Source organism: Pedobacter sp. JY14-1, assembly GCF_029269825.1.
GTDB lineage: Bacteria > Bacteroidota > Bacteroidia > Sphingobacteriales > Sphingobacteriaceae > Pedobacter.
Genome location: NZ_JARJHU010000003.1, coordinates 115,343 through 162,379, shown reverse-complemented (window position 1 = coordinate 162,379; position 47,037 = coordinate 115,343). Strand labels below are relative to the sequence as shown.

The 47,037-nt window shown below is 47.6% G+C and carries 46 protein-coding genes (1 of these 46 running past the window's edge); 14 read left to right on the top strand and 32 right to left on the bottom strand.

Annotated features, from left to right (window positions below):
* Window positions 1-64: 64 nt before the first annotated feature.
* The 5 genes from tsf to P2W84_RS06725 all read right to left on the bottom strand — a co-directional run bounded on the left by tsf (window position 65) and on the right by P2W84_RS06725 (window position 5,462).
* On the bottom strand, window positions 65-901 hold the full coding sequence (tsf, locus tag P2W84_RS06745; RefSeq protein ID WP_276089357.1) for a translation elongation factor Ts: 837 nt from the start codon (window positions 899-901) through the stop codon (window positions 65-67).
* A 100-nt stretch (window positions 902-1,001) separates the two neighbouring features.
* A complete protein-coding gene (gene rpsB, locus P2W84_RS06740; RefSeq protein ID WP_276089356.1) occupies window positions 1,002-1,826 on the bottom strand; it encodes a 30S ribosomal protein S2 in 825 nt (274 codons plus the stop codon).
* Window positions 1,827-1,844: 18 nt separating this feature from the next.
* Entirely contained in the window at window positions 1,845-2,231 is a 387-nt protein-coding gene (rpsI, locus tag P2W84_RS06735; protein WP_276089355.1) for a 30S ribosomal protein S9, read from the bottom strand.
* Window positions 2,232-2,242: 11 nt separating this feature from the next.
* A complete protein-coding gene (gene rplM, locus P2W84_RS06730) occupies window positions 2,243-2,686 on the bottom strand; it encodes a 50S ribosomal protein L13 (protein ID WP_276089354.1) in 444 nt (147 codons plus the stop codon).
* A gap of 115 nt (window positions 2,687-2,801) precedes the next feature.
* The gene (locus P2W84_RS06725; protein WP_276089353.1) at window positions 2,802-5,462 is read right to left on the bottom strand and encodes a zinc-dependent metalloprotease; all 2,661 of its coding nucleotides are present in this window, start codon (window positions 5,460-5,462) and stop codon (window positions 2,802-2,804) included.
* A 151-nt stretch (window positions 5,463-5,613) separates the two neighbouring features.
* Here P2W84_RS06725 and P2W84_RS06720 point away from each other — a divergent pair, with 151 nt between their 5' ends.
* Complete coding sequence (locus tag P2W84_RS06720) at window positions 5,614-5,853, top strand: hypothetical protein (RefSeq protein ID WP_276089352.1); 240 nt, start codon at window positions 5,614-5,616, stop codon at window positions 5,851-5,853.
* Window positions 5,854-5,882: 29 nt separating this feature from the next.
* Here P2W84_RS06720 and P2W84_RS06715 read toward each other — a convergent pair whose 3' ends face one another.
* From P2W84_RS06715 to P2W84_RS06705, 3 genes are all read right to left on the bottom strand, one after another.
* On the bottom strand, window positions 5,883-6,590 hold the full coding sequence (locus P2W84_RS06715) for a DUF2490 domain-containing protein (protein ID WP_276089351.1): 708 nt from the start codon (window positions 6,588-6,590) through the stop codon (window positions 5,883-5,885).
* 93 nt (window positions 6,591-6,683) lie between these two features.
* Window positions 6,684-8,081 carry an MBL fold metallo-hydrolase gene (locus P2W84_RS06710; RefSeq protein WP_276089350.1) on the bottom strand — a complete coding sequence of 466 codons (1,398 nt, stop codon included), beginning with the start codon at window positions 8,079-8,081 and terminating at the stop codon, window positions 6,684-6,686.
* Window positions 8,082-8,088: 7 nt separating this feature from the next.
* Window positions 8,089-8,295: a YtxH domain-containing protein gene (locus P2W84_RS06705; protein ID WP_276089349.1), complete on the bottom strand. Its 207-nt coding sequence runs from the start codon at window positions 8,293-8,295 to the stop codon at window positions 8,089-8,091.
* Window positions 8,296-8,382: 87 nt separating this feature from the next.
* Between P2W84_RS06705 and P2W84_RS06700 the strand changes: the two genes are divergently transcribed.
* Window positions 8,383-8,730, top strand: coding sequence for a hypothetical protein (locus P2W84_RS06700; protein WP_276089348.1), 348 nt, complete (start codon window positions 8,383-8,385; stop codon window positions 8,728-8,730).
* Window positions 8,731-8,763: 33 nt separating this feature from the next.
* Complete coding sequence (locus tag P2W84_RS06695; protein ID WP_276089347.1) at window positions 8,764-9,465, top strand: class I SAM-dependent methyltransferase; 702 nt, start codon at window positions 8,764-8,766, stop codon at window positions 9,463-9,465.
* A 35-nt stretch (window positions 9,466-9,500) separates the two neighbouring features.
* Here the strand turns inward: P2W84_RS06695 and pepT are convergent, their stop codons facing one another.
* Window positions 9,501-10,754, bottom strand: coding sequence for a peptidase T (gene pepT, locus P2W84_RS06690; RefSeq protein WP_276089346.1), 1,254 nt, complete (start codon window positions 10,752-10,754; stop codon window positions 9,501-9,503).
* A 67-nt stretch (window positions 10,755-10,821) separates the two neighbouring features.
* On the opposite strand from pepT, the gene P2W84_RS06685 reads away from it, so the two are divergent.
* Together P2W84_RS06685 and P2W84_RS06680 are read left to right on the top strand one after the other, a co-directional pair.
* Entirely contained in the window at window positions 10,822-11,523 is a 702-nt protein-coding gene (locus P2W84_RS06685) for an outer membrane beta-barrel protein (RefSeq protein WP_276089345.1), read from the top strand.
* Between the two features lie 9 nt (window positions 11,524-11,532).
* A complete protein-coding gene (locus P2W84_RS06680) occupies window positions 11,533-12,150 on the top strand; it encodes a rhomboid family intramembrane serine protease (RefSeq protein ID WP_276089344.1) in 618 nt (205 codons plus the stop codon).
* Here the strand turns inward: P2W84_RS06680 and P2W84_RS06675 are convergent.
* From P2W84_RS06675 to P2W84_RS06665, 3 genes are read right to left on the bottom strand one after another with little or no spacing between them, the layout of a single operon-like run.
* Window positions 12,147-13,115, bottom strand: coding sequence for a hypothetical protein (locus tag P2W84_RS06675; RefSeq protein ID WP_276089343.1), 969 nt, complete (start codon window positions 13,113-13,115; stop codon window positions 12,147-12,149). The two genes, P2W84_RS06680 and P2W84_RS06675, sit on opposite strands and share 4 nt — an antisense overlap.
* Entirely contained in the window at window positions 13,112-13,297 is a 186-nt protein-coding gene (locus P2W84_RS06670; protein ID WP_276089342.1) for a DUF6358 family protein, read from the bottom strand. Before P2W84_RS06670 ends, P2W84_RS06675 begins: the two co-directional genes overlap by 4 nt.
* A gap of 5 nt (window positions 13,298-13,302) precedes the next feature.
* Window positions 13,303-13,620: a rhodanese-like domain-containing protein gene (locus P2W84_RS06665; protein WP_276090069.1), complete on the bottom strand. Its 318-nt coding sequence runs from the start codon at window positions 13,618-13,620 to the stop codon at window positions 13,303-13,305.
* A gap of 107 nt (window positions 13,621-13,727) precedes the next feature.
* Here P2W84_RS06665 and P2W84_RS06660 point away from each other — a divergent pair, with 107 nt between their 5' ends.
* On the top strand, window positions 13,728-14,828 hold the full coding sequence (locus P2W84_RS06660; protein WP_276089341.1) for a DUF4407 domain-containing protein: 1,101 nt from the start codon (window positions 13,728-13,730) through the stop codon (window positions 14,826-14,828).
* Window positions 14,825-15,763, top strand: coding sequence for a M20/M25/M40 family metallo-hydrolase (locus P2W84_RS06655; RefSeq protein WP_276089340.1), 939 nt, complete (start codon window positions 14,825-14,827; stop codon window positions 15,761-15,763). Before P2W84_RS06660 ends, P2W84_RS06655 begins: the two co-directional genes overlap by 4 nt.
* Here P2W84_RS06655 and P2W84_RS06650 read toward each other — a convergent pair.
* Both P2W84_RS06650 and P2W84_RS06645 read right to left on the bottom strand, forming a co-directional pair.
* Window positions 15,750-16,250 carry a GNAT family N-acetyltransferase gene (locus tag P2W84_RS06650; RefSeq protein WP_276089339.1) on the bottom strand — a complete coding sequence of 167 codons (501 nt, stop codon included), beginning with the start codon at window positions 16,248-16,250 and terminating at the stop codon, window positions 15,750-15,752. The two genes, P2W84_RS06655 and P2W84_RS06650, sit on opposite strands and share 14 nt — an antisense overlap.
* Entirely contained in the window at window positions 16,247-16,813 is a 567-nt protein-coding gene (locus P2W84_RS06645) for a thiamine pyrophosphokinase (RefSeq protein WP_276089338.1), read from the bottom strand. The genes P2W84_RS06650 and P2W84_RS06645 overlap by 4 nt, the downstream gene beginning before the upstream one ends.
* A gap of 94 nt (window positions 16,814-16,907) precedes the next feature.
* Between P2W84_RS06645 and P2W84_RS06640 the strand changes: the two genes are divergently transcribed.
* Complete coding sequence (locus P2W84_RS06640) at window positions 16,908-18,248, top strand: glycoside hydrolase family 140 protein (protein ID WP_276089337.1); 1,341 nt, start codon at window positions 16,908-16,910, stop codon at window positions 18,246-18,248.
* On the opposite strand, the gene P2W84_RS06635 is transcribed toward P2W84_RS06640, so the two are convergent.
* The 3 genes from P2W84_RS06635 to P2W84_RS06625 all read right to left on the bottom strand — a co-directional run bounded on the left by P2W84_RS06635 (window position 18,229) and on the right by P2W84_RS06625 (window position 25,157).
* Entirely contained in the window at window positions 18,229-21,639 is a 3,411-nt protein-coding gene (locus P2W84_RS06635; RefSeq protein WP_276089336.1) for a ThuA domain-containing protein, read from the bottom strand. The genes P2W84_RS06640 and P2W84_RS06635 overlap by 20 nt on opposite strands.
* Before the next feature lie 79 nt (window positions 21,640-21,718).
* Window positions 21,719-22,624 (bottom strand): NAD(P)/FAD-dependent oxidoreductase, encoded by a 906-nt coding sequence (locus P2W84_RS06630; RefSeq protein ID WP_276089335.1) that lies wholly within the window; start codon window positions 22,622-22,624, stop codon window positions 21,719-21,721.
* 115 nt (window positions 22,625-22,739) lie between these two features.
* Window positions 22,740-25,157, bottom strand: coding sequence for a glycoside hydrolase family 95 protein (locus P2W84_RS06625; RefSeq protein WP_276089334.1), 2,418 nt, complete (start codon window positions 25,155-25,157; stop codon window positions 22,740-22,742).
* A 103-nt stretch (window positions 25,158-25,260) separates the two neighbouring features.
* Here P2W84_RS06625 and P2W84_RS06620 point away from each other — a divergent pair, with 103 nt between their 5' ends.
* A complete protein-coding gene (locus P2W84_RS06620) occupies window positions 25,261-25,548 on the top strand; it encodes a pyrimidine/purine nucleoside phosphorylase (protein WP_276089333.1) in 288 nt (95 codons plus the stop codon).
* Here the strand turns inward: P2W84_RS06620 and P2W84_RS06615 are convergent.
* Together P2W84_RS06615 and egtB are read right to left on the bottom strand one after the other, a co-directional pair.
* Window positions 25,545-26,531, bottom strand: coding sequence for an L-histidine N(alpha)-methyltransferase (locus P2W84_RS06615; protein ID WP_276089332.1), 987 nt, complete (start codon window positions 26,529-26,531; stop codon window positions 25,545-25,547). The genes P2W84_RS06620 and P2W84_RS06615 overlap by 4 nt on opposite strands.
* Window positions 26,532-26,537: 6 nt before the next feature.
* Complete coding sequence (gene egtB, locus P2W84_RS06610; protein ID WP_276089331.1) at window positions 26,538-27,689, bottom strand: ergothioneine biosynthesis protein EgtB; 1,152 nt, start codon at window positions 27,687-27,689, stop codon at window positions 26,538-26,540.
* A gap of 218 nt (window positions 27,690-27,907) precedes the next feature.
* Between egtB and P2W84_RS06605 the strand changes: the two genes are divergently transcribed.
* Entirely contained in the window at window positions 27,908-29,341 is a 1,434-nt protein-coding gene (locus tag P2W84_RS06605; RefSeq protein WP_276089330.1) for a tetratricopeptide repeat protein, read from the top strand.
* On the opposite strand, the gene P2W84_RS06600 is transcribed toward P2W84_RS06605, so the two are convergent.
* Genes P2W84_RS06600 through P2W84_RS06565 form a run of 8 tightly spaced genes read right to left on the bottom strand, consistent with a single transcriptional unit; the run spans window position 29,342 to window position 34,889 of the window.
* Window positions 29,342-30,004, bottom strand: coding sequence for a 1-acyl-sn-glycerol-3-phosphate acyltransferase (locus P2W84_RS06600; RefSeq protein ID WP_276089329.1), 663 nt, complete (start codon window positions 30,002-30,004; stop codon window positions 29,342-29,344).
* Window positions 30,001-30,822: an alpha/beta hydrolase gene (locus tag P2W84_RS06595; RefSeq protein WP_276089328.1), complete on the bottom strand. Its 822-nt coding sequence runs from the start codon at window positions 30,820-30,822 to the stop codon at window positions 30,001-30,003. The genes P2W84_RS06600 and P2W84_RS06595 overlap by 4 nt, the downstream gene beginning before the upstream one ends.
* Window positions 30,819-31,184: a holo-ACP synthase gene (locus tag P2W84_RS06590; RefSeq protein WP_276089327.1), complete on the bottom strand. Its 366-nt coding sequence runs from the start codon at window positions 31,182-31,184 to the stop codon at window positions 30,819-30,821. The genes P2W84_RS06595 and P2W84_RS06590 overlap by 4 nt, the downstream gene beginning before the upstream one ends.
* On the bottom strand, window positions 31,171-31,986 hold the full coding sequence (locus P2W84_RS06585) for an SDR family oxidoreductase (RefSeq protein ID WP_276089326.1): 816 nt from the start codon (window positions 31,984-31,986) through the stop codon (window positions 31,171-31,173). Before P2W84_RS06585 ends, P2W84_RS06590 begins: the two co-directional genes overlap by 14 nt.
* A 3-nt stretch (window positions 31,987-31,989) precedes the next feature.
* Complete coding sequence (locus P2W84_RS06580) at window positions 31,990-33,339, bottom strand: beta-ketoacyl synthase N-terminal-like domain-containing protein (protein WP_276089325.1); 1,350 nt, start codon at window positions 33,337-33,339, stop codon at window positions 31,990-31,992.
* 1 nt (window position 33,340) lies between these two features.
* Entirely contained in the window at window positions 33,341-33,601 is a 261-nt protein-coding gene (locus P2W84_RS06575) for an acyl carrier protein (protein ID WP_276089324.1), read from the bottom strand.
* On the bottom strand, window positions 33,602-34,150 hold the full coding sequence (locus P2W84_RS06570) for a hypothetical protein (protein ID WP_276089323.1): 549 nt from the start codon (window positions 34,148-34,150) through the stop codon (window positions 33,602-33,604). It abuts the gene before it with no gap.
* 16 nt (window positions 34,151-34,166) lie between these two features.
* Entirely contained in the window at window positions 34,167-34,889 is a 723-nt protein-coding gene (locus P2W84_RS06565; RefSeq protein ID WP_276089322.1) for an SDR family NAD(P)-dependent oxidoreductase, read from the bottom strand.
* Window positions 34,890-35,141: 252 nt separating this feature from the next.
* Between P2W84_RS06565 and P2W84_RS06560 the strand changes: the two genes are divergently transcribed.
* Together P2W84_RS06560 and P2W84_RS06555 are read left to right on the top strand one after the other, a co-directional pair.
* A complete protein-coding gene (locus tag P2W84_RS06560) occupies window positions 35,142-35,939 on the top strand; it encodes a hypothetical protein (protein ID WP_276089321.1) in 798 nt (265 codons plus the stop codon).
* Window positions 35,940-35,946: 7 nt separating this feature from the next.
* Complete coding sequence (locus P2W84_RS06555; protein WP_276089320.1) at window positions 35,947-38,388, top strand: bifunctional YncE family protein/alkaline phosphatase family protein; 2,442 nt, start codon at window positions 35,947-35,949, stop codon at window positions 38,386-38,388.
* A 20-nt stretch (window positions 38,389-38,408) separates the two neighbouring features.
* On the opposite strand, the gene P2W84_RS06550 is transcribed toward P2W84_RS06555, so the two are convergent.
* The 5 genes from P2W84_RS06550 to P2W84_RS06530 form a co-directional block, all read right to left on the bottom strand.
* Window positions 38,409-40,007: a hypothetical protein gene (locus P2W84_RS06550; protein ID WP_276089319.1), complete on the bottom strand. Its 1,599-nt coding sequence runs from the start codon at window positions 40,005-40,007 to the stop codon at window positions 38,409-38,411.
* A gap of 93 nt (window positions 40,008-40,100) precedes the next feature.
* Window positions 40,101-40,877 carry a LuxR C-terminal-related transcriptional regulator gene (locus tag P2W84_RS06545; protein WP_276089318.1) on the bottom strand — a complete coding sequence of 259 codons (777 nt, stop codon included), beginning with the start codon at window positions 40,875-40,877 and terminating at the stop codon, window positions 40,101-40,103.
* Window positions 40,878-41,065: 188 nt separating this feature from the next.
* Window positions 41,066-41,407, bottom strand: a complete 342-nt coding sequence (locus tag P2W84_RS06540) for a zinc ribbon domain-containing protein YjdM (RefSeq protein WP_276089317.1) — start codon at window positions 41,405-41,407, stop codon at window positions 41,066-41,068.
* Window positions 41,408-41,411: 4 nt separating this feature from the next.
* The gene (locus tag P2W84_RS06535) at window positions 41,412-42,272 is read right to left on the bottom strand and encodes a DUF1080 domain-containing protein (RefSeq protein ID WP_276089316.1); all 861 of its coding nucleotides are present in this window, start codon (window positions 42,270-42,272) and stop codon (window positions 41,412-41,414) included.
* 117 nt (window positions 42,273-42,389) lie between these two features.
* Window positions 42,390-44,210 (bottom strand): DUF4153 domain-containing protein, encoded by a 1,821-nt coding sequence (locus tag P2W84_RS06530; protein ID WP_276089315.1) that lies wholly within the window; start codon window positions 44,208-44,210, stop codon window positions 42,390-42,392.
* Window positions 44,211-44,329: 119 nt separating this feature from the next.
* Here P2W84_RS06530 and P2W84_RS06525 point away from each other — a divergent pair, with 119 nt between their 5' ends.
* Window positions 44,330-46,375 carry a six-hairpin glycosidase-like protein gene (locus P2W84_RS06525; RefSeq protein WP_276089314.1) on the top strand — a complete coding sequence of 682 codons (2,046 nt, stop codon included), beginning with the start codon at window positions 44,330-44,332 and terminating at the stop codon, window positions 46,373-46,375.
* Between the two features lie 56 nt (window positions 46,376-46,431).
* Window positions 46,432-47,037, top strand: partial view of a glycoside hydrolase family 97 protein gene (locus P2W84_RS06520; protein WP_276089313.1) — the beginning only. Its footprint extends 1,383 nt past the window's final position; 606 of the gene's 1,989 nt are visible here — the first part of the coding sequence; the start codon lies at window positions 46,432-46,434; its stop codon lies beyond the right edge, outside the window.

The following is a 47,037-nucleotide window of genomic DNA, read 5'->3' as shown; positions in this document are numbered from 1 at the left end:
CACGAAGATAAAACAAAAAAGCCCGCTGCAATTGCAGCGGGCCTTCCTATTTCAACAATCAGGCTTAGGCACCCAGTTGAATACGCTTAAATGAGGTAACAGTCAGACCAGCTGCAGTATCATTTAAGAACTTACGTACATCTTTAGAAGAATCCTTAACGAATTCCTGGTTCAGCAAAGTGCTGTCCTTGTAGAATTTGTTCAGTTTACCGGCAGCAATTTTCTCTACCATTTCCTCCGGTTTGCCTTCAGCACGGATCTGCTCTTTAGCAATCTCCAGTTCACGCTCCACGGTAGAAGCATCAACATCACCTTTGTCCAATGCTACCGGACTCATTGCAGCAATCTGCATTGCCACATCCTTACCTGCTTCTTCAGCTCCGGTCACATCCTGGTTCAGTGCAACCAGTACGCCCAAACGATAGTTACCATGAATATAAGGGATTACTTTCTCACCCGATACAGTTTCATATTTAGAGATACCGATCTTTTCACCAATCTTACCAGTGTTGTCAACGATCAGGTCCGCCACTTTCTGGCCGTCCAGTTCCAACGCCAGCAGCTCGTCAAGTGAAGCCGGGTTTTTCTCTACAGCCAGGTCAGCGAATCTGTTGCCCAATGCCACGAAATCAGCATTTTTAGCTACAAAGTCAGTTTCGCAGTTCAATTCAATGATCACACCACGCTTGCCGTCAGCAGTAGCTTTGGCAATAACAACACCCTCGTTAGAGTCACGGTCCTGACGTGAAGCAGCTACCTTAGCGCCTTTTTTGCGCAGGTAATCTACGGCAGCCTCAAAATCTCCGTTAGCTTCAACCAAAGCCTTTTTGCAATCCATCATACCTGCACCAGTTTGTTGGCGCAGCTTATTTACATCCGCAGCAGTAATTTGTACTGACATTTTAATTTCCTTTTTTTTATGTTTTAAAAATTATGGGTTGTACTGCACTGTTGAAAGTTAAACCCTGCAACACCACCGTACAACCCAAATTATTTTTTAATTAAGCTTCTTCGCCCGATCCTTCTTCACTCTCAGCTTCAACCTTTTGCCTTCTGGCACCAGGTTCAGCCACTTCAGGAGCGTCAGCAGCAGCCTTAGCAGCTACAGCTTCCTTTTCAGCTTCTTCATCCTTTTCACGCTTACGCTCATCCAGGCCTTCTTCAATCGCCTTAACGATAATGTCAGTGATCAGTGAAATAGACTTGGTCGCGTCATCGTTCGCAGGAATCGGGAAATCAATATTGGAAGGATCAGAGTTGGTATCCACCATCGCAAAAGTAGGGATATTCAACTTCAGCGCCTCGCTCACCGCGATGTGTTCCTTCTTCACGTCAATTAAGAAGATCGCCGCCGGTAAACGGTTCAGGTCAGCGATACCACCCAAAAGGTTTTCCAGTTTGATACGTTCACGCTGGATCATCAGACGCTCTTTCTTGGAAAGGATCGAATAAGTACCGTCCTTGGTCATCTTATCGATGTTCGCCATCTTCTTGATCGACTTACGCACAGTAGCAAAGTTGGTCAGCATACCTCCCAACCAACGCTCGGTTACGAAAGGCATATTCACTTTTTTAGCCTGATCGGCCACAATTTCCTTAGCCTGCTTCTTAGTCGCTACAAACAGGATCTTACGCCCTGATTTTACGATCTGCTTGATCGCAGCCGCAGCTTCCTCAGTCTTGGTTAAGGTTTTATTTAAATCAATAATGTGGATACCATTGCGCTCCATGAAAATGTAAGGAGCCATTTTTGGGTTCCATTTACGGGTGAGGTGACCAAAGTGTACACCTGCATCCAATAAGTCCTGATATGTTGTTCTAGCCATTGTTTTGCCTCCTTAAGATTAACGTTTACTGAATTGGAATTTCTTACGAGCCTTCCTGCGTCCTGGTTTCTTACGTTCTACCATACGCATGTCACGGGTCATCAGACCTTTTGCACGAAGTGCCGGTTTCTTCTCGGCATCTAATTCAACAATAGCTTTGGCAATTGCCAGGCGAACTGCTTCCGCCTGTCCTTTGATACCACCACCGGCAACATTCACCTGAACGTCATACTGGCCAACAAGCTCAGCAACCTCAAATGACTGGCCAACGATATACTGCAAAGGCAGGGTTGGAAAATATTCTTTATAATCTTTACCGTTAACGGTAATGGTACCGTTGCCATCTTTCAAATAGATACGGGCAACAGCTGTTTTTCTTCTTCCTGAAGTATTGGTAACTGACATTTCTTCCTAAATTAAAGTGTAATGGTTTTTGGAGACTGCGCTGCATGCGGATGCTCAGCTCCTGCATACACATAAAGGTTGGTGTACAACTTAGCACCCAGCCTGTTCTTAGGCAACATACCGCGTACGGCCTTCTCAATCACACGCTTAGGGTGTTTCGCCAGTAACTCCTTAGGAGAAATGAAACGCTGACCACCCGGATAACCAGTGTAAGAAGTATATACCTTCTCAGACAGTTTCTTTCCGGTCAGTTTAACCTTGTCTGCATTGATAACGATCACGTTATCTCCGCAGTCTACGTGTGGGGTGTACTCAGGCTTGTTTTTACCACGGATGATCATAGCGATCTTCGATGACAAGCGCCCCAGAATCTCGCCCTCAGCATCCACAACAACCCACTGTTTGTTGACAGTTTTTGCATTGGCAGAGACAGTTTTGTAACTTAACGTATTCACTTGCTTGTATTTAATTTGTTAAATAATTTGTTCTCCCCGCTTTTTTGGGGACTGCAAAGATAGGCCAAATTATTTAATTGTCAAATACTTGAACAAATAAAATAAAGCACTGGTGTTATTTGACCACCAGCGCTTTATCGATCAGGAACACTAGGTTACGTCTGTGCGCAACCGTCTGCTCATCTCCGGCAGAAATAGAGCCCGCCAGTTTTTCCTTTATAGAAGTCAATGTTGAAAGGGCAGCGGCCTTGCTGCCGTTATCGTATCCCACCGGTGCGGCAACGATGGCTGCAGCAGCCTTCACAAATTCCGTCTGGAGATTTTGGCGGAAAGGGTTTACATCCTTACCCAGATCGGCAGCAAAGATATCATCCGTCAGGTCATTCATTACCGAGGCCACAGAATAAGTATTGCCATAGAGGCTACTGTTATTGATCCTGTTGAGCGTATTTGGGTGCAGAATCTGCGCAAGCGTACTCAACTGCAGAGACATGAAACTTCCCAGCGGCTTGATGTCTTCGTTGTTACCGAAGAAATTAAATCCGCGGCGCTGCAGCTGCAGGTAAGGGAACAGGTATTTATCTGCATCAAATGCATCAGGAGCGAAGACATACTTGCTCAGCAGGTCAAGTGCTTTTTTCTGATAGGCGACCGGAACTGGTGTAAAAGGCGCATTCGGGGTCTTCTGGCCCACAAAACTCCTGTCTACATATACCCCGCCGATATACCGGCTCAGGGCAGCAGCCATACTCATACGCTGTCCGTTCAGCTGTCCGTAACGTATGCGCAGCTCCTGGTAGCTCCGGTCGGGCTTGCTGAACCGGTCCTTCAACTTAGGCATCATTTCATTGATGAGTTTAAAGCGTTCTTCGCCATAAGTCACCATATCGTTCGTCTGGTCGTTCACATTTACGCGAGGATCAATTCCACCGCCCGGCGAGCGCATGTCATCGGCATCATTACCAAAGGCCAGCTCAGGCTCCGTGCTCCGGCTCAGGATCTTGCGTAGTCCCGCTTCCTCTTCTGAAGCAGAAAAAGGCGTATATCCATATTCAATAGCCCAGATATCGTAAGGGCCCACTTTGGTTGTATAATAATCGCCCTGCTTTTTGCGGTCACGGCTTACATTAATCGCCGGGTAATCCATTACCGAACCCTGCAGACCAACTTTCCTGGTCAGCTTTACATCGTTCATCTGGGCAGGGCTCAGCATCTGGCTGGCCTTCATATTATGGTTAAGCCCTAGCGTATGCCCCATCTCATGCAGGATGAGGTAATATAAAAACTGTTTGTGCATCTCGCGGACCGCTTCTGCACGAACAGCTTCGGGCTGATCGGCATCTAATGCCTCAATGGCGGTCAAGCCCGCCTGGTATTGCATGCTTAACTCCTGGGCGAGTACACAGGTGGCGATATGCCCTTTTCCCGGCACATGTCCGTGTCCGTCCTGCCCTGAAATCGCCGCCGCCGGATTTTCCCATGGCAATGATGGCAAAGCCGGCCCGCCATTGTACAACTCATCCTGTACAGGAGTACCGGCACCAGACTTCCATTCCACCGTAATATCCGCGCCCAGTATCTGTCCAGTCAGCGGATTGTAGAAGCTCGGCCCGATCGCACCGTAAGAAGGGTACATCGAAGACACCCAGCGGATCACATTATAAGAAATATCTGCAGGATCCCATTTCGCATCATCTGGCATCTGCTTCATCACCACCGCATTCTTAAAGCCTGCTTTTTCAAAAGCCTCGTTCCATTTTTCCCCCGCTTCCTTGATGATTGCCCGGTACTCGACAGGCGTCGTATTTTCAATCCAGAATACAATCGGCTCCACAGGCTCGCTCAATTTGGCCGAAGGATCTTTCTTCTTCAGATACCAGCGGCTGATGAAATCCCTGTAAGGCGTCGGCGACACTGAAGTCAGATCTTCTACCTCAGCGCCAAAATAGCCCACCCTCGGGTCATCCCTTCTGGCTCTGAAATCATTCTTAGGCAATTCCATAAATGAATGCTGCATCTTTACCCTTACATAGCGGGCGTCAGTAATATCCTTTCCACCACCATTCATCGGCTGCGGATTGTCATAAGCAAGTTCTACCACGACATCGGTATTCTTAGGGAAGGAACGCACCTGCGCATACTTTGATTTTCCTGTATTAAGGTTGCCAAGGTTAAACACCGCACCCGGGGGTGTTCCCGGAGGCATTACCGGTTTCACCGGATCCAGCTTATCACCGATGAACAAGCCATCTACCGGGATTAGATAACCCTCTTTGTCATCCACCGTAAACTTCTCGCTGAAAAAAACGGCATCGGCCACATCCACATTGGCCGACTTGCTCACCGCATTGTTCTTGTCATAATAAAAATTCGTATTCAGCTGCAGAAACTCGATCTTATCATCACTCTTTCTGATATTAAACACCATGGTATTCCTGATCATATTCTGGTTCAGGAACAGCGTAGTAGGGCCACCCATAGAAAAGCTCTGGTAAATAAAATCCTTAGCAAGCTGGTCTTTGGTTACATACATCTGCAAACTCCCCGTAGCAGTGTCTCTGTACAGGCGGAAAAGTCCGTCAATCCTCTTACTCGATTTGATCTTGTCCTCCAGCGAAGTCTTCGGCGGTGTTGCTTTCTTTATAGAGTCAAGTACAGCCTTCTTCACAGAGTCTGCAACAGCCTGCGGCTTTTTCTTTTCCTGATTCTTATCCTGGGCAGATACGCCCACGGCCAACAACAAAGCCAGGGCTAACAGAATGGTAGGTTTGGTCATTTCAACAGTTTTTTTGCCTAAAATACAAATTTGGCCCCATCATCAAGCAGCATCCAAAAAAATTAAATCTTTCTGAACAAACTTCAGAGGTGGGTGTTAAACCCAATACCACCAACCATAAACAACTAGTAATCAACCTTAAATAAAAATTATGGAACAATTCAGAATTGAAGTGGCAGACAACCATGGCCTCGGTCACTTTTACAACATCCGTCACCTGGACAATGACCAATACCAGATCCTGGATGAAAACCTCGAACGTATCGGCACTATAGAAATAGATGAAGAAGACCATGGACATTGCCGGCAAAGCCTCGACTGCCGCATCGACATGCCTTTACTCAACTCCATCCGGGACGGGATCCTGCACCACGAAGAATTGGTGCACTAGCAATAAAGCCTTAAGCAAAGTTTGTCCGGTCAAAAACGCGTATATACTGCGAGCTGGACAATATTGTTAGATGTATTATTCAGCGCCCCTTTAACCGCCTGGTTCATATATCCTGCCTCTATATCAAAGGCTTTAGACAACCTGTAGCCTATAGCACCGTATGCCCTGTTCTGGTCAAAAACATGGCCGTTCAGGTCGTCCTTATGGTGTACATTCAGAAAAAGTTCATTCTGCAATGCAACAAATACGCCTTTTTCAAAGAGTTCTCCTTCCCTGATCAGCGGCACCAGGGCCCTTATAAAATAACGGAAGCGCTGAGCAAACACATCGTCCGCACCGTTACGTTCTACAAAACGCTGTTCCAGCCTGAGTCTGTGCGACAGGTTTACCCCTCTTAGCTTATGTTTATAAATATATTGTTCCCAGATTCTGTGTTCTGTAAGTGTTACATCTGGCTGTCCTGCCGTCTTTACGAAGGTCGGGGTATACAGGTAACCCAGCGTCAGGTCAGACTTCCCGTTCAGGTAATAGGTAAGCCCCGGTCTGATCAGAATATGCCGCAATCCGTCCCAGTTATCCTGAGTCCTGAACTGCACATCGAAGTGCATGCCCCACTTGTCATTAAACCTGGTTGTATTCATCAAAAACAACCACCCGCTATTCTGTTTCGCTGTCTGTGCAACCACAGCAGCAAGGTTAAGGCATAAAAGTAACAGCAAAGAAAAGTAAAATCGCATATCTATGTTTTGTTCTGGCTAAAATAAGGATTTGAGATAGCTTCCTGAAATGTAGCCCGTGTTTCCCGGCCAGCTGCTAGCGCACCATCAAGTTTAAAGTCTGAACTTTTGTTTGAACTCAGGGATCGCGACATTCCTGAAGCCCTTTTCCCGTAGTCGCTGCGCAAAAAGCTGTTGCACTTCATATTCTCCATGCACCAGGAACAACTGTTTTACCTGCTCCGGGTCCTGGCAACCCAGGAACTTTAAAAGATCTTCATAATCCCCATGCGCGCTCATCGATCTGATCGACCGCACGTCCGCAAGCACATCATGCGCCTCGCCAAACAGCCAAACGGAATGTTCGCCGGCCAGCAGCTTCCCGGCAAGTGAGCCAGGATCGGCATAGCCCACCATCAGTATGGTGTTTTTAGGATTTCCAATCGTATTCCGGATATGATGACGTACTCTTCCGCCTTCAGCCATCCCCGAAGAAGCAATGATCACACAGGGCCTGCCATCTGTATTCAGCGCCTTCGATTCCTGCACGCTTTCGATGAATTTCAGCCCTTTGAAGTTGAATACATCCTCATCTATTTTCATAAGCTGCTTTACCCCATTGTTATAAGCTTCCGGATGATTCTTCAGCACCTGCGTTGCCTGCATAGACAGCGGGCTGTCTACGTAATAAGCCAGATCGGGCAGACGGCCTTTAAGTTCCAGGGCATTCAGCGCAAAAAGCAGTTCCTGAGTGCGGCCCACACTGAAAGCCGGAATGACCACCTTCCCCTTTTTTACCTCACAGGTCTCGCGGATGATCTCATAAAGTGACTCTTCAATCGGTCCGAAGTCTTTATGCAGTGAGTCACCATAAGTAGATTCCATGATCAGGTAATCAGCTTGCGCATAGCGTTGGGGACTCTTCAGGATGAGGTCACCGTAGCGCCCCACGTCTCCGCTGAAAGTGATTTGGGTTTCTTTTCCGTCCTCAACAATTGCAAGGTGCACCGCGGCACTGCCTATGATATGCCCGGCATCAGTAAACTGCAGCTTCACCCTCGGGTCGATCTCCAGTTCTTCGCCATAATCCAGCACCTTGAACTGGCCCAGTGTTCTGATCACATCTTCTTCGGTATACAAAGGCATTTCCTGTTCCTCGGAAGTCTTGATGTGCCGGTTGGCATACTCGGCATCCTGCATGCTGATCTTGGCGGAATCCATCAGGAGGATCCGCGCCAGATCCATTGTTGGCGGGGTACAAAAGATATTTCCCGAAAATCCTTCGGCTACCAGCCTGGGCAGCAGCCCGCAGTGGTCAATGTGCGCATGCGAAAGCACGACGTAATCCAAAGCAGAAGGCTCAAACCCAAAATGCTGGTTCAAGCCTTCCGTTACATTGCCCATGCCTTGAAACAGGCCACAGTCCAATAAAATTTTAGTTCCGTTATTGAGCGTAATCAGGTGTTTACTACCGGTGACAGCACGTGCCGCGCCGTAAAAAGCGATTTCCATTCAGTAGCTACGCGGTAACTTTACTGAGGGAATCTTTTACTTTATCCGTCACATCAGACAGCTTGTCTTTAGATGAGTCGATCAGGTCACAGAACCAGTCCGCGATCTTATCCCTGGTCTCTCCGGTCTTATCAGACGACAATATCAATGCTACAGCTGCGCCCAGGGCTGCCCCGGCCAACACACCCGCGATAATTTTGGTTTCCTTCTTCATGATGGTATTGTTTTAATGATCTTAAGTTTAACAAAAAACGGGTTCAAAATGTTTTCATCGGGTGTTATCAGATTCGTATATTCAGGTATGCTGAAAATGTTGTCCTACCTGAACATCATGCTTGCCCTGGCCTATTTTTTTGGCTACCTGCTGAACAGCTATTCCTGGCCCATCGCCGCCCTGCTGCTGGTCATCGTGTACAACGGGCTCACCTTACGCAATATAGAGCAGGAAAAAAGTTTCAGTAACCTTCAGCGCGTACTTGCACTGTTCAACCTGGTATTTGCCGTGTTCCTGCTGGTCTGGGTATTCAACATCCTGAGCGCTTCGATTGAACACCGCTATTTTGGCGATACCCGCATTTACCTGGTGCTGGCAACTGTCTTTGCGCTGAGCCTGGTCTCCCATGTATTGCTCTCGCTGCGTTCGAGATAGCGGAAAAAACAGGAGAACCATTAATTTTGCAATATGGACGTACTTGGAGAAGCCCTGAAGGACCAGTTCCTGAACCCGCCGGCGGACATTTTGTGGGTGCACAATACTTATGATGAACCGGAAGAAATGCCCATTGACATTTATTTCAGAAACGAGAAGGAAATGCCGGAACTGGAACTGATGGCACTGGACCTGTGCAGGGGCAGAGTGCTGGATGTAGGGGCCGGGGCAGGCAGTCATGCGCTGGTGCTGCAAAAACGTGGACTGGAGGTAACCGCAATGGACATTTCTGAAGGCGCAGTGAAGCTCATGGGACAGCGGGGATTAAAAAAAGTAATACAGGGCGATATCCTGAAGTTTGGCGCTGGATCCGGTCTTAAGGACAAAACTTTCGATACCCTGCTCTTTATGATGAACGGCATCGGGCTTACCGGATCTCTGCAAGGCCTGAAAGCATTCCTGCAGCAAATAAAGACTTTGCTTAACCCCGGCGGGCAGCTGGTCTTTGACAGCTCCGACCTGATGTATCTGTACGAACAAGTGCCTTTCCCCGAAAGGGGATATTATGGAGAAGTCAGTTTCCGTTATGAATATAAGGGTAAAAAAGGAAACTGGTTCAAATGGGTTTATGTAGACCAGAAAACATTGAAAGACCTGGCTGCCGCATCAGGCTGGAAGACAGAGGTCATTTTTGAAGATGAGCATGACCAGTACCTGGCCCGGCTCACCTTTTAAGTTTTGTTGGCTGTCTGGATTGAGTTACTGACGCTTTAGGCCCGTTCTTCCCAGACCACGGCGATATTAACAATTGTCTCCACGGCTTTCTCCATATCCTGTACGGATACCCATTCCTGTTTGCCGTGAAAAGCGTGTTCTCCGGCAAATATGTTAGGGCAGGGCAGTCCCATAAAGGAAAGTCGTGAACCATCTGTACCGCCACGGATACTTTGCCGTTTAGCTTTTATCCCGGCACGTTCTATCGCGGCGATACCGTTCTCCATCACTTGCGGGTATTTTTCGAGAACCTGTTTCATATTCCGGTATTGCGGGCTGATCTTCAGGTCATAGGTAGCATTGGGATAATCTTCCATGATGTTCTGTACAGTAGCATCAAGGAATTCTCCGTTGGCCGCCAGTTCATCATCATCAAAAGCACGGATAATGAAATGCGCCTCGGCCTGCTCAACACTGCCGCCAATGCTGACAGGATGAATAAACCCTTCCTTTGCTTCGGTTGATTCGGGCGAAAGGCAATCGGAAGGAAGGGCGCTGATCACATCGGACAGGATCTTGATCGCGCTCTCCATTTTTCCCTTGGCAAAGCCGGGATGCGCACTAATGCCATTAATGGTCAGGACGGCCCCGTCTGCAGAAAAAGTCTCGTCTTCTATAGATCCCCTTGTTTCTCCGTCTACGGTATAACCAAAATCGGCGCCAAGCTTTTCCATATCTACTTTATCCACGCCCCTTCCAATCTCCTCGTCAGGTGTAAACAATATCCTGATCTTGCCGTGTTTAATCCCTGGATTTTGCACCAGGAAAGCTGCAGCTTCCATGATCTCTGCTACACCGGCTTTGTTGTCTGCGCCTAAAAGGGTAGTCCCGCTGGCGGTAATGATGTCGTTACCGATCTGGTCCTTCAGATCAGGATGCTCAGCCATTTTCAATACCACAGCGGGATCATCTGGCAACACCAGGTCCTGACCCTGGTAATTTTCATGAATAATAGGTTTCACACCCTGCCCGCTGCAATCGGGCGAGGTGTCTATGTGTGAACAGAAACAGAGCACAGGCACCTGCTTTTCAGTTGTTGCTGGTATTGTCGCATAGACATAACCATACTCATCCAGCTGTGCATCAGTGATACCAAAAGCCAGGAGTTCTTCCACCAGTAATTTTCCCAGGTCTTTTTGCTTCGCGGTCGACGGTATAGTTTCGGAAAGCGGATCAGACTGAGTGTCGATCTGCACATACTTCATGAAACGCCGCTGAAGCGATTTATTTTTATTTTGATATTTTAGCATACGCATTTACAAAAAGCAAAGTTATAATTAAGATCGCCAATTGAACAGGCTACTACAAAACATTACCTTGAAAGCATACATCTCCTTACTCTTCGCCCTCCTATCCGGATCTGTCTTTGCACAGCATAATTTCCATAAGTTTGGTATAGGGGCGGGGCTCGGCTTTACCCAGGCATTTGCCGATCTGCCACGACACGACCTGGGAACTGCAGGTTATGGCAATCTGGATTATTACTTCACCCCATTCCTCAGCCTGGGTGCAGAGCTGCAAAAAGGAAAGATCAAAGCCGAAAGCAGTCCCGGGGACGAGAGCCGGCGCAGGTTTGTGAACAGCTACACCGCAGCGGCGGTCAACGGGAAGCTTTACCTTGGCGCTCTTGCAGAATATAGAGGCAATAACTTTCTCAATGCAATAAAAGGCCTCTATATAGGTGGCGGAGCAGGTATAATCCGCAATAATCTGACTACCGTAATCCGTAACAAGATCGGTTCGGAAGAAGCGAAATATGACGATTTCCCAGGTCGTGACAAATCCTTCGAACTAATGGTCCCCGTAAACCTGGGTATTACCTTTTACTTTGCAGATGCCTGGAGCAGTCCCCGCCTGGCCCTTAACCTGAACCTTCAGAGTACGGTCACGCTGGGAGAAGGCCTCGATGGTTATGACAGTTCCGCAATGACCATGCGGGATGGCTATCCCGACATTTATAATTATTATAGCATTGGTATCCGCTATTACCTGGGCCCCCTGGGTATTTCCAAACGATAAAACAGAAACATGAATTATCTCAACGACACTCCGGTTGCTTCCATCATTATGATCTTTACGGTCATTACCAGTATTTATGCTTTTAATGATCACAGCATTTACGGCAAGTTTATGCTGCATCCTTACAGTGTGGCGCGGCGGCGCAATGTCTATACCCTGATCACCAGCGGCCTTATCCATGGCGACTGGATGCATTTGATCTTCAATATGATCACTTTTTATTCGTTCGGGTTTGCTCTGGAACGGACAATAGGTTCATTCAATTTTGGCCTGCTGTACTTCATCAGCCTGATCGCGAGTGACATTCCTTCCGTGATCAGGCATAAGGACGACATGTGGTACCATAGCCTGGGCGCATCAGGTGCGATCAGTGCCGTTCTATTCAGCTGCATCCTGTTCTTTCCCTTTACCTCTCTGTATATATTCCCCATACCTTTTCCCATCTGGGCCATTGTATTTGGCCCTTTGTACCTCATCTATTGTATGTATGCCTCCAGACAGTCCAGAGATAATATCAATCATGATGCACATTTCTTTGGCGCGCTCGCCGGATTGATCTTAACGGTACTGCTGGTCCCGGGAGTGATCCCTCAATTCATTCAGCAATTGATGGCTAAGATCGGCTAATTGGTCTCGGGAAGACTGGCCGGCTCGAAGTAACTCATTGGGTGCATAGGGTCTTTGATGATCTCAAATAGGGTATGGCCCCAGGGCTTCCAGAATTCCTGCAGTACCTGCGCATAGGTTTTGTGTTGCCAGTAATCGAAAATGGCTTTGTTCAGCGTACCCTTTAAGGGCATCGCTTCGATATAGATGGAACCATCGACAGGCATAATCGTATATTCCGGCAACCTGTTGAACAGGTAGGCAGAATAATAGAAGCGGGCACAGAGTTCCTCAAATTGCTGGGCCGAAAGTGCCCGTCCTTCGACCTGATCCAATAGTTCCTGATGATATCTCCGGTTGGTGCCATTGTCCTGCAGGCAGGCAATGATACCAAAATCCTTCAGCTTCATGGAGAAGGTGAGAGTATTGATCTCGTCCCGAAAACTGAAAGGCGTATCCTGTTCATGTAAGGGCACTACCGCAATGGACCAAGGCGTAAAATCTTCATATACGACGTCAGAATAGATCTTCTGGATCATGGTATGCAGGTTGCCGAACTTGTGCATAAGGCCCTGCGACATGTTCACGCCATCTGCACTGAGCTGCTGTTGTTTTACCGCAGCGTTCATCTCTATATAGATCAGTCCGTACATGAATTTACCGATCCAGAGGAAAAGGTCTGTTTCGCTAAGCTGGGCAACGCCCCTATAGCCCTGCTCAAAAGCCTGCTGCACACGGGTTTCCAGCGGGGCCACAAAATGCGTCAACACTTCTGTATTGCAGGGAACAGTAAGGCTGTTGTAACTTCTGACGCTCTCATCGAGCAGTTTGATCTGCTCTTCACCACTGTAACCGGCCAACTGCGTAAGCCAGGCAGGCAATATCGTGGTCCGGACGATTTCGCCCGTGAAAGTGTCCCCGCTCAGAAAACAGCTCCTGTAGCTGAAATCAAAGTTTTTAAATGGCTGATAGGTATTGCCGGTCATTTCCTGAGGTTCTTTCGTACTTCCTTCATGAGCTGTATCTTTACATAGACAAAGAAAGCTGCTGAAGCGAGGAACAGCGGTATAAACAGGTACTTCTGGTTATTATAGCACCAGATCACGGCGATCACAGAAACAATGATCGCCAGGTTATAAAATACGTTTAAGGCTATCTTTTTTACCATTCGGCTTAATAAACCTGCATATCCGGATCAAACGCTTCCTTCCAGGCCAGAATACCGCCCTGAAGGTTATACAGGTTGTCCAGGCCGAGCTGTGCCTCCAGCTGCATTACTGCAGCTGCACTGCGCTTGCCGCTCCTGCATTGGATGATCACGGGTTTATCGGTTGCAATACGGTCAGCTTCGATCAAGATGCCTGCCAGCGGAATGTTCTCTCCGTTCAGGTTAGATACTTCGTATTCAAAGGTCTCGCGGACATCGATCAACTGAAAATCCTCACCATTGTCGATTTTCTCCTTAAGCGCTTCTACTGTTATTTCCTTCATCATGATATTGTTGTTTTCGCAAAGATAACAAAGTGTACAGTAATTTAACTGTAACAACTCCGGGTACCGGGCGTTTAATAGTCAGCCTTTTTTAATTTTTCGGATCCATGGACAAGATCTCCCGTTTTTTCTGGTTTTGCTCAGGCGCTCATATCGCCACGCTGGAAAAGTACCCCACAGAACACAACAAATACACCGGTATCGGTGCGACGATATTTTTTACAGGCCTTTTCGCCGCCCTCTCGGGCGGATATGCTATGTATTTCGTCTTCTCAGGATCGGCTGGAGCAATTTGGTTTGCGCTGCTTTTCGGCATGCTCTGGGGCCTCGCGATCTTTAATATGGACCGCTACATTGTATCCAGCATCAACAAAAGTGCTCCCACCGGCAAGCAGCTACTGCAGGCAACGCCACGTATCCTGCTGGCCATTATGATTGGCCTTGTTATTTCCAGACCGCTGGAACTGAAGATCTTTGACAAGGAGATCAGAGAACGGCTAAAGGTAACTTATCTGAACAACCAGCGCTCAAAGATCGACACACTGAATATGGCATTCGGCAATAAATACAAGATCGAAATGGACAAGCTCAATGAGGCAAGGGCACAAAGGGATTCTCTGCAAAGCAGCATCAGATCAGACCGCCAGAAACTCAACTATGAGATCTTCGGTAACAAGACGACCGAGACATCGGGTATTATGGGATATGGCCCTTATGCCAAACGAAAAGAGACAGAGTTGCAACACAGGGAGCAGGAACTTGACACCTTATCTGCGGGTGTTCGCCGTCTTGAGGGGTTTATCGACGGAAGAAAACAATTTGACGGCATGCTGTCGGAAAAGCTTTATACGGGTAAAGACCTGGACAGCCTGGCCTCCATAGCTGGTTTTGCAGACCGGAACTGGGCATTGAGTCAGCTGGGCATTAGTCCTGACGGCAAAAAAGACAGCAGCACCTCAACTGCAGTTACTTTTATCGGTCTTTTATTCGTATTTTTCGAATGTCTGCCGGTTTTTGTCAAACTAATGAGCGGTCGTGGGCCTTATGACCATGCTGTGCAGAATACGGAAAGTGTACAGGTTCACGAATCGGACAGGGACAGGGACTACGGGATCGCCGTCACCGATGGCGTACACGATACCCGTGTGGCAGCAGCAATTGACAGGCGCATTGCCAGGATAGAACACAACGATACAGAAAACTTATGAAAAAGGCCATTTTCATTTTATTGCTGACCTTCGCTGCCCGTTCGGGCTTCGCACAGCAGATCGACAAGACCATTACGAGCGAGTATGTCGACCACATCATTAAAACCCTGAGCAGTGATGAAATGGAGGGAAGGGCGACCTTCAGTCCGGGCATCGAAAAGGCGGCCGCATTCATTGAATCGGAATTCGGCACAATAGGACTGCAGCCGCTGAAAGGTGAAAACAGTTTCCGGCAGTCTTTCGAAAGAGATGGTAAGCCTTTGTTTAATATCGCAGGAATGATCCCCGGAAAGTCAAAGCCAGAAGAATATGTGGTATTTTCCGCGCATTATGACCATTTGGGCATCCTCAAACCGGTCAACCAGGACAGCATTGCCAATGGTGCGGATGACGATGCTTCCGGCACGACTGCGGTGATCGCTCTGGCGAAATACTACAAGGCGCTCAACAATAATGCGCGTACACTGATCTTTGTCGCCTTCACCGCCGAGGAGATCGGCGGATTTGGATCACAGTATTTTTCAGGAAAGCTCAACCCCGATCAGGTCGTAGCTATGTTCAATATCGAGATGATTGGCAAGGAAAGTAAGTTTGGCAAAAATGCGGCCTTCATCACCGGTTATGATCGTTCGGATTTTGGAAAGATCCTGCAAAAAAACCTGGAGGGCTCCCCCTTTACCTTCTATCCTGATCCCTATCCGGAGCAGCAGCTTTTTTACCGTAGCGACAATGCTACCCTGGCTGCGCTCGGTGTGCCCGCGCACACGATCAGTACAGACCAGATCGATTCCGACAAGCTATACCATACGGTAAGTGATGAATACGAATCGCTGGACACTGAAAATATCCTGGCAACAATCAGGGCAATTGCCCGGAGTGCGGTAAGCATCATTAAAGGTACCGATACCCCTTCGAGAATACCTAAGAAACAATAGGTTTTTCCATCACGTAATCGTTCATGAAGAAACCACCGCCAATATCGAGGTCTATGGTATCTTTGATGACGAAACCTGACTTAAGGTAAAACCCCGCCGCCTTATTGTTACGGTTTACGTTGAGTTGTAATGCTGTGGCACCAGCCTTTTTAACCAGGTCCGCAACTTCATTCATCAGCAGTTTACCTATGCCCTTACCGTGTGCTTCGGGCAATACATACAGCTTGTGGAGCTTGAATATCCGCTGATCCGAATCAACAATGGAATAAGCGGCAAATCCCAGGTCCTGTTCTTGTTCCGCCGCGATCAGAAAAACATAACCCTGCTGCAGCTGCCCAAGCAGTTCACCCCTGTTATACATTTTCTCCAGCATATAGCGGATCTGCTCATCTGAAAGATATCCACCATAAGTGTCCCACCAGGTACGGTGGGCCAGATCCCTGATGATATCCAGGTCTTGTTCTTTTGCTTTTCTCAGGTAAATCATAAACGTTCACGGATAATAAGATAATCATCAATAAAACGGAATACGACAAAACCGTCCTTTTCAACAACAAAATCACCTTCATTTTGCAGGATCAGGTTATCTGCTTCAATTCGGGGCGATCCGGAAAAACGGAACACACTTCCCGCCGGCTTCCATACCCGAAAACCCGGCCTGACTGCATAGGCCTTCTCCTGTGGCGTGTAGATAACGATATTGATCTTTTTAAGATAAGTTCCAAGTGTACCCAGATAACTGTTCTGTATGTCAATGATGTTAATGGCAGCGTATCCATTGCTGACCGCGTCATCAAGCACAGCACCAAGCTCTTCTGCCCTGCCGTTTAACGTCCGGGTATTCTCCTGAAAGTGGACCCCGTCTTCCGAACCGGTCACGACGTCAACCTTAAGGCCAAGGCTGACCACCTTTTCATACGCTCCTGCACTTACGATAAGCGTAGGACTCCATTCGAGCAACTGGCCAAGATATTCCTCATCAAAATGGTCAAGTTCGCGTATAAACAATGCCGGCTCCTGCTTTTCCCTTACGATATGGTGTGATGACATAGGTCTAAGTTAGCGCTTTTTGGAACAGCGTACCTGTTTTGACATAAATATTGTTTTTTTGGTTAAGTTTGGTCTACAACCACATATAAACCACATGAAACCCAATTTGATCTTCGCATTTCTTATCCTCATGCAGTCTGTTACGACGCTGCAGGCCAATGCACAGCTGAAAATAAGCCCGGATCACCGTCATCTGCAGACCAGCAGCGGCAAGCCTTTTTTCTGGCTGGGCGATACGGCCTGGGAGCTTTTTCACAAACTGGACCGGGCGGAGGCAGAGCGGTATCTGAAAGACCGGGCAGACAAAGGCTTTACGGTAATCCAGGCTGTGATCATTGCCGAGCTTGACGGCCTGAACACCCCAAACCCCTACGGCGAAAAACCGCTGACCGGAAATGATCCTGCGAAACCCCGTGAGGCCTATTTTAAGCATGTAGATGAGATCGTGAAGAAAGCGGAAGAACTGGGCCTTATGATCGCCATGCTGCCTTCCTGGGGCGACAAATGGAACAAAGCCTGGGGGCAGGGTCCCGAGATCTTTACGCCAAAAAATGCAGAAGTTTTTGGGGAGTATGTTGGCCGCCGCTATAAGAACAACGCCATTATATGGGTATTGGGCGGAGACAGGCATATTGAAAATCAAAATCAGCGCGATATCATCGAGGCCATGGCACGAGGCCTGAAGAAGGGCGACGAAGGTCATCACATGATGACCTTTCACCCTGCAGGCGCGCGTACCTCATCTGACTATTTCAAAGATGCCTCATGGATCGACTTCCACATGTCGCAGACGGGCCACAGCCAGGATTCAAAAAATTATCAGTTTAATCTTAAGAACCGGGCACTTTTCCCGCAACGACCCTATTTAGACGGAGAACCGCGTTACGAAGACCATCCCAACCAGTTCAATCCGGGTAAGTTTGGTTGGATGGACGACTTTGACGCCAGGCAATGCGCTTACTGGAGCCTGCTGTCCGGTGCCTGCGGGCATACTTACGGCAACCACAACATCTGGCAGTTCTTCAACGACAGGAACCCCGTATCCTGGGCAAGGACAAACTGGACAGTAGCTCTGGACCAGCCGGGTGCCCGGCAAATGGGCCTTATGAAGAAAATATTTGAACGCTACAACTGGCAGCGGCTCGTGCCCGATCAGAGCCTGATTGCCAAAGACAACCCTGAAAACACCGAATATGAAATGGCGGCTGTTTCACAGGACGGCGATTTCCTCATGGCATATCTCCCTTATGGGAGAAAGACACAGATCCGCACAGAAAAGCTGAAAGCGGTAAAACTCAGGACTTCCCTGTACAATCCAAGGGATGGGCATACACTGGATCTGGGCATTTCCGATAACGATGGCCCTAAAACCATCACTCCCCCATCTGAAGGAAGGGGGAGTGACTGGCTATTGATTATTGAGCAGCAAAATTGATCCAGTCTATGCTGGCAAGGTGCTGGTTCGGCCCGCTTTCCTTAACGAACAGGAAATAGAGATCGTGACGCCCCGTAAGTACCTTGCTTAACGGCGCGTCAAGTTCCCTGTAAACCTCCCAGCTACCGGTCTTGCTGTAATTCAGTTTCCCGACGAGCTGTCCTTTTGGCGAATCCTGCCTGATCTCAATAGTGGCATCTTTGTCTGTAGATGCATATCTGAAGGTCAGCTTGCCGATACCTTTCAGGTCGATGTTCTTCAGGGCAAAGAAAGAGCCGTGGTGAATGGCGCCGAGATGGCTGTCGTTTCTGTCTATATTGCGCAGGATTTCAGCATCTTCTGCCTGGACTTTGGATGGACGCAAGATCAGTGTCTCCTTTTTCGTCAGGGGAGTGATCGCACCACCCTTATCGGTATACGAGGCGGAGAAGATATAACGTCCCTGGTCCCAGGCTTTGGTCGTAAGCTGTCTGTCCAGTGTTGCCGTACCTTGAGGCGGAAGTGCGGTATTGGCTTTCTTCACGCTCAGGGACAGGATATATTTGACCATTTCTGAAGCGTCCTCCTTAGAAACCTGCGGATGGGCGCTCATGGCATGCTCGCCCCAGACACCACCGCCACCTTTGATGATCTTATCTGCGAGCCGGCCAACTGCCGACTGGTCTTTGGCATATTTCTGCGAGACCCGCATGAATGAAGGTCCTACAGACAGGGCATTGACCTGGTGGCAAGCTTTACAATCACTGTTCGCAATTAGCGATTTGCCGAAATTGTAACTGGGTGTAATATCCTGATGCCCCACCAGTGACTGATTATTTTGTACTTTCTCGATAAAGTTCAGGTCAACTTGGATCTTAGATTTATCGATCACTTTATCCTCGTTGTCCTTTACCTCCACCTTGTAAGTGAACTTACTGGCTTTAGGAAAGAAAAAGCTGCTGTTGCTGCTGGTATTAATGGCAACCTGCGGCAGGGTATTGCCCACCTTGATTACCACAGTATCCAATGTGCTGGCACCAGCCTGGTCGGTAACCTTCAGCGTTACATTATAAATGCCGTTTTTATTAAAGGTGTAAGATGGGTTCTGCTCAGTAGCACCAATAGCTCCGTTTTCAAAACGCCACTCGTACCTGATCTGGTCATCTTCATCGTTATCATAGCTCTTTGAGGCAAACGCTGCCTTATAAGGAGCAAGGCCAATGGTATCCCTGGTTTCGATCTTTGCAATCGGTGCACGGTTACCCCCGTTGTAATCGATGCGTACCAGGCGCGCGTCTACGTTGTCTATCCCATATACAGTACCATATTCCAGCATATAAAATGAGCCCTCTGGCCCGACTTCTATATCAATCGGACGACGGAAATCGCCGTTAGTCTGCATAAAAGGCTCCATTCGCTTGAAATTCTGATGCTCATCCAGGCGCACAGCGAACACCCAATTGCGCATCCAGTCATACATGAACAATGCCTTATCATAATATTCAGGGAACTTCGTGGCAGACTTCAGGTTCGGATCATAATGATAAACCGGCCCGCCCATTGCACAACGTCCGCCTTCCCCCAGCTCGGGAAATTCTGCCGAACGGGCGTAGGGATACCACACCATTGCTTTTTGAGGTGGCGGAAGGACTTTCAATCCCGTATTATATGGAGAACTGTTTGTGGCTCCGCTCAGGTCAAAGGCTTCGCCGGTTTTTTTAGTGGCAAAATCATATGCTTTATAAGGCTTGTTGTCACCGACAAAATAAGGCCAGCCGAAGTTACCTGCTTTTTTTGCCTGGTTGAACTCGTCATAACCTTTTGGCCCCTGTTCGCCGTCCCGGCCCGAGTCCGGGCCTACCTCACCCCAGTAAACAATCCCCGTTGCCTTATCTACCGACATACGGTAAGGATTACGGCAACCCATTACATAGATTTCCGGGCGCGTATTGGGCGTCCCTTTGGGAAAAAGATTGCCTTCAGGAATGGTATAGGTGCCATCTGCCTCCGGATGTATACGCAGTATTTTGCCCCTGAGGTCATTGGTATTACCAGCCGAGCGTTCGGCGCTAAAGGTAAGCCGGTTTGGCTGCTGATCGATCGGCGCGAAGCCATCCGACTCAAATGGTACCGTATTGTCCCCTGTGGAAATGTACATGTTTCTGTCCTTGTCCCATTCGATGGAACCGCCGGTATGGGCACTTAACTCCAGATCGATCGGGATCTCAATAATAACCTTCTCCGATTTCAGGTCCAGCACGTTGTCCTTACTGATCGGGATTCGGGAAATGTGCTGCTTGACCTTACCCTCAGCCTCGGCCGTATTGAAGAAATAGAGATTGTTATTATTGGCAAAATCAGGATCGATGCTCATCCCCAGCAAACCGTTCAGGTACTTGTCCACCGCTTTTACAGGAAACTTATACACCAGGGTAGTTTTCCTGTCTTCGGGTGTATAAACATAAAAATTACCCGCGCGCTCAATAAAGAACACCCGGCCGTCAGGGGCAACCGAAAGCTCCATCGGCTCATTCAGATCATTTGACAAAATGGTTTTGGTAAAACGGTTATCCTCTGGCTTTTTAACGGAATAGGCCTTAGAATAATCTCTGGTCATCGTTTCACTGGTCGCGGCATATAAAATGCCGCCCAGCAGGTGCTTTAAAAACAACGGCTCACTAAAACTTTCGTCAGTATGTCCGCCACCGGTATAGAAGGCCCTGCCACCGTCAAATTCATGATACCAGGCGATAGGATGGTCTTTGCCATTCTCTCCGCCTTCATAAGTGGTTTCATCCAGACGGGCGAGTACATTCAATCCCGGCTGGATACTCTTATAGTTGTACCACTCATCGGTACGTTCCCATCTTTTGGGGAGACCATGTGTTGAACGGTGGGTCGTATCATCTACATTAATGGTCGCCTTGCGGACATTCGGATTGCCGGGATGGCTCTTGAAGTAAGCGCCAACCAGCCTGTTGTACCACGGCCAGTCATACTCCGTGTCAGCCGCAGCATGGACACCGGCATAACCGCCGCCTGCCTGGATATAACGCTCAAACTGGACCTGCTGGTCTGCATTGAGGACATTCATGGTAGTACTCAGGAATACAACGGCATTGTATTTTTTCAGACTGTCTTCAACGAAGTAATCCGCATTCTTAGTGGTATCGACAATGAAACCATGCGCTTTACCCAGTTTCTGAATGGCAGCAATGCCCGCCGGGATAGAAGAATGATAAAACCCTTTCGTTTTGGAAAAGACCAGAACACGTACAGGTGGCGGCGGCGCAACCACCACCTCGACCGGTTTGGTCTTAGGGGCCATAGATTTACAGGCGTAAAGGCCTACCGAAGCACAAATGACAGTAAGCGCTGCCAGGTATACCTTTGATTGTTTGGCTTGAAACATAGCAAGTTAATTGGTTAGTGTGTGTGGCGGTAAACTTAGCAAATATTTCTAACCTCCGGAATAAATAGTTCCGGTTGTATTATCGGTTAAAGATCAGCTCGTGATTGACAAAAGCTCCTGCCTTACCACCACCCGATACCGCTGCAGCAACACTTCTCATCATTGTAGTACAGTCTCCCGCAGCAAAGACCCCAGGTACATTGGTTTTCTGAAAATCATCCACCTGTATGAATCCCTGTTCAGTCATTGCGCAACCGAGTTGCTGAGGAATTGAGCAATGCTGCTTAAACGGCAGCTTTGCATACAAAGCCTGCAATACGATATTCTGATCGTCTTCAAGCAATAACGACGATAAATATCCGTTTTCGTGGATGATTTCTTTAACCGGGGTTTCGATAACAGGTATGTGCAGTTCTGCTAATTCTTTCGCTTTCTCATCAGCGATAACGGACGGCCCGTTCGTAAACAGGATCAGGCCATATGCCCAGTGATTTACCAGCTTAGCAAAATCGGCAGCGATGTCACCGTTGGCCAGCAATCCGGTAATCTGCCCCTTATATTCGTAACCATGACAATAAGGACAGTGGATTGCTGAAATTCCCCAGCACGCCTCAAACCCTTTAATCTTTGGCATCTCGTCAACGATACCTGCCGCAAAAATGATCTTGACAGAAGTTACCGTATTTCCGGAAGACAGCTCTATACGGAAATTTCCATCTGTCCCCTCTGCAGCAGACACATGATCTTCCAGGAATTGTACCGTGGGGTACTTCAATACCTGATCTTTGGCTATCGCGGCAAGTTCGGCAGGGGCTATACCGTCCCTGGTCAGAAAATTATGGGAATGCGGTGTCTGCCGGTTGCAGGGTTTCCCGCTGTCAACAATAAGTACACGCCTGGCCGACCGGCCCAGTGCTAGTCCCGCGGAAAGTCCTGCGTAACTACCGCCGATAACAACAACTTCGTAATGCTGATTCCCTGTCATACTAATTCTGCTTTTATTTGCAACAAAGTTGCGAAACAGTATGCGTACGGACAAGTGGATTTTGCCATGTAAATGCCATAAGTCAGTTTATCTATTGAGCTAATGTCATCTGCAATCAGAACTTAACAGAATAGCTTGTTCCCCTGGCGGTGTTAAACCCGATCTGGTCATCTGAAATTTTCCTGACGGCAACTTTCTTCCCTCCGGCGGTTACTGTCGCACCCGCAATGCCTGGATAGTGCAATATACATCCGTTGCCTGACCCGGATTTAACAACAGCCATATCCAGCTTTCCGGAATTCCAGCGCATCGAAACCTCAAAATTGCCCCTCGCTTTCAGACCGGAGACTTTTCCATCAGCCCATGCCGAAGGCAGTGCCGGCAAAAACTCGATGATCCGGCTGCCAACCTCGCCTTCCTGGCTTTGCAGCAACATCTCTGCTACGCCGGCAGTGTAGCCGAAATTGCCATCGATCTGAAATGGAGGATGCAGATCAAATAAATTATATGCGATACTCTTCTGCAGCAGCGCAGCAACATGCTCATGCGCCGAATGACCATCCTTAAGGCGCGCAAAGAAATTGATGGTCCAGACCCTGCTCCAGCCTGTACCGGCTCCGCCATTTCTCAAACGTTTGGCCAATGTTTTCCTGGCCCCTTCAAACAGGTCCGGAGTTTTAAGCGGTGTAATCTGGTTACCCGGGTGCAGGGCGAACAAATGTGATACGTGACGGTGGCCAGGTTCGCCCTCTTTGTAATCTTCCACCCACTCCTGTATGGAACCATCAGCGGCCAGTTTTACCGGTGCAATCTTCTTCAAGGTACCGGCCAGTGTATCACCAAACAAGGCGTCTTGTTTCAATATCTTCTCTGCAGCCATAGTCCTTGTAAACAGATCATGGATGATCTCCATATCCATAGTGGGAGCGTAAGTAAGCTTTTCGCCCTTTCCGGTAACCGGATGGATGTAAGAATTTTCAGGGCTGTAAGAAGGTGCGGTCACCAAACGGCCCTGTTCATCGGGTACCAGCAAGTCCAGGACAAATTCGGAAGAGGTCTTCATCATAGGATAGGCCACATTCCTCAGGTAACCCAAGTCGCCATTAAACTCATAGTGTTCAAATATCGGCTGGGTCATCCATGGACCACCCATCGGAAACATCCCGTTGATTACTCCGTCATGCACCGCCGTATGCCCGAAAGCATCCGTTAAATGGTGTACTGTCCAACCCCGTGCACCGTACATCTGCCTGGCAGTACGGGTTCCCGGAACCTGCAATACCTGCATGAAATGGGTAAGCGGGGCAACCGTTTCCGGCAGATTGGTCAGCTCTGCAGGCCAGTAGTTCATCTGAAGATTAATGTTGGTATGGAAATCTGCATTCCATGGCGCATTCAGTTCCTTATTCCATATGCCCTGAAGGTTCGCAGGTAATACTCCCGGTGCCCTCGAACTGCCGATCAGCAGATACCGGCCGTACTGGAACAACAGCACCTCCAGCCCGCGGTCCTGCGGATCCTTTTTATAAGCTTCCAGCCGTTCATCCGTTGGCAGGCCGGCCTTCATATCCCTGCCAAAGGAAAGTTCCGTTCTGTTCATCAGTTCCTGGTGGTCGGCAACGTGTGCCGCCTTAAGCGCAGCAAAACTTTTAGCAGCCGAGGTCCTCAATATCTCCCTGCAGATCTTATCCGGGTCTCTGGCAGCATCAACATTCATGGTTTCCGCATTATAATCCGTTGCCCCGGTAATCAGAATAGTCACTGCTTTTGCGCCGTTTATTTTGATCTTATCTCCCTGCTCATCCAGCTTTCCGCCTTCATTCAGTAGCTGGGTGATGGTCTCAAATCTCATACCTGATCCATCGATCTGGCCACGCAATGTGAGCTGACTGCCTTTTGCTGAAGCGACCGCATCTTTCTGTCTGGTCATACTCAGGGTAGCTGTAATTCCCTCCCCGGCATCCGTCTCCAATCTCACCACGATAAGGTTTGCAGGAGCTGAGGCAAAAACTTCCCTTGTATATTTTTTTCCACCGATCTCATATTGCACCTTATGTACGCCCGTACGCAGGTCCAGTTCCCGCATATAGCTGCCTGCTTCAGCACCATGCCCAAAATCAAGAAACAGGTCGCCAAGAGGCTGATAAGATTTTACGCCCCCTGGATTTCCATTCAGGGCCCTGTTTGCCAGCTCCATCGCTTCCGAAGCCTTTCCGTCCAGGATCAGTCTCCTGATTTCAGGCAGGTTCTTCAATGCCTCAGGGTTATTGTTATTGACCTGCTTGCCCTGCCATACACTCTCCTCACTCAGCTGCAGCTGCTCCCGGCCAACGCCGCCAAAGATCATCGCTCCGAGACGTCCGTTACCAACCGGAAGTGCCTTCATCCAATCCCTCGCTGCCTTTTTATACCATACTTTCAGATCTGCTTTGGTATCCCGAATGTTTCCCTGCCGGGCAATAGCCATAACAGGGACGAGATAAGCAATTGCAAGCACTAGTCGTGCAGTCCGGATGGGGATGTTTATTTTCATAACTGGTTCTATTTGGTTCAGCCAAAATACGTCATCCTATTAATTATATCTTAAAAAAAGGTTAATAGCCCTATATTTGTGTATTCATCATTACTCCCATATCATGAGCGACCGAAAGATTCAACACAATGTATATTTTGAAGGCAATGTGCAAAGCCTTGGCCTTGACACTGAACGCGGTAAGGCGACGGTAGGGGTGATGAAGCCTGGCAGCTATATTTTTTCTGCATCAGTCCCGGAAACCATGCTCGTGATCGCCGGAACACTCAGCGTGAAGAATGGCGACACATTCACCAGCTACGGGCCACAGGAACAATTCGAGGTGAGCGCAGGTGCCAGTTTTGAGGTCGTATGCGAAAGCGATGCTGCATACATCTGTTATTACGGCTAGACCAGGCAAGTCTGTTCCGTCCGAAGGATCATGTCGACAAAATAACCGTTACTGTCTGTGAAATGCTTTACATACCGGAACCCTGACTTACTGGCCAGTGCCTCAATATCGCCAGGCGCATACTTCTGAGAAATTTCAGTGAAGATATATTCATTTGCCAGGAAGTGGATTTTATCCGCATCGCCGATACGGACCGTCTGTTCCTTTAAACTGATCAGGAAGCTCTTACAGGCGCCCGATTCAGGATCATAGGTCGCATAGTGATCAAAGTTCCCGACACGGAAGTCTGCACCCAGTTCCCTGTTCATCCTTGCCAACAAGTTTAAATTGAAAGCCCGTGTAATTCCGTTGAGGTCATTGTAGGCCAGCAAGATCTGCCGGGGATCCTTTTTCAGGTCAAACCCGATGAGCAGCAGATCGTCCTGCGTCATATGTTTTCTTATGTCAAGCAGAAAATCCTGCGCCTGACCGATATCCATATTGCCAATGTTTGCCCCCATGAACAAAATCACCTTTCTTCTTCCTGATGCAGAAGCGGCGTATGCAAGCATCTCGAGGTATTCACCATTCAATCCCTGCATCTTCAGGCCGGGAAGCTGCCCGGGAAGCCTATTCTCCAGACAGGAAATGATATTCGATGAGATATCGACCGGAAGATAGGTAAAATCTTGTCTGCGCGTGAGGAGTTCCCGCAACAGATGGACAGATTTCGTTGCGTCCCCGGCGCCGAGCTCCAGGAGATCAAACGGCGTTCCGTCACGGGCGATCAAGTCCGCAATCCTGCCGGATTGCGTTTCGAGAATTTCCATTTCCGCCTTTGTCAGGTAGTACTCCTCCATCTGCATGATCTGCTGGAAAAGGCGGTCGCCTTCTTTGTCGTAAAAATATTTGGAACTCAAATATTTTGGCTTCGACTTCAGGCCCGTCAATGTATCTGAAAGGAATTGAGCCTTGTCTGGCATAAGTTGAACCGTGTTCATCATCTTTGTTTATTTTACGAGCCTTATACCGGTAAACTGCCACCTGAGCTGCGGGTGGAAAAAATTGCGGTAAGTATTTCTGGAATGTCCTGCAGCCGTAGCGATGGAACCGCCCCTGAGCACCTTCTGGTTTACCATGAATTTTCCGTTGTATTCTCCGATTGCGCCAGGTGCCTTTGAGAACCCCGGATATGGCAGGTAAGCACTTTCCGTCCATTCCCATCTAGCGCCCCAGTCAAATAATCCTGCCGCAGCCTCCCATTCAAATTCTGTAGGGAGCCGCATCCCCCGCCACTGTGCAAAAGCATAGGCCTCGTAATAACTGACGTGGGTAAGCACGGCATCGGGATCAAGCGGCCTTAGCCCTTCCAGAGTATAACAATACCAGTCGCCATCAATATGGTGCCAGTACATGGGCGCTGATATGTCATTATTCCTTACCCAATCCCAACCTTCTGAATGCCAGAAATTAAAATCCGTATATCCGCCTGCGGACATGAATTGGAGATATTCACCATTGCTGACCAAGGCGGAACTGATGCTGAATGCCTGAAGATAAACCTTGTGACGGCTAAGCTCGTTGTCAAAGCAAAAACCATCGCCCGTATATCCAATCTCGTACATGCCCTCGGGGACTAAGCGCATTTCTGCTATCTCCTTCCTGTTTTTTGGCCCCTTCTTCTCTATTTGCCGGTAGGGAGGAAACAAAGGATTGTGACCGAGAATATATTTGATATCAGTCAGGAGCAATTCCTGGTGCTGCTGTTCATGATTAAAACCGATAAAAAGTAATTCCTCCACATGCCCGTTAACTTCTCCCTGTAAAAAAAGCAGCATGGCATTATCTACGTGGGTACGATAACGGTAGATTTCATCAACGCCTGGCCTGCTGAGATTGCCCCGGTCGGTACGGATCACCCGGTTGCCAACGGTCTCATAATAGCTGTTGAACAAGTAATTGAAGTTCGGATTAAACATTTGATAACCAGCAAAGCTGGGAACGAGTACGAACGCTTCGAAAAACCATGTCGTATGCCCCAGATGCCATTTCGGCGGGCTTACGTCGACCACTGGCTGCACCACGTAGTCCTCTGTCTGCAAAGGTGCGCAAATGCGTTCGGTTTGCTTTCTGATAAGTATGTATTGTTCGGAAAGAGTCATTCTTATAGCAATAAACAATGTTTGATGAAAAAAGGCTGAAAAAACATTAGAAATGTTTCAGTTGCATGCCAATAAAATAGAACAAGGTGATCTGCCTCGGTCAATGGCTGGCTTTTTGCATGCAAGTGCATAACTTAGCATTCCTAACTATTCCCGAATTACGTTAATACTATATGCACTTAAAGTCTTTCTCCTTACTGTTTCTTTTCATTTTCACAATGTTTCCGGCAAAAGCCAGCTTCATCTTCGATGCCAGCGCTACAGCCGCCTACAAAGCCATTTTTGAACTCCGCCTGAACGATGCAAGGAAATATATCGCTGACGGAAAAAGCAAAAATCCTGAAAACGGCATTCCCGTTCTTCTGGATAACTATGTAGATTATATGTACTTGCTGACCTCAGATAATAAAACAGAATACGAAAAGCTCAAAGGAAGAAAAGACGGCAGGATAAATGCACTGGAAGATAATGATAAAGACTCGCCTTATTACCTATTTTCACAGGCGGAAATTTATTTGCAATGGGGCCTGGTGAAGGCAAAGTTTGGCGATTATACCGCCTCCACAATAGATTTAAAAAGAGCGCAGGGACTGTTGAAAAGGAACCAGGAAAAATTCAGGGATTTTCTTCCGAACCGGAAAGGCCTGGCGCTCATAGAAGTCGTTTTCGGTGCCATTCCTTCCAATTTACGCGGCATTGCCGACTTCCTGGGGCTCAAAGGGAATATCTCATCCGGAGTAAGGCAGATGGAAGCATTCAAAAGCCAGATCGCCGGGACATCGTATGACTTTTACAGCGATGAAGCCATATTCCTCCTCTGCTTCATGGATATTGACATTCTCCATAACAGGGACAACTACACCAGGCTAAATGCCTTTCTGAATGACATGGACGAAAAGAGCCTGCTCAGAACTTATCTTAAAGGCTATGTGGCCTTCAAGACAGGGCACAATGACGCCGCAATTTCCGCACTTCAGGGTATTCCGAAATCTGCATTATATACCCCACTTCCCGCCGCGCAATACTTGCTTGGCAGTGCAAAACTGTGCCGGATGGACACCGATGCCCACGTCTATCTGACCAATTATCTGAAAGAGTACAAGGGTATGAATTACATCAAAGACACTTACCTTAAACTCGCCTATCATTACCTGCTCAAAGGCGATCTTCTTGGTTATAACAATTACCTCAAGCTTGTAAAGACCAAAGGTTATACTACCGATGAAAAAGACAAACAGGCCCTTAAGGAGGCCAACGACCTGCGGCCAGATACACAGTTGCTGAAGGCAAGGTTTTATTTTGACGGAGGTTATTATGCTAAGGCCCTTGCTCAGATTAAAAACAAAGAAGCTCAGGATTTAAAGAACCTCCGGGACAAGATCGAGCTCTACTATCGTCTCGGCAGGATATACGACCGGATGGATATGTTCAATGAAGCGATCGCCAATTATCAGAAGACCATAGATATCGGTAAAAATGAGACCTATTACAGTGCTGCCAATGCGGCCTTATTTTCAGGAATGCTTTACGAACAGAGAAAAGACAAGACAAAGGCGGCCTACTTCTACAACCTTGCCCTGAGAATGCGAAACCACGAATATCAGAACAGCATCGATACCCAGGCTAAAGAAGGTCTGCAGCGTCTGAAATGATCAGTGTTCCGGCGGTGGTTCCACCGTAAAACGGATATTTCGCTCAACTGACCTGCGGTGGTGTGCATTGACCTTACGCTTAAGCCCTTCAAAATCATAGTCCTTATTGGTACCGCAGTCCAGCAGGTTGAAAGATACTGAAGGCCTTGTACTTTCGAAGAAATCGACAATGTTACTGCTCCAGACCAGCTGGCAATTTCCCCTAATCGCCGGTACTATCTCGTTCAGGCCATCCTCAAACCGGATATACCGGATATGGCTGCTTTCCAGGTTACCCTGCGGATAGAAAAGCAAAAGGTTGCCCGGCTCAGACAATACTTCAGCCGCATAAGCAAAACTCTCCTTGATCGAACGCCTTCCCGGTTCTACAGAAAAGCTCCCCACATACCTCAGCCATTTGTTCTTTTCCATCTGCCTTTTCAGGGACATGATGTACAGCTTCCGCATACCTCCCGTTTTCCAGAACAGCTTGTTGCATAAATAATAAGCAAGCAAACCATCAAGGAAGCTGAAGTGGTTGCACATCAGCAGGTAAGAATGACCGGATTTGATCTCGATATCCCTGATCAATAGCTTATTGAAACGTCTTTTGAGGAACCAGCCAACTAGGATGGCCCCGCATTTAAAGAAAAATGGCGGCAAAGGTCTTGATTTGATGATCATGGCAAAAGGTTCGCAATATGAGATACAAAATTCCTGTTGATCATTTCATGGTTCTCGTCCAGGATCAGGACTTTTCCTGTATTGTACCTGGAGAAAAAGGATTTTCCGATCGCCGGCAGATACATTTTATCGTACCGGCCAAAGATAAATATACTTTTGATACGATAAGCAGTCAGTGCCCGGATCAGCCTGGGCTCGTCTGTTTCTAGATAGCGGAGATAAGTGAAACAAGCATACAGGGCAAATCTCAGCTCCGGCGTCCCCACTTCATTATAAAGGATATTTTGGCCTGCCTCATCGATGAACCTCAGCTTTCTGAAAAGCCGGATCAGGTTGGTCGTCGCCCGCTTGCTCAGCATCAAGCGCTCCAGGAGCTTATTTCCAATAGTATTCCTCCCAAAAAATCTGACCAGGCGCCCAGGTTCAATGGAAGAGGGAGCTGCAACGATATAGGCATCGATCCGTTCCGGCAACTCCTCTGCAATGGTCGTTGCATAATGCGTCCCCATAGAATAGCCGATCACGGAAAATCTTTCTATACTTTCGTGTCTGCAAAAATCTTCAATCAACGCTGCAAGCTGCTGTTTCTGCAAGCCCGCCTTGACTGTCTGCAGACTTTGGTCTTTCAATACCGTTTCCTTGTGAAAAAAGAGATCGAACCCAAAAAAGGTATAGCTTCCGCCCAGTTGTTCCTCCATCAGGCGGAACTGTCTTCCGTGCATACCGAAACCATGGAAACAAAGCATGGGCCTCGGCCCATTGCCGAACTTGTAGTAGTGAAGCTTTACAAAGCCGTTCTCAAAAAAATGGCTGGTCATACTGTCTCTACAATAACCACTGCCCAGACATAATCCCCATCATGTGAAATGGACAGGCTCAGATGTTCTGCCCCTGGTACCTGATGATGTAGCAACACCCTGGGTCTACCGGCGATCTTGTCCCGGAGGATCTCGATCTTCTTCCAGGAAAGCGGTCCGGGATCAAGCTGTTTAAGTGCCTTATATACCGCTTCCTTAGCCGCCCACGTAGAGGCATACCGCAGCAAAGACTGGTCAAAGCTTTTGCAATAGGCGATTTCCGCCTCTGTGTATACCTTTCCGATGAAAAGATCGGTCAGCGACTCGCTGAATCCGGGGACAAAGACCAGGTCATTACCGATTGCATACTTAACCTTTCTCATCGATCGCTACTCCCATAATATTGAATCCCCCATCAACAAAATGGATATTGCCCGTCACCTTCCTGGACAGGCCTGAAAAATAATATAATGCCGTATCTCCAACGTCACCCACATCAATATTGCCCAGCGGAGCCGTAATCCTGCCCATCTTACGGAGTTTTCTTACGCCGTTGATTCCACCCGCGGAAGTTGTCATTACAAGTCCGGCCGAAATGGCATTGACACGGACCTGCTTATCCCTGAGCTGATCGGCAAGGTAAATGACGATATTTTCCAGGGCCGCCTTATTGATGGCCATACCTGCATAACCAGGGAATACCCGCTGAGAAGCATTATAGGTCAACGTCAGCACAGAAGCCTCCTGCGCTAAATAAGGAAGGGAAACCCTCACAATTCTAAGTAAAGAATAAGCACTGATGTTAAATGAATCCATCAGGTCCTCAAACGGGATGTCCAGGTATCCGGGCGCTGGCAATCCGCTGCCTGGTAAGCTGTAACACATCACCTGCTGGCTGCCAAAGGCCACTCCATGCAGGATATAATCTACCGGCCCCAGTGTTGCACTTACCATTTCGAAAAAAGCCGCGATCTGCTGCTCGTCCCTCACGTCCACTTCCATGGCCCGGTCTTCCGAAAGGCCCAGTTCACGCAGCAGGTGCAATACATTGTCTTTAGTATCCTTCACATAACTCAACGCAATCCTGCACCCGGAACGGTGAAGCTTTACGGCAACATCATAGGCGATGGAACTGTCGTTCCTTACGCCAAAAATTACCGCTGTTTTATGGTTATTGTCAATCATAGGTTAATCTTCCCTGGAAATAGACATGGCACTGTTCGTTCCGCCAAAACCATAGTTCAGGCAAACGATTTGATTGATCTCCTTCTTTACAGCCTCTTGCGAGATCAGCTCACGATAGCCAGCCAAGGGCTTTTCCGGGCCGTTCCAGTCAGCAGATTTCTGAATGTTCTCCAATTCAGGGTTCAGCTGTACCGAATTCAGGCAGGGCAATACCTCCTGGTTTTGCAGCATCAGCACAGAAGCGATCAGCTCTACTGCTCCGGCTGCGCCGAGCATGTGGCCAAACTGGGATTTCGGGGCTGAGATGTGATAGCCTTCCTCTCCCATAACATCTACTACGCTCAACAGCTCAATGGCATCCCCCACAGGAGTGGATGTACCATGTACCTTGACTACATCAGGCCTGATCTCATGCCCATCCATCAACCCCTTCCAAAGACGCTTTTGTCCGGAAAAAGAAGGGAAGAACATATTACCCGAGCCATCTGAGTTATTATGATAATTATCAATTACCGCCAGGATCTTCGCTCCCCGGGCTTTGGCCAGCTCATATTCCTCCAGCGCAACAATACCACAGCCGAAGGAACAGACAAATCCGTTCCTGCTGGTGTCAAAGGGTCGGGAGCTTTCGGCAGCGCTAAAACCTTTGCTGAGCACCTGCATGGCATCAAAACCAATAAATGTCTCCAGTGAAGTTCCTTCAACCCCACCTGCGATCACCCGGTCCTGCAGGCCGAACTTAATAAGACGGTAGGCATAACCGATATTGCCCAGGCCGGTAGCACATGCCGACCCAATGGCTTCGCAAACCCCCTGGTTCCGGATCAGACAGGAAACGTTCGCCGCATCCCGGTAAACCATCGTACGGTCTACCGTATGTGAACCTGCTAATCTTGTCTTCCTTTTCAGCTCAAAAAAATTGTGCCAGGCCGTCCTTAAAATGATATGCCCGGCCCCTCCGGAACCAATGACCACACCAGTTTGTTCAGACCGTGTTTCCTCAGCAGTCCAGCCGGCCATCTTCAGTGCATCCTGTGCACCTAGCATAGACCAGATGCTGCCGATATCTGCAGTAGACAGATTCGTATCCGGGATCCGGCCCAGCAGGTCGATATACGTTTCGGGATAATCGGCAGCAAGCGTAGAATAAACCGGCTCCAGGTGCATCTCCGCCTCGGTAATGAACCCCGACACAGTAGAGCGGATATTCTTGCCGTGGGCAAGCGCCTGGTCCCATTCGCGGATCAGGCTTTCGCCAGAAAAGAGTTTCCGGTTAAAATCATCCAGGTCTCGGCAATCAGGGAATGCCCCGCCCATACCTACGATCGCTACTTTTCTTCCCGTTGTCACCATGCTAAGCCCTGTCTTTTGTCCTTAAGATCAGATCAACGATATCCTTAACCTTTGAACCCAGATCATCGATGTCGTCGTCTTCAAACTCGACACCAAACTTCTGTTCTGCCTTGGCGGCAATATTGATCATTTCCGTAGAAGGTGTATTGAGGTCCGCGATAAAGTCCGTTTCCTCGGTCACGTTTTCCAGTTTGCTCTGGTCAATGGTCCTTACCGTTTTTAAAATATCTACCAGTCCATCGATGATTTCTTGTCTTTCCATTTATTTTATAAACTTGTTTTTCTTTATTCCTTTTCCGGTTACTCCCTTTAATTCAGCGATCAGCGTAAACTCAGGATCCAGTTCATAATTCAGAAACTGCTCCGTTGTATAACTTTTGAAATAGGCTTCAAGGTCCAGGCCCGGGGGTACCTTATAAATCCGGCCGTCACAGGTCATTTGCCTGAATTTATAGAATGTAATCTGCCCCATACAGATAAAAACATCGCCAATTTCAAGATATCCCCTGAAGTTCACTTCAGAGATACTTACAAATAAAGGAATAAAATTAGCCTTTAAATGATCGAAGTCGCAATTTTGTTTAATTGTTTCCAGAAAACCACTGCAGGAAACTACGGTCGCCTGGGCAAAAGACTCTATCTGATCCACACCCCGGAATACGCCGAAATGGTCTTCGACATCGGTTTCAGTTGGCTTATAGCTTGCGACAATACCTACCTTAGGGTCATGCCAGAGGTATTTATTCACCAGGGTCTTTTTAGGCCCGTGGATAAGAATGCTTTCAGGAGCGGTCCCGATCAGGTTTTCCATGCTTGTTTATATCCGGTTAAACCAGCCCCCCATTAATGTGTATGGAAGAGCCGTTTATGTATGCTGATTGTGGCGAAAGCAAGAACTCAATGGTCCCCGCAACATCCTCTGCCGTACCGAACCTTTTAGAAGGGATCATTTTAAGATACTTATCTTTCTCTGTCTGCGGAAGGTCCCGGGTCATATCTGTATCGATAAAGCCGGGGCAAACGCTAAGTACCCGGATATCATGTTCCTCATTGAGGGCGGCGGCTTCCTTTGCCAGTGATTTGGAAAACGCGATCAGTCCCGCTTTAGTCGCAGCATATACCGATTGAAATGCATTTCCTGTTTCCGCGACTACCGAACTGACATTGATAATGACGCCACGCTTGTTCAGGCTGAATATTTTCATAGCCGTTTTACAGATCATCACTGGAGCCTTCAGGTTCACCTGTATCATGGTGTCTATAGCCTTCTCGGGCTGAAAAATAAGCGAATTGTCAAAGGTAACCCCTGCATTGTTGATCACGCCATAAAGCGAATCTCCATGTTCCTTTTTCAGCTGCTTGCAGAAGTTGCCCAGCTGTTCCGGGTCGGAAAGATCTGCACACAACTGCGTACTTCCCGGAATCACCGAAGTGAAGCTCTCAGGACGGCTCGCATGCAGGACAAGTTCATATTCAGCAGACAGCCTTTTTGAGATCGCGAGACCAAGGCCCCTGCTTGCTCCGGTTATTAATATCTTTTTTTTAGCCATTTATCTACTTAAGCGTACCATTGCGGGCTACAGAAAACCAAGCGCAAATGATTAACGGCTAAATATATTAAATTTCCTGCTTTGTATCGTCAGCCTGTAGCATCATAAGACACAGATGAAGGAATTACTCAGCCAACGTAAATTTCCTGATAGATAGATTTAACCAAATCATAATATCAGAATATAGACAGCAGACCAGCATATGCCGATATTTGTCGTTTAAAACATGTATATATCAAACTCCGTTTGAACATGAAAAAGAACTTATTCATTGTCCTTTTGGTTTTTTCAGGATTCAGGGGTATCGCCCAGACCCCGGTCCAGCCATTTTTATTCACGTTAAATACATTAACAGGAGACCAACCTAACTGGAACATTCATTATTCCGGAACATACGGAGAGCGGACCAATGGCCAGTTTGGTTATGACGGCCTCGGGCAGCAATTCGGCGTTAAAGGTTATTTAGGAAACCGTTTTACATTATATGCTACCGCCGCCATAGGTTTTGCTCATGGCGGAGGGGTCACTTCAGCACAGCAGGCAGAAGTGATCCGCGATCTGGCCGGAGGTAAAGCACAGCGAGGTTTCAGACTGGGGCTTGGATTCGGGCTGAGCCGCGACTGGTCCAATGTCAAATCTGCCATCAGCAGGATAACCTTATCCCTTGATCAGCCAAAATGGATGGCTACGGGAAACCTTCGGTTTGAGAAGGCATTTGAAAGTAGCAGGGACAAGCTTGACTTCATCAGCAGCCTGGGTTTTCAGCACAAGATCACCGACGGGGTGTTTATCGGAATTGAGGCCCTGGGCCAGGACCTTGAAGGTTTTTGGGAACAAGATGAGGCAGAAGGTGGTGCGAAGCTGATGGTAGGTCCCTCTTTAAGCCTGGCGCCGTCACACTCAAAGCTATCATTTGCACTTTCAGGCGGACCGGTATTCTACGCGACCAGGAGCAATGCAATACCCTCAGAAGCCATTCGCGAACTCGGGCAGGCATCGGGAAACGGCTATTCTATAAGGGCACTGATCAATTTTAACCTGCATAAATAACTGCAAAATGAAAAGAACACGACTTATCCTATTCTTCTTTGCAGCCCTGCTCAACACCGCTTCTGCGCAATGGCCCGGAAAACAGGAAAACAGCAACCAAATCCTGCTGCCCAACGGCTGGAAGCTTTCTCCCGCCGGACACTCCATACAACTGGGTGACCTGCCGCTGAACATGCAGATCAGTCCCTCAGGAAAATTCATTGCCGTTACCAATAACGGACAAAGCACCCAATCGTTACAGCTGATCGATCCGAAAACTGAAAAAATACTGGATGAAAAGATACTGCGTAAATCCTGGTATGGCCTCGCCTTCAGCAAGGACGAAAAGCATTTATATGCTTCTGGAGGTAATGACAACTGGATATTGGATTTCAGGCTAAAAGACAACACGCTGGAAGCAAGTGACACGATAAAATTAGGCCCGGTATGGCCCAAAGGAAAGATCAGTCCCGCAGGCATTGTTGTCAACAAAAATAACAGCAGACTATACACCGTTACGAAGGAAGACAGTACACTTTACATGATCAGTCCCGCAGCTAAAAAGATCCTAAAAAAAATACAACTTCCAGCTATAGCCTACAGCTGCGTACTCTCCGCAGATGAGCAAAAGCTTTATGTCTCCCTCTGGGGCGGCAAAAGCATTGCCGTGGTAGATCTCGCCGAAGAAAAAATTGCGCAGCTCATTCCGGTCGGCGACCATCCAAATGAACTCTTGCTGAATAAAAAAGGAACCCGCCTGTTTGTAGCCAACGCCAGTGACAATACGGTTTCCGTGATCAGCACCGCCTCTGCAAAGGTGATCGAAACCATAGCCACCACCTTATATGCCACGCAATTGACGGGTTCAACAACCAACGGGCTGGCATTGAGCGCAAATGAGAAGACCTTATACATCGCCAACGCAGACAATAATTGTCTCGCGGTTTTTGATGTGAGCAAGCCAGGTAACAGTTTAAGCCAGGGGTTCATACCGGTAGGCTGGTATCCGACCAGTGTAAAAACCCTTGGCGGAAGGATCCTGGTCACTAACGGGAAAGGAAATACATCGCTTCCAAACCCCAAAGGTCCTCAGCCTGTTTCCAAGATCGACAACAGCGACTACCATATGGGCAGCACTGCCAATCGCAGGTTGCAGTATATTGCAGGGCTGTTTAAGGGTACATTGTCATTCATAGAATCCCCAAAACCAGAGCAACTGAAAACCTATACCAGACAGGTATATGCAAATACCCCGTTCACAGATAAAAAAACACTACTGGCCGACGGCGAAAAAGGGAATCCCATTCCACGCCGCCAGGGAGAGAAATCTCCGATAAAGCACGTGTTCTATATCATTAAGGAAAACCGTACCTATGACCAGGTACTGGGCGATATACCTAAAGGGAACGGAGACTCCTCCCTATGCCTTTTCGGCAGAAAAATAACACCCAATCAGCATGCGCTTGCGGAACGGTATGTGCTGCTTGATAACTTTTATGTAGATGCCGAAGTAAGTGCAGACGGGCACAACTGGAGTATGGCGGCCTACGCTACAGATGTTGTGGAAAAAACCTGGCCAACCAGTTACGGATCAAGGGGCGGGTCAACTACGTTTGAAGGCGGAAGGCCGGTAACCTACCCAAAAGGCGGTTTCATCTGGGACTACTGCCAGCGTGCGGGTATTTCCTATCGCAGTTATGGGGAGTTCGGAGCCTATGCCAAAGCAAATATTAAAGCACTCCAGGGTCATATGTGCCCCAATTCTCCGGGTTTTGACATGGACATTCCCGATCAGGTACGTGCAGATGCCTGGATACAGGATTTTGATTCGCTGCTCAACGCAGGAAGTGTCCCTCAGTTCAGTACCTTAAGGATATCCAACGATCATACCAGTGGGCAGAAAGTAGGGAAAGTATCTCCAAGGGCTGCAGTTGCAGATAACGACCTGGCCGTGGGCCGTATCATCGAACATCTTTCGCACAGCCCCATCTGGAAAGAATCTGTGGTTTTTATCCTCGAAGACGATGCACAAAACGGACCAGACCATGTAGATGCACACCGCTCTCCGGCCTATGTAATCGGCCCTTACGTAAAGCGAAACGAGGTTATACATACGATGTATTCAACTTCAGGCTTCCTGAGAACTATGGAACTGATCCTTGGACTGCCACCCATGAGCCAGTATGACGCCGGAGCTATGCCACTGTTTGAATGCTTCACCAGTGAGCCGGACCTTACACCCTATACCTCTATAAAGCCATCGATCAACCTCGACACAAGGAACGTCGCCAACAATGAAAGCAGCAGAAGATCGGCGGTTTTCAATTTTGCAAAAGAAGATGCCGCACCAGATCTGGACCTGAACGAAGTGGTATGGAAATCCGTTAAAGGCGAGCATTCTGTAATGCCAGCCCCCAAACGAAGCGCGTTTGTGATCCTCGAAAAGAAAAAGGAAGACGATGACGATTAGACAGCGTTCATAAAGCAGATTTACTGCTTTTTCCCGCTGTTCAAAAGAAACTCACTAAGCTTATTCAATGTCTCCATTGATCGTGCGGCCCTTTGCTTTTCCTTTTCTATTGCGTCCAGTCTTTCCTGTTCCTTCCTTGCAGCAAGTTCTGCTTCCTGACGTTGCTGATCTGCAATTTCCCTGTCTCTTGCCTCCTTGTTCATGAACCAGACGCGGTCAAACTCATTTGGATAGGTAACATCCTTACCGTCCAGTCTCAGCATGACATAATACTTAGATTTAGAACTGCTTTTCAGATACTGCTCGTAAATACTTTTCACAAAAGCCTTATCCTCGGACATCAGAAAGACCTCTGTACTTTTATTGTTTGTAAGTTCATTATAATTAAAATAGCACTCAGCAGTAGAACCACTAGGGGTTTTAAAGCAAAAATCAAATTTGCTGCCATTGGGGTTCGGAACCAGTTTCTGTTTTGTCTTATCAAAGGCTATCTGGTTTACGTAAGTATCCGTTATCGTTTTTGCCACTTCTTCTGGTGTTCCGGATTTATACAGATTAGCCAGATCATCAAACGAGGGGGTAAAGGTATTCTCCAGCCTCGCAGCAATATCCTCTAGTAAAGGATTGACTCTAAGCACGATATCCTTAGCATATGATGAAACCGTTGCTACAACGTTATTGAACTTATAATAATCTGCATCAGATTCGTCATATTCGTCCCGCTCGGTTTCAGGCCACTGCAGAATTCCCAGGCTCTTCTTTAACCTGGAGAATGTGATCGGATCACTACTGTCAATATATATATTTTTCAGCTTCCCGGATACCGATGTATTGATGCTCACGGAGACTGCATTACTGAAGTTATATTTGCATGAATAACTATAAAGCTCGTCTTCAAGGACAAAAGGCAGGTTCTCCTCCTTGTAAAGCAGATTAATTCCCACTTTTTTCATAAATTCTGCAATTGCATATCCTATATCGTCACCATTGTCATGGACATCCAGGTTCTGGGGGTCAAACGAACGGTAATTCTTGGGCACATAATTATATGGTTTAACCAGTTTTATACCCACATCAAAGCTGCGCCCTTTAATTTTACCTTCATCGTCTTCACTAACAAAAACCGAAGAATTTGCTATCTTATTGCCATTTCTATAGGTGGTATCATTATCAGACTGTGAAATTACCGGCCAGCTGGTAAAGACCAGTACTTTTTTTGCTGCCTTAAGACGCTCCACATTACCATCACCTATAGAAAATGAAACCGCCGTAATCTGGTCATTTTCATCGGAAGTGATATTTGCAGTCACATCATGATCAAAAACCAGTTTCCTTGATGTTGAACGAAGATTTAACTGTTTTCCTGATATATCATAATAATAGGATGGCTCTTCCACTATGTCTTTAAGCACCACCTTCACTTTTTTCAACTCGTCGCTCAACGCCTGCAAAGCATCTTCCGGAGCCAGGTTAAAGAAATCTATTTTATTTAAGACAGGTCCTTTAGCCACGGCTAAAGGGGTTTTGGCTTTAGGCACGGCTTTTCTGACCTGTGCATTTAGCTGGCTGGCAGGCATCAACAGCGCAGCTAAGGCCACGGTTAATAACAGATTTTTCATTTTGCTTATATTTAACTATACCCTAATAAATAAATAACTAATCTTCTCCTTAATTGTCAGAAAAAAAATAGCTATCCCTAGCTAATTTAGTCCTCAGACCCAGCCCTCATATAAAGCCTTTCGGACCAGTTCTACCGGAGTTTTAGCATTCGCTTTTTTTAATATATTCTTACGATGTGCATTTACAGTATGAAAACTGATATAAAGCTCCCGTGCGATTTCCTTAGTGCTTTTGTTTTCTACGATCAGCTTTAAGACGGCTCTTTCCCTCCGCGTAAACAAATCGTAGGATTTCGTCAGTGTATTGGTTTCAGTAATATTATAATAGGAAGGCTCCCCATCAAGCCCTATTATCGAAAAGGTAGGTATACCATCTGGCTTTATATGCGAGATATCGGTATCGACGTCCAGTGTACGGTAAAAATTTGATTCATCATACTCTATCTGTACCGCCTGATGCAAGATGCGTACATATTTGTTATTCCTGGCACGAATCCTGAAATCGTACTGCATTTTATAGTTTTGCACTTTATCGTACGGCAAGGCGATGAAGAATTCCGTGATGCGCTGCTCAAACTGCAGAAAGTAAGGCTTATCATCAGGATGCAGCTTATCAATGAAAAAAGCAGTGGTCACCTCCTCGGGTGCATAACCCAGTACCGCAGTAATTCCGGGACTTACAAAATCAAATTCGGCCTGAAAAATATTAAAGACATAGTAGTAATAGCTTCCCGGCTGAAAAAGATTGAGTAACCGTTTGTGCAGGTCAAGCTGTAATTCCAGTTCATACGGACGCCCCGGGTCTTCCTTTACAACAGTATTCCATATCTTCCTGGCATTAAAGTAAAATTGCGTCCCTTGGTCCGACATAAATAAGTATCCCTAATATGTAACCGATCACACTGTTGCACCCGATTTTTCACCCCATATCCGGACAGCCAGCTAAAATTCAATTACAGTATCAAAATACAAATAAATTACAACAATCAAAATTATTGTTACAATTTATTTCTGCAAACAGAATGTGTCGTCGTACTTATTGGATTTTACCTTAGGTTTCAGGCTTTCCTTACAAATTCAGACTTTAATGCCATCGCACCAAAACCATCAATCTTACAATCAATGTTGTGGTCTCCTTCCGTGAGGCGGATATTCTTTACCTTAGTTCCGGCCTTAACCGGGCCCGATGCCCCTTTGACCGGAAGGTTCTTTATTACGATAACGGAATCGCCATTCTGCAGAATATTTCCGTTGGCATCTTTTACCACCAATTCATCCTGTGCTACTGGTTCAGCCGGGTTCCATTCGTAGCTACATTCCGGACAAGCATACAACTCGTCATTCAGATAATAGCCATAAGGTGATCCGCATTGCGGACAATTTTTCATTTCGTCAGACATACTACTATTGTTTAGCCACCCGCTTCTCCGCCATCAACGCCTCAATTACCTTCGCCAGTTTCTTCGGGTCGCGGGAATATTTCTCCAGATTGACGATCTCCACTTTCCGGAATTCAACAGGATGGCTCTCACTTTGGAGCGAAATGGTACCGCTCCTGATCAACTTACCCTCCTTCGATCCGTCAACCGGATCTGTTTGCGGTTTACGGTAGCGCAAAACCTCTTCTCCGTTGACATAGTGGACAACCAGCGAATCTCCCAGCACCAGTGCTTCCACTCTGACCCACTGGTCACCATCATAAGTCTTTGAATTTGAATCCCTGCAATGGGCCGTAATTACCGAATTATCCATGATGTACTGGGTACCCGGCGTGCACACGTTAGCCGTAGATCGCTTGCCCTTACCATTACCTCCCAGTAACTGAACTTCGATCGATACCGGGAAATCCTGGTCCTTTTCCATAGTCGCCGGATCCTGGCCATGGATCATGATCCCGCTGTTACGAAATGCCCAGCCTGGCCCGCCCTTTACCTGGTTGCCAATAAACCGGTATTCTGCCGCAATGAGGTAATAGGAAAATGGCTTTTTATAAAACAGGTGCCCATACTGATCATCAAACTGATCATATTGGTCATAGTTCACTTGTATCTTTCCGTCGGCAACCCGGAACGTATTACCGAAATTCTCATTAAAGGCATGCGTTCTGATCTTAACCGTCCAGTCCTTCAGGTCCTTTCCATTAAAAAGCGGCTCCCATTTCGGACCTCCGCCGGAGGATATGGGAGTAACGGTAAGCGATAAGAGCGGAAGAGCAAGAATAGCTGCGCCCTTTAAAATCAGTGAGATATTTTTCTTCAGGTTCATCAGGTTAAAAATCAAAGATTGCTAATTATAGTCAATTACGCGAATATACCCATAGAAATCCCTTCTATTTTTTTGACTTTTTCAATCCATCAGCTAAGCGGGGAACGCCATGTTTACTTACTTCAACTCCCGAATCAATAAATAACTTTTTGAATTCAGATAGTTCCTGTCATCACTTTCGTGGTCATTATTAAAAGTGCCCTCCAACGATGCAATTACCACAGTATACTCAAATTGCCCCATAACCCGGCTAAAGCGCATTTTTTTTGCCGGATAGTAAAAATGCTGCCGCTCTTCAGCCGGTTTCAGAACTCCGTTCTGGTAATCCTTAGCCGCAGTATTAAAAAGGCCCGAGAGGTCTATATGCAACAGCGTAGTATCACCCGTGCGCACCATTAACTTGCTTCCGCCCCTACTGCCTTCAGTTGTCAGCTTATGACCAGCTACGGTAAATGTTGCGGGTTGCGGATACGTATTCATTTCTATCAGGTAATCGTATCCCTTAATCTTAAGCGGTTTATTTTCATCATTGATCAGCGATAACCCGATACCGGCCTGGTATCTCCTTTCATCCTTTACTTTTAAAATAGCCAGGATGGTATCTACCATTTGCTCCTTTTGTGCATAGCGATAGGACCTTTGCCGGCTTATTTTCGCTTCTATAGCTGCCAGCGGCTCGGTGGTAAAAGGTTGCAGTGATTTCAGGCCATGCACATTGACCAGGTACCGGATTACGGAAGGCTTTTCATACTGGTCGGCAGCCCGGTCAGAAGTCATAAGCTTCCGTAGCCTGGCAAGCTGGGAGCTTTTAGACAGAGAACTGATGCTCTGAGGCCCGTAAACGGTAAGTAAAACCAGAATGCACAAACTAACCGGTATTACCTTAATGTTTTCCTTACCGCTCAGTAGAAAGTATAAGGTAATTCCTGACAGCCATAACGCCAGCACAATAAGGACATACCGGCTTTCAGTGATCCCATAATGATCCACGCGCTTCCAGATAGCCAAAACTAAAAGAATCACCAGCGGGATCAACATGATATAAAAAAAGCGGGAAAAGAGTTTGATCCATTGGTTTCCGTCAGCTTCCTTAACGGGATAGACCAGTAACAATGACAGGATACCAAATACCGCATATCCCAGTATCAGGCTGGAAACGAGTCCCTTTGGCAGTTCCCAAAGCAACAATATCTTGAGTTCATAAACCAGCAGGATGGCCAGGTAAATACTCATAAGCGGAATGAGTACAAATTGAGTAAATACCTTCAGCCCCTTAGGGTAGCTTTTATCTTCTGCCAGGACGTTCAGGTTTACCGCCGGTACGCCGGCCAGAAAAAATAAGGTGTTGAACCCCGCGGTGATCACAGCGAACAACATCAGAAAAGCCTCATCATGGACCTTTACGTTAAACAGCCCCTTCACGGCAAACAAGGCAATAGCCAGCCCGGCAAATAACACTACAGAGTACAAACCCGAGACGAGTATGCGCAGGAAAAGCATTTTGTTATACTGCCAGAAGGCGCCAACATCATCTTTACCAATAAAGGGGGCGAACGCCACCAGCAGGTGGAAGGCAAAGGCCAGTAACGCCGTACGGTAAGCATCAGGAATATTGTCCACAGGTGACAATAAAAAAAACAAACCCAGGCCACATAACACTCCCAGGCAACGGAGGACCCATTTTTTTCCAGGACTGTACCCATTCGCTTCCGCAAACAGATCCAGAGCCAGCAATAAGGTAAGTACCATGTTCGAAACCAAAACGGCCTTGATCAGGTCGTCACGTAAAGCTTCGTTTGCAGTGGTGTGTTGTTCAGACAGATGTATGCAAATACACCAGCATGCAGTGGCAAAAACAGCACACAAGAATTGTAGCGGAAATCTGCGGACAACCATCAGCAGGCCGGCACAGAACTGTTGTACAGAGGGTAGTTTCACAGGACGTTTTGTAGTAAAGATAGCTAATTTAGCTCACCTTATAAATGAAAGCTTCCCCGACACCCGTCATCGGTATCTTTTATCCCGGTGGCATTGAATAATCTTTATCTTTACTTTTGATGACCAACCCAAATTTTACAAAACCGCTGACTTTGTTGCTCGCCATACTGATTGCCGGAGTGGCCAGGCAGGCGACCGCTCAGGATCTGACCCAGCAAAACGAAATATTCTGGCGAACCAATGCCGACCATGGCATTACCTGGAACCTCACAAAAGAAAATCGTTTACCACATGACGACAACCTGGAAATGTCTGGTTCACTTGTATCCGGAATCGTCAGCTATAAGGTCAATAAAACAAAACAGGTCGAAATTACCCGGGATATCATCTTCCCCCAGCTGCGGAAGTACAGCAAATCCAACGAATCCATGTACAGGGCCTATCTGCGCTCGCAGTACACAGACGAAATTTTACCTGTCATAAGCATTGGTGAAAAGAAGTTTGAGACAGGAACGCTCGATTCGATCCGTATCAACGGAAAGATCAGTTTCTATTTCAAGGATCGTGATGGAATCCGTGTCATCAGGACATTTTTCCCATCAATGGACAAACGATGCTTCGTCGAAAAGTGGACGCTGATCAATGCAGGCCCCTCACTACAAAACTTATCCATAGGCGCTACCGAACTCATCCAAAACGAAACCGGCTTTCACGGTCACTACCGCAGAAAGATCATGACAGACGCCAGCCAGGTGGTGGCGATCAAGCCAGGTGAGCAATACAGCTTTGGCGTTTACTTCACGGCCACTCTCAACGAGGAGGCCGACCCAGAGCGTGTGCTCACAATTATTGAGCAGAAGCGCGATCTGTTCCTCGACAGCGTCTCCAAAAACCTGGTGCTGAAATCTCCCGACACCACAATTAACACCTTGTTTTATTTTTCCAAGATCAGGGCAGCAGAAAGCATTTTCAGGTCGCGGCTGGGCCTGGTCCACTCACCCGGCGGTGGCAATTACTATGTCGGCATCTGGGCCAACGACCAGGCGGAATACAGCGGTCCCTTCTTCTCTTACCTCGGTTATCAGAAAGGGATGCAGGCGGCAATGAATGCCTACCGGATATTCCAGGCTAATATCCCGAAAGATGGCGGAAAAATATGGGCTTCCTTTGAACTGGATGTTACCTTTCCCTTCGGCGCAAACGACCGCGGTGACGCAGCGATGATCGCCTTTGGTGCCACCCACTATCTCATGGCCTCTGGCGACCCTAAAAAAGCTGAAGAGATCTGGCCTTTAATCGACTGGTGCCTGGAATACACCCGTAAAAGGATCACTCCAGACGGCGTCGTTGCTTCGGAAAGCGACGAGCTGGAAGGTCGTTTTCCGACCGGATCTGCAAATTTGTCCACCTCGTCGCTTTATTATGGAGCACTGATTCAGGCCGCCAGGCTGGCCAAAGCTATGGGCAAACCGTCATCACTTATTGCTGATTACCAGGCGCGTGCAAAAAACCTTTCACAAGCCATCGAGAGCTACTTCGGCGCAAAAATGGATGGCCTCGATACCTACAAATACTATAAAGAGAACAACACCCTGAGGGCCTGGATATGCCTGCCCCTGGTGGTTGGGATCAATCAGCGCAAGTCGGGCACGCTGGATGCCCTGTTCAATAAATTATGGTCATCAAATGGCGTTCTGACCGAGCTGAAACCCGATGATAATGGTGCTAAAGTCTTCTGGGACAGAGGTACACTGTATGCCTTCAGAGGTGCGTTCAAGGCTGGCGCAGCCGACCGTGCGCTGGAACGGTTAAGCGCTTACGCTACCACCCGACTGACGGGTTTCCGGGTACCCTACGTAGTCGAAGCCTGGCCGGAGAATGGCATGGCACAATTATCGGCAGAGAGCGCACTGTACTGCCGTATTTTCACGGAAGGAGTGCTCGGCATGGAACCGACAGGGTTCAATTCATTCCTGCTGCGACCAGATCTCCCTGGAAAATGGGATCACCTGGAACTGAAAAATATCCGGGCATTCAATACCTCAATAGACATCACCTTGCACAGGGCGAAGGATAAAATCAACTTATTAATGTCTGCTGGCGGAAAGACGATCATCAAGCGCTCAATCAGTAACAATACTGAAGTTGCGGTAACCCTAAGGTAGGTTTTTTTGAACTTGTGTGATCGTTTGCATATTTTAACGACAACAACCAAACCTGGATGAAAACTATCACACCACTGCTCCTGCTGGCGGCATTATTGTCACTCTGCCCGGCGAAAGCCCAGAACAACGTTACCATTAAATCCCCTGATGGCACTATTTCCTTCTACTTTACCCTGACCAAAGACCGGCCATCTTACAAGGTAAACTACAAAGGCCGGCGGGTGATCAATACCTCGGCACTGGGATTGTCTTTTAAGGGCAGCGGTGATATTGCAAAAGATCTTAAGATAATTAAAGTCGAAAGCGGCAACTTCGATGGACCCTACGATCTTGTAGTCGGAAAGACGAAGCATGTCGTGAACAAGTACCGCCAGGCCATCATACAGCTTAGAGAGGAAAAAGGATTAAGGCGATTAATAAACCTTGTTATAAGGGCTTTCAATGATGGGGTCGCTTTCCGTTACGAATTTCCCAGGCAGAACAACTGGGCTGCTTATACCCTTACCGAAGAGCGAACCGAATTTAACGTAGCAGGGAAACCCGACATCAGGGCGCTTCTATTCGACAATTTTGTCAACACACATGAGGGCCCTTATGCCAAAATGCCGTTAAGTGCCCTAAAACCGGAAAGCCTGGTGGATCTGCCACTGCTGATCGAGAAT

What these genes read in the sequence shown, in the direction of transcription:
- tsf (WP_276089357.1), bottom strand. Translation starts at nt 901, where the DNA reads ATGTCAGTACAAATTACTGCTGCGGATGTAAATAAGCTGCGCCAACAA.
- rpsB (WP_276089356.1), bottom strand. Translation starts at nt 1,826, where the DNA reads ATGGCTAGAACAACATATCAGGACTTATTGGATGCAGGTGTACACTTT.
- rpsI (WP_276089355.1), bottom strand. Translation starts at nt 2,231, where the DNA reads ATGTCAGTTACCAATACTTCAGGAAGAAGAAAAACAGCTGTTGCCCGT.
- P2W84_RS06725 (WP_276089353.1), bottom strand. Translation starts at nt 5,462, where the DNA reads ATGACCAAACCTACCATTCTGTTAGCCCTGGCTTTGTTGTTGGCCGTG.
- P2W84_RS06720 (WP_276089352.1), top strand. Translation starts at nt 5,614, where the DNA reads ATGGAACAATTCAGAATTGAAGTGGCAGACAACCATGGCCTCGGTCAC.
- P2W84_RS06715 (WP_276089351.1), bottom strand. Translation starts at nt 6,590, where the DNA reads ATGCGATTTTACTTTTCTTTGCTGTTACTTTTATGCCTTAACCTTGCT.
- P2W84_RS06710 (WP_276089350.1), bottom strand. Translation starts at nt 8,081, where the DNA reads ATGGAAATCGCTTTTTACGGCGCGGCACGTGCTGTCACCGGTAGTAAA.
- P2W84_RS06705 (WP_276089349.1), bottom strand. Translation starts at nt 8,295, where the DNA reads ATGAAGAAGGAAACCAAAATTATCGCGGGTGTGTTGGCCGGGGCAGCC.
- P2W84_RS06700 (WP_276089348.1), top strand. Translation starts at nt 8,383, where the DNA reads ATGCTGAAAATGTTGTCCTACCTGAACATCATGCTTGCCCTGGCCTAT.
- P2W84_RS06695 (WP_276089347.1), top strand. Translation starts at nt 8,764, where the DNA reads ATGGACGTACTTGGAGAAGCCCTGAAGGACCAGTTCCTGAACCCGCCG.
- pepT (WP_276089346.1), bottom strand. Translation starts at nt 10,754, where the DNA reads ATGCTAAAATATCAAAATAAAAATAAATCGCTTCAGCGGCGTTTCATG.
- P2W84_RS06680 (WP_276089344.1), top strand. Translation starts at nt 11,533, where the DNA reads ATGAATTATCTCAACGACACTCCGGTTGCTTCCATCATTATGATCTTT.
- P2W84_RS06675 (WP_276089343.1), bottom strand. Translation starts at nt 13,115, where the DNA reads ATGACCGGCAATACCTATCAGCCATTTAAAAACTTTGATTTCAGCTAC.
- P2W84_RS06670 (WP_276089342.1), bottom strand. Translation starts at nt 13,297, where the DNA reads ATGGTAAAAAAGATAGCCTTAAACGTATTTTATAACCTGGCGATCATT.
- P2W84_RS06665 (WP_276090069.1), bottom strand. Translation starts at nt 13,620, where the DNA reads ATGAAGGAAATAACAGTAGAAGCGCTTAAGGAGAAAATCGACAATGGT.
- P2W84_RS06660 (WP_276089341.1), top strand. Translation starts at nt 13,728, where the DNA reads ATGGACAAGATCTCCCGTTTTTTCTGGTTTTGCTCAGGCGCTCATATC.
- P2W84_RS06655 (WP_276089340.1), top strand. Translation starts at nt 14,825, where the DNA reads ATGAAAAAGGCCATTTTCATTTTATTGCTGACCTTCGCTGCCCGTTCG.
- P2W84_RS06650 (WP_276089339.1), bottom strand. Translation starts at nt 16,250, where the DNA reads ATGATTTACCTGAGAAAAGCAAAAGAACAAGACCTGGATATCATCAGG.
- P2W84_RS06645 (WP_276089338.1), bottom strand. Translation starts at nt 16,813, where the DNA reads ATGTCATCACACCATATCGTAAGGGAAAAGCAGGAGCCGGCATTGTTT.
- P2W84_RS06640 (WP_276089337.1), top strand. Translation starts at nt 16,908, where the DNA reads ATGAAACCCAATTTGATCTTCGCATTTCTTATCCTCATGCAGTCTGTT.
- P2W84_RS06635 (WP_276089336.1), bottom strand. Translation starts at nt 21,639, where the DNA reads ATGTTTCAAGCCAAACAATCAAAGGTATACCTGGCAGCGCTTACTGTC.
- P2W84_RS06630 (WP_276089335.1), bottom strand. Translation starts at nt 22,624, where the DNA reads ATGACAGGGAATCAGCATTACGAAGTTGTTGTTATCGGCGGTAGTTAC.
- P2W84_RS06625 (WP_276089334.1), bottom strand. Translation starts at nt 25,157, where the DNA reads ATGAAAATAAACATCCCCATCCGGACTGCACGACTAGTGCTTGCAATT.
- P2W84_RS06620 (WP_276089333.1), top strand. Translation starts at nt 25,261, where the DNA reads ATGAGCGACCGAAAGATTCAACACAATGTATATTTTGAAGGCAATGTG.
- P2W84_RS06615 (WP_276089332.1), bottom strand. Translation starts at nt 26,531, where the DNA reads ATGATGAACACGGTTCAACTTATGCCAGACAAGGCTCAATTCCTTTCA.
- egtB (WP_276089331.1), bottom strand. Translation starts at nt 27,689, where the DNA reads ATGACTCTTTCCGAACAATACATACTTATCAGAAAGCAAACCGAACGC.
- P2W84_RS06605 (WP_276089330.1), top strand. Translation starts at nt 27,908, where the DNA reads ATGTTTCCGGCAAAAGCCAGCTTCATCTTCGATGCCAGCGCTACAGCC.
- P2W84_RS06600 (WP_276089329.1), bottom strand. Translation starts at nt 30,004, where the DNA reads ATGATCATCAAATCAAGACCTTTGCCGCCATTTTTCTTTAAATGCGGG.
- P2W84_RS06595 (WP_276089328.1), bottom strand. Translation starts at nt 30,822, where the DNA reads ATGACCAGCCATTTTTTTGAGAACGGCTTTGTAAAGCTTCACTACTAC.
- P2W84_RS06590 (WP_276089327.1), bottom strand. Translation starts at nt 31,184, where the DNA reads ATGAGAAAGGTTAAGTATGCAATCGGTAATGACCTGGTCTTTGTCCCC.
- P2W84_RS06585 (WP_276089326.1), bottom strand. Translation starts at nt 31,986, where the DNA reads ATGATTGACAATAACCATAAAACAGCGGTAATTTTTGGCGTAAGGAAC.
- P2W84_RS06580 (WP_276089325.1), bottom strand. Translation starts at nt 33,339, where the DNA reads ATGGTGACAACGGGAAGAAAAGTAGCGATCGTAGGTATGGGCGGGGCA.
- P2W84_RS06575 (WP_276089324.1), bottom strand. Translation starts at nt 33,601, where the DNA reads ATGGAAAGACAAGAAATCATCGATGGACTGGTAGATATTTTAAAAACG.
- P2W84_RS06570 (WP_276089323.1), bottom strand. Translation starts at nt 34,150, where the DNA reads ATGGAAAACCTGATCGGGACCGCTCCTGAAAGCATTCTTATCCACGGG.
- P2W84_RS06565 (WP_276089322.1), bottom strand. Translation starts at nt 34,889, where the DNA reads ATGGCTAAAAAAAAGATATTAATAACCGGAGCAAGCAGGGGCCTTGGT.
- P2W84_RS06560 (WP_276089321.1), top strand. Translation starts at nt 35,142, where the DNA reads ATGAAAAAGAACTTATTCATTGTCCTTTTGGTTTTTTCAGGATTCAGG.
- P2W84_RS06555 (WP_276089320.1), top strand. Translation starts at nt 35,947, where the DNA reads ATGAAAAGAACACGACTTATCCTATTCTTCTTTGCAGCCCTGCTCAAC.
- P2W84_RS06550 (WP_276089319.1), bottom strand. Translation starts at nt 40,007, where the DNA reads ATGAAAAATCTGTTATTAACCGTGGCCTTAGCTGCGCTGTTGATGCCT.
- P2W84_RS06545 (WP_276089318.1), bottom strand. Translation starts at nt 40,877, where the DNA reads ATGTCGGACCAAGGGACGCAATTTTACTTTAATGCCAGGAAGATATGG.
- P2W84_RS06540 (WP_276089317.1), bottom strand. Translation starts at nt 41,407, where the DNA reads ATGTCTGACGAAATGAAAAATTGTCCGCAATGCGGATCACCTTATGGC.
- P2W84_RS06535 (WP_276089316.1), bottom strand. Translation starts at nt 42,272, where the DNA reads ATGAACCTGAAGAAAAATATCTCACTGATTTTAAAGGGCGCAGCTATT.
- P2W84_RS06525 (WP_276089314.1), top strand. Translation starts at nt 44,330, where the DNA reads ATGACCAACCCAAATTTTACAAAACCGCTGACTTTGTTGCTCGCCATA.